The sequence below is a fragment of the Streptomyces sp. Q2 genome (assembly GCF_056820935.1).
The window spans coordinates 1-57284 of record NZ_JBXEJE010000047.1 but is presented as its reverse complement, the minus strand read 5'-3'; the positions used below and the strand labels follow the sequence as shown (position 1 = coordinate 57284).

Sequence of the window (57284 nt, the reverse complement as noted above, 5' to 3'; positions counted from 1 at the left end):
GGCCAGCGGTTGGCGGTGTAACGCCAGTCCTCCACCGTCCGGCGTTCGACGCCGATGTCGTCCGCGAACATCTGCAACGACTCCGTGACGGTGAACAGGTCGTCCGTGCCGTTCGGCATCGACCCGCCCACCGCCCTCATCGGCTCGATCTCCAACACCGTGTCACCCAGGGCAAATTGCGAGCGGGCGATCTGCGCGATCAGTTCCTTGGCCTGGTTGACGAGCTGTTCGTAACGCTGCCGGGTGACGTTCCCGTCCGGTCGCTCACGTCGGTCATGATGACCACCGCCCTCGCCCGGGACCGGCCCGGCCACCATGACGTGACCGGTCAAAGGGGCGCCGGCCCCGGTCACCGTCCACCGTGACGCGCGCGCGACACGCCGGGGCAGGGCGCGAACCAGGGGCGTTCGAAGCGCACGACCCGCGGCGGCGGAGATGCGGCGAACGGTCACAGTGGAAGGCATGAGATCCCCTGGTGTACGGGCACCTGCCCATCCCCGAGACTCCAGCAGCGTGCCGGGCAGGGGCGGGCGGGTGGTGTGCGGGTTGCGGCCGGTCGGCCGCGCATCGACACCATGGCCATGCGGTGCAGGTTGTGAACGCGGCATGCGCGCTCCGTTACAGTTCATCCGCTTTGGCGTGACTGTCGCCTGTAACGCCCATCTATGCGGCGTACGCGCGCGGTTGACGCCCCGTCACGCAGGCACCCTGCACGGGACTTGGCCCTCACCCGCGAACGGCAGGATGTCAATCCCCTGGTTCCGTAGAGACTTTGGTTATGCGGTCTGATCTTTCTGGCCGTGTCGCTCGCGCGCTTCGGCGACGATTCTTTCGAACTCCTCGGGCGGTAGGCCGCAGGCCGCGCTGTGCCTTCGTCGCGGGTTGTACAACCCAGTGATCCATGTGGCGATCTTCAGGCGGGCCTCGGTCCGGGTCGCGAATTGTCGGCGGTGGATGTACTCGACCTTGATCAGCGAGTTGAAACTCTCCGCGGCGGCATTGTCCAGCGCGGACTCCACCCGTCCCATGGACTGCACACGCCCAGGCGGTCACAGAGCTTGTTGTACGCCTCGGACGTGTACTCCGCGCCGCGGTCGCTGTGGAAGATCGTCGCGGCCAAGCTCCACCTCTCGGAGTCCACGGTCCGCAACTACCTCTCCTCCGCGATCGGCAAGACAGGCACCCGCAACCGGATGGAGGCGATGCGGAGGCGCGGCAGCAGGGGTGGTTGTGACCCTGCTGCCGCGGCGGGGGTTGTGACCCCTGCCGCCGCCCTGCCCGCATCGCTCACCTCACCCCGTGACCTCCGCCTTCTTGTAGTTCACTCCGTCCGGTCCCAGGCACACGAACCAGTCCTTCGGGGAGCCGTCCACCTCGCGGATCAGGTTCTTGAAGTCGCCGGCCCCCGCAGCGGCCCGTTCCACCCGGGTCTTCGTGCCGTCGTCCCAGGTGCAGGTGACCTCCTGGACGGTCCGGGCGACCTGGCCGATCACCAGGCGCTGCGGGGCGCCGACCCGGTCGGTGTCCAACGGCCTCGGGTACACCTCGAGATCCTTGCCCGAGACCAGGCCGTCCTTGCTGAATGCTCTCAGGATCACCGTCGACGGCTTGCCCCCCACGGTCAGGTGCACGAAGTGCCAGCTCTCGCCCACCAGGTCCGAGGCCTTCTCCACCTTGACCGGCTCCTCCCCGTACAGGGCCATCTCGGCTAGCTGGGCGCGTGCCTTCGCCGTGGTCTTCGGCGCGGTCCAGACGGCGGCGTCGACCTTCCACTTCCTGCCGTGGTCCGTGCCCCTGGCCAGAGTCGTCACCCGCCGTTCGGTCGCCGTCCCCGCCGAGGGCCGCGCGGCCACCTGCCCCGCCCCGTGCCCGCCGCCCGTGCCTCCCACCAGCGCCAGCGTCGTCCCCGTGGACCCCGCGATCACCGCCGCGGCCGCCGCGGCCACCGCCCAGCGGCGCGTCTTGCGGCGCCTCCCTCCCCGTACCACCGCCTGATAGGGGGCCGCGCCGACCTCCACCTCGTCCACCGCGTCCGCCAGCAGGAGGGCGATGTCCGTGTGCGCCTCGTCGTACGTCATGTCGTGGTTCGTCTCCCTGTCCCCGCTCATCACTTCCGCCCTCCGTTCGTGAGTGCCTCGGCCAGTCCCGGCAGAGCGCGGAGCTTCGCGATTCCCCTCGCCGTGTTGCTTTTCACCGTGCCGACGCTGCATCCCATGGCCTCCGCCGCCTGCGCCTCGCTCAGGTCCTCCCAGTACCGCAGGACCACCGCCTCCCGCTGTCGCGCGGGCAGTGCGGCGAGCACCGTCAGCAGCGCGCCGCGGTCGTCCGCCCGCGCGATGCGGTCGTCGGCGTCGGGCAGCTCGTGGGTGAGGCCCGAGTAGTCCTTCGGCGCCAGGAACTCCTTGAGGCGTCTGCGGTGCCTGCGGGCGTGCGCGTTGATCATCACGCGCCGTACGTACGCGTCGGGGTCGTCGGCCGCGCCGACCCTGCGCCAGGCCGTATAGGCCCGTTCGAGCGTCGACTGGACCAGGTCCTCCGCGGCATGCTGCTCCCCCGTGAGCAGGAAAGCCGTGCGCAGCAACCGTGGCCAGCGGCCGACGACGAAGCTCTGGAACTCCGCGTCCCGAGCCTCTTTCCGATCCAACATGGGCACCTCCTAGATGGTTGAAGGAGTCCATGAGGATCGGATTTCGTTGCACCGCCGCGCGGAGGATTTTTTTCGAGCCTGGGGCGCTGAGATTGTGCGGCAGGCCCGCGCGGCCGTGGCCTCACGCCTGCCGCACCGGCACCTTCCGCGGCAGCCACAGCAGCAAAGGTGTACTTCGGTGAAGTCGAAGTCGTGGCCCTGCCATGAGTGGCGACGCTCCGGGGGCAGGCGGAGGTGGTCGCGGATGAGCCGGATGATGGTGTGCCGGACTTCCCGCAGGGACAGGTAGGTGTGCCGGGCGCCGGCGTCGTCCGCTGGGAGGTCGGCTTCGGCGGTGTAGGGCAGGCGGAGATAGGCGCACAGCACGTCGATGCTTGTCTGGCGCAGTTCGCGGGTGGGGGCATCGTCGGCGAGGCCGGCCAAAGCGTGTACGCCGCCGAGACAGACCGCGGCGGATTCGTCACCGAGCTGGGTGACGGCAGTGGTGAAGCGTTCGGTGTGTAGACGGGTGGCGGCGCGCAGGGCGCCATCCTCGTCGACGCGCTGGCGGCGGTAGGCCACGACCAGGGCAACCAGGGCGCCCGCGCCAGCCACCACCCCGAAGGCGAGTTTCACCAGGTCGAACAGCGTTTTGGAGTCGATGCGTCGCTCAGGTTTCAGCTCTCGTGCGCCGAGCAGGTCCCATCCGGCGTAAAACACGGCAGCGCCAACCAGTACCGCAGTGGTGAAGGCAAGGACCAAGACGATACCGACGGGCCACAGCCGCAGGCCGCGCCGTTCAGCCTGGCGCCGGGGCAGACGTGGGCTCATGACCGACAAGACTGGCCAAGGTGCACGGCTGGTTGCAGCAGGCCTCGGTGCTCTGGTCAGGTCTCGATGTCGGCCGAGGCGCTGCCGTAGCCGGACAGCATCCAGTAGCCGTGCAGCAGTCCGCGTTCGGCGCGGGTTGTGCCAGCGCGGTCGTGGCGGCGCATCTCCATCTCGCCGTAGTAGAAATCCGCGGCGCCTGGTTCGCCTTTGCCGTCCTCGAACGCCTTGCGCAATGCCCGGTACACCGTCGCCAGCTGCGCCGACCCGACGTGCCCGGCGCCGAACACCGCCACGTTCCAGCCCCGGACTGCGGTCGGCCGGCTCGCGCGCCAGTGGTGTTCTTCGGCGAGAGTGCGGCGCTTGAGGGAAGTGCTGGCGGGCGGGAGGCAACGTCGACGGCCGTCTGCTCCGGGCGCTTCCGGCAGCGACACAGGTCGGCGAGCGCGGCGGCCCGTTCGGCCTCCCCGTGGCACCGGGCGAGGCCCGGGACGTCCGCCGGGGACGGGATCGGCACGTGGCCTTCTTCGGCATGTCGTGTACGTCGGCGTCCTCGCCGCGGGAGGCCTTGGCCTTGGAGACGGACTCGGTGAGGGCGGCCATCAGGTCGAGTACCTGGCCTGGCTGCTCGGCCGGCTCCGGCATCTCCGGCAGAGCGCGGTCTTCCCGCTTGGCTTCGATGACCTTGGCCAGGGCGTCGGTGTAGGCGTCCTGAAACTCGGGCCCGTCGAGGTTGTCGCGGGTAAGGCGGTCGATGAGGGCGAGCGCACCGTCGATCTCCTCGTCGGACACCTGCGCTGTCGGCGGGTCCACGGCGGCCGGGTCGCGGACTTCGTCAGGCCTGCGCATCGCGTGCAGGACGATGACGTCTTCGCGGACTCGGAGCAGGCCAAGGCGCTCCCTACCGCTCCATGCGTATTTGGCGATGGCGACCTTCGACGACCGGCCGAGCGCCTGGCGCAGCAGCTTGTACGGTTTCGCGGCGACCTGCCCGTCGAGGACGAGGTAGTAGCCCTCGCCGATACGGATCGGGTCGATGGCGTCGAGCGGCACGAACGCCTGGATCTCGATGGCCTTCGCCGTCGGCAGCGGCAGGTCGCGCAGCTCGGCATCCGAGATCGGGATGACGTTGTCCTTCGACACCTCGTAGCCCTTGCCGATCTCCGACTGGGTGACCTCCCGGTCCTCCAGGTCGCACACCTTCCGCACCCGCACCCGGCCCATGTCCTCCAGGTGGTACTGGTGGAACTGGATGCTGCGGTTCTCGGTCGCGCTCGCTACGTGGATCGGCACGGTGACCAAAACCGAAGCTGATCGCGCCGCTCCAGATGGTTCGGGGCATGGCAGACCTCCGCGATAGCCCCGAGCAGGATCATGCTACGCGACAACCATTTTCGTCACATATCCACGCGAAAGCGTCGAATAGGTGATGGCTGTGCGAGGAACACGGACACGGAACCCCCCGCACGAACGGAGCACACCGTGATCATCAAGAAGATGCACGACATGGGCATCCGCAGCGAACACGCCTACATGGCCGCTCTCGGCAGCATCGGCCTCTCCATCGCCAGCTGGGCCGGCAGCCTCAACATGGAACCCGGCGCAGGCGTCGCCCGCGCCGACAGGTGGGGAATCTTCGTCGGCCAATGGGCGCCCACCTTCTTCGGCCTCGGCGTCGCCCTCTCCCACTACGAACAGCAAGACGGCACCCTCACCGCCACCGTCCACGAACTGCGGGAACAGAAGCAGGCCAGCTGAGCCAGAACTGCCCGCCCCCTTCGCATCAGGGGGCGGGCAGTCGCGTATTGGGCAGCCGTCGATCCTCCCGCGGGGAGGTCGGGAGGAGCGGCGGGCCCTACCGCTCACAGGGAACGGCAGGGCCCAGCAGGGGCATCCACCTGGGGGAAGGCGAAGCGCCTGGACGGACAGCATGCGCCACAAACAAGCCACCGGGGAAGATCCCGGCCGGAAGTAGTTCTCGCGGCGATGTCAGTGCCACCAGCGAGAATTCCCGCATGACGATCACCATGCAGAACTACGGGCTCACCTGGACCGACGCCGACGGGATGCCGCAGGCCTGCGCCGTCGCGTACGACCAGGCGAGCGCCAACAGGCAGAACGAGAAGCTGAAGGCTAGCGGGTGCAGCGGCATAGAGATCGTGCCTGTCTCGCCCGGCCAGCCGCCTGAGATCCGGCGCCGGGTGATCTGGCCCGAACCCGTTCCTCGGGAGGTGGGGCCCGGAGGTCCCGGAAAAGATCCGCGACCTGTTCGACGAGGCAGCCCGGACCGAGAGTGCCGGAGCCATGCGTCTGGCTGGCGCCGGCTACCGAGCCGTGGTCGAGGAAATCTGCAAGGACAGGGGCGCCTCCGGCCACACCCTCTACGACAAGATCAAGGACATGGAGTCCCGCGGTCTGCCTTCCGACGTCATCGACGCGCTACACGAAGCCCGGATGGTGGTCAACGAGCGGGATCCGAAGGATCCCTGGCCGTCGCAGTGGCTGGCGGGAGGGCCCCACACGGCTGTGTCACTTGTCAATGGGCCCAAGCCCGGCCACGTGCACGTTGCCGAGTGCTCAAGAGAAGAGTCCGATGATCGCGATGCCGAGTGCAGCGATGGCGATGAAGGCACCGCCTCCGGCGGAGACGCTGAGCAGCGTCGAGGCTCCGAGGAATTTCAGTGCGAAGCCGGACAAGAGGCCGACGCCGACGGACAGGAGCAGGCAGATCAGCACTGCCGCAAGCTTCTTGGTGTCAGTAATCACCAGATTTCCTTCCATGGGGAAGGGGCCGGTGAGTAATCGACTGACAGACTCGACCGGCCACCCAATTGGAGTGGTGAGTGGCTCCTCATGAGGAGCCACAGGTCGAGGTCTGTCGCCGCAGCCTGCGGTGATGCAACAGCTCTCGCGTGCGGGCAGGGTGACGCGCTGCATCACATCCTGGATGCGCAAGGGGATGATTCTGGGTTCGACAAGCCTGGCAGTCGTACACGTTGTGTACGAGAGGCGAGTTCAGGGGCAGGCTGCAACGTGGCGGTGGCACACGCTCGGCCACCTGGCACCCGGATCGCTTACCGCAGTGCCTAAGTAAAAAGCCCTCAACTCGTCGGTGGCACACGCTCGGCCACCTGGCACCCGGATCGCTTACCGCAGTGCGTAATCAGACGATAGCAGAACGTGAGTTGACTCGGAATAGCCTGCTTTAAAGACGCCTGCCACCCGCCAGACGGTCGGCAGCACACTCGCAGCCCTCAGCAACGATGAGCGACGGTGTCGGAGATCAAGTCTCGCCCGCCAGCAGGGCGGCGCCCCCGGGTGGCCTTCAGCACTCATGTGCCCGAACCAGCACGCGTCCTATCACCCGGACGCCGTGGCCACGGGTGCTGTCGTGTGCTCGGAAGGAACGTGCGCCTGCTGTGGTCAAGCTGTTTCTGATCCCTTGATCATTTACCTTCGCCGTTTCAGTGCGTGTGCCATGCGTGGAAGTTCCTCGTACAGCAGTCGGCCGACCATCGCACCGCCGAAGACAACGACACCCACACCGACCAACCAGGACTGGATGACCAGGACGGTTCCAACGGGGCCGTAGCTGACGGTGTTGGATGCGATCAGCGGCGAGAAGACGAGCCTGGAGAAGACCCTCAGGCCGAGCAGCCCGATTACGGTGGCGACCGCGCCGGGAAACAGGGCGCGCCAGCGGATCCGCCCACCGAGCAGCAGGTGCTGGGACCACCAGAGGAACAGGAGGGCGCTCAGCGAGGCCACGGCCCCGCCTGCCAGGGGTTCGCGGCGCAGCGTGGTGGTGGCGGAGACGAAGAGGTATCCGGTGAGGACGCTGAGCCACACCACATGCCGCCACCTGGCCCACCAGCGGGCCGGAGGCAGCTCCCAGACCTTCTCGTAGCCGGTCTGCACCGCCGCCCCGAAGGTTAGGCCGAACACGGCAAGGGCTGCGATACCGAACGCGGTCGTGGTCCGCAGGGCCTGTTCGGGCCGTGTGAACAACTGCTCGACCTGCTGCATGGAGGCCGCCGATACGCCGAGCCCTTCCCCCAGCCACTGAGCGAATCCCCGCCCGTGCTCGGGATCGGCGGAGGAGACGATGATCAGCAGCGGCACCAGCGTGAGGAGCCCCAGCGCCGCGAAGCCCAGGGCACGCGACCACAGCTCAAGATCGCTGCTCCGCCGCCATCCGCGCCCGACTGGCGAACGGCTGATCACGCAGTGCATCCGTCCGAACCAGGATGAACGGTCCGCGGCACCAGAAGGCTTCATCGACATCCCTGTCGACTACCACGACCGGAACCCTTGCCGCGCGAGGGCGCGACGCAGGCCTGCGGTGAGCGTGTCCGCCTTCACGGTCAGTCACTCGAAGATCGCCCCGGTGCTGAGGTGGCATCCTCAGGGCCCGATGCTGACCAGCAGAGGCGGCTCAAGCGGCCGGAGCGGGCTTCCGTGTCCAGCTGCGGACGGCACTTTTGCGGGCCAGACGCCTGGTCATAAGGGTGATGGCGGCCCAGGTGATCAGGGTCTCGGAGTGCTGGACGAGCCGCTCGTAGTCGCGGGCATACCGTCGGGCGTGCATGATCCAGGCCAGCGAGCGTTCGACGACCCAGCGGCGGGGAAGGACGAACCCGGTGGTGTCCTTGGGGCGGCTGACGGTCTTGATCGTGAGGTTGAGGTGCTGTTTGGCCGGGCCCGCCACCACGGGGGTCTGCAGCGGAGCTCGCGGCTGTTCGGATCTACAGGTCGAACTCGAGGTGCTCGATGTCCGTGAACCGGACTTCCTCCAGGCTTCCGGCGCGGCGGCCGCCGTCCTGGAAGTACACCTCCTTGAGTGCCTCAGCGGCGAGCTCCTGGAGGCGGTGCTCGGTGGCGCCCTGTTCCTGGGCGTCGAAGAGGCGGGCGGCGTGCTGCGGGGGCAGGGCGACGGTCAGGTGTCGGATGCGGTCCTGGTCCGTCGACCCGATCGGCGCGGTGTAGCCGAGGCGGGCACGGGTGTCGATGACGATGCCGCCGGTCGTCGCCGCCTTCTCGCGGGCTTCGCCCGGATCTGCGGCTGCCAGCGGGCCTTCACCTCACGCTCCAGGCGCGCGGCGAAGTCCGGACGTGGTCTCTTGATCTGGCCCTTCACGTACCGCTCGACGGTGCGCTGGGAGATCCGCAGCATCTGGGCGACCGAGGAGCGTCGACGGGGGCAGGACTCCGGGGGTTATCGGTTGCAGTCACGGCGGACAGTGCCTGCGCTTCCGCCGGGGGCGGCGAGGCGGTGAACGTGGCCGGCGCCGCCGGGGCGTCCGGCTCCTCCGGCGCCGAGGGCGCCGGGTAAAGCACCGCGAGCTGGTCCAGCAGCCGGGCGTAGGCGTCGCGCTCCGGCGGACGGGGCTCCGTCTTACCGGCCTCCCAGCCGGACACCGTGGCCCGCCGCACCTTCAGCGCGCCTGCCACCTCCTCAATCGTCAGGCCGTGCGCGGCACGCAGCCGCTTGCGCTCCACTGGGGGCGGCAGCGGAGCGCGGGACGCCACCAGCGCATCGACAGCATCGAACAACTCGGACATGGAACACCTCCTGACCAAGCACCCTACCCAGCGAAACGTACGGAACGCGTACGTTTGGCGTATGAACCGCGTACGGAATGCGTTCTGGTAGGCGTCAATGCTGGAGTCCTGCCTGTGTCCCGTCCTAGTGGCAGCCGCGTTGTCCTGTCCGGGCAGTCTCGGAGATCTCCGGGCATCTGAGCTGGCGTCTCAGTCATCTCCGGGAACAAGCAAGCAGAGGCAAGTACGCCTTGACAATTCCAAACTGTCAAGGCGTACTTGCCTAATGACTCTTCCGGACCTGGACGATCTCATCGCGGAAGTTGACCGCAGGTGCGACACCGCACACCGCTCCGGCAGCCAAGAACAGCCCGACTGGCTCGCCCTCCTCACGGTCGCCGCCCAACTCTCAGGCCAGATGCAGGCGCTGGCAGACGACCTGGTCGAGGGCTACGTCGAGCACTGCCGGATGCACGGCTCCTCGTGGACCGACATCGGCGCCGCCCTGGGCGTGACCCGACAGGCCGTCCAGCAACGCTTCCACGCACCGCACAAGCGCTACAGCCCCGAGACGATGACCCACGACCTCCGCCAGGCGATGACCCACGTCAAGCAGGCGGCAGTCCATCACCGCAACAACTACATCGGCACCGAGCACCTGCTCTGGGGACTGACCGCACAGGACAACAGCGCCACCCGGCTCCTACAGGCTGGCGGTGTCTCACCGGAGACAGTCCACCAGTCCGTCGGCACCCGACTGAGCATGGGCGCCTCCCAGGCAGCCGAGCGCATCGCCTGGACGCCCTACTCCCGCAAAGCCATCGCCATCGCCGAAGCACGATCCGAGCAGAACGGCTCCGACCGCATCGATTGCGACGACCTGCTGATCGGACTCGCCCAGGTCGGCCGCGGAGTCGCCGCCGACGTCCTGGCCGAGGCCGACTTCGATCCAGCCACCCTCGACGCCACAACTGCGGACGCCTGAGCCCATCGCGGCCCGACGACCCGGACTGTGAGAGAACGGCGCCTTGCCCGGACTTGAGTGAGAACATCGACGAATCCCGTCTCACTCAAGTCCGGGCACCGCAGGCCAGCGGGGCATGATGCCCGGACTTATCCGAGACAGGACACGCGTCCGCGCGCCGCCCCCGGCCGCCGTTGGGGGGGGCAGGAAAGACAGCTCCGTGCGTTGGAACAGCCGCGGTCAGTCGCCGACGAACCACAGATACAGGTGCGTCCCGCGCTCGACGACCTGGCACAACTCGCGGGCCTGCCCGACCCATTCGCCACCGCAGGCAGCGGGAATCCGGTCGAGCTCAGCCAGCAGCAGCGGTAGCTGCCGCTGGTTGAAGACCGCGTCCCCATACGGAGTCAGGGCCCAGAGCATCGGGAACTCCGCTGGGTCCAGATCCGGGAAGCCAACGGTCCACTCCACGCCGGCCTCGGCGCGAGCCACGGCATTTCCGCTGTCTCCACGCACCACCAAATTGATCACCGGTCGAGCCTATCGGCGCCCTCCATGACCCACGAAGGAATTTTCGACCATGACGTTTCCCCAGGCTCCGGCACTGCCCGAGGAGCTCGACAGGCTGATGCGCCGCACGCGCCTGGACTACATTCGCAAAGCCGCCCCCGACGTGCTGGCCACCGCCTCCTCAAACTGTTCCTGCCGGCGGCGCCGGACGCGGAGGTGATGCGGGGAGATCGGTGAGACCGCGCACGCGCTGGCGTACATCGTCATCGCGAACCGGTCCTTCACCGACGTGTACCAGTGGGGACGCCGGACCAAGCCGCTGAGTCTGGCCGCGGAGATCCAGCACCGACTGCTCCCGGCGTCGCTGGCGTGCGAGGCGGCGCAGTTGGCGGTGGCTGGGGCGCTGGAGCCGGCCGACCACGTCGGGCGTGACACTTTCGACTACGCGATCGGCAGGGACACGGTCCAGCTCTCCGTCACCGATGCCATGGGTCACGATGTCGACGCCGCGCTGCTGGCCACCCTTGCGGTGGGCGCCCTGCGCCGGGCCCGGCGGGCCGGTGCCGATCTCGCCGAGCAGGCCGGCCAGGCGGACCAGGCGATGCGCGAGCACGGCCACAAGGGCTACATTCGGCCCAACAGGGTGTCACGCTGATCCTGATCCTCACCGCCGGGGTCTTTGATCCCGCACCGGCAATCCGCACGCTGGCCCGCCCGGCGAGGCGCACGCAGAGCCCGTCCCGAGAGGCCGCAGAGGTAGGCCGGATCGTCAGCCTTCGGTCGCCTCCGGCCGGGGCAGGATCCCGGAACAGGTGGCGCGGCCGAACACGCCCGTAGCGGTGGCGCTTTGGACGTGTTGTCCGCGGATGGCCAGGGAACAGCGGACCTGGCCGCCCTTCTCGCTGAGGACGATGCTGACGATCGGGTCCTGGCCGAGCGGTACGTCCACGGTCTTGCGCCACGGCAGTGCGGCCCCTTTGACGACGGTGGCCCTTCCGGACTCGTCGCGGGCCTGGTAGCTGATGTCGGCGGTGCCGTCGCCGGTCACCTCGTAGCTCACCGAGGCGATCGGGGTGCGGTGTTCCGGCGTGCCGTCGCTCGGGGCGCTGTCGAGGAACCCGTAGAGGACGAGCCCGGCGCAGGCGGCCAGCACCGCGACCCCCGCGATCAGGCCGGCGCGGTCGGCGCGACGAGACCGCGCGGGCTTTTCCATTTCGGGCTCGGCATCCGGCTGCGTCTCGGCTGCCCCGGCGTTTCGCGTGGCCCGGGATGTCGCGGATTCCTGGCTTGTGTCGCCCATGTCGCCCATTGATTCTCCCCCTCTGAAAGTTTTCGTACTCGGGCCCAGATGCGCTCGGCTCGCATTTGTTCGGCTGGGAACGCGGCGGTTATACACGATGCCGCGGTGGGATGGCCAGCGAGCGGAGATAACGGACATCCAGGCGCCGAATAAGGGCCTGTTTGGCAGCTAAGTCACCCAATTTTCCTGTCAGTTGACTTTGCATCTCCTGTGTGGCTAGAAACCCGTCGCCGCCTTGTGTGATTTCCCTTCCCGGCAGGTGGGGCGGGTTTTCGGCGGCACGTTTCGACCGCAATGTTCGAGGAAGGGTTTGGTGTGAGACCCAGATGGGGCAGGCTCGTGGCGTGCCTGATGGTATCCGCGGTGACGAGTACCGCGCTGCCACAGGCCGCTTATGCCGCGTCCGCTTCCGACGGTGACGACAAGGGAATTGTCGATGCCGTCAGGGGCTGGTTCGCGGATGACAGCAAGGGAAACGACAAGCCGCCGTCGCATGACGAATTGGGAATTGCCGACCGGCAAAAGCTACCTCGGGGCAAGAACGACCCGAAGGCGAAGCGGGTCAGGGAGCTGACAGGACGCCGTACGGCGAACGCCCGCTTCTGGCAGTTGTCCGACGGCCGCGTCCAGGCGGAGCTGTCGGCAGTGCCGACGTCCTACCGGTCGGGCAAGGAAGCCGCCTGGAAGCCGATCGACACGACGGTCCGCGAGAGCGCGGCCAAGGGCTTCGAGTTCGCCAACGCCACCAACAACGGGCGCAGCTGGTTCGGTGGGGACGCCGACCGTCTGGTGCGCTTCGCGGCGCCCGACGGCCGCTCGGTCACCCTCGGCCTTAAGGGCACGGGCGGCTCGCTGAAGCCGGAGGCCAAGGGCTCCACGGTCACGTACAAGGACGCGGTGGGCGGCGCGGACCTCGAGTACGCCGTGGGGCCTGGCCGGGTGAAGGAGAACATCACCCTCTCCGAACGGCCCGACGGCCCGCTGAAGTTCACCTTCACGCTGGACACCGACGGGCTGGTCCCCAAGGCCCGTAAGGACGGCTCGATCGCGCTGTACGGCGAGCTGCCGCACACGCCGGAGCTGGTGATCCCGGCGCCGTACATGACGGACGCGAAGAAGGCCGACCGGTCCGTCTTCGGGAAGACCTACAGCACCAAGGTCACCCAGAAGCTCAGCAAGGACGGCGACTCCTGGAAGCTCACCGTCACGCCGGACACCAAGTGGCTGGCCGCGAAGGAGCGGCAGTACCCGGTCGTCATCGACCCGACGATCACCATTGCGCCGTCCCCGTCCGACTCCCAGGACACGATGGTCCTCTCCGACCAGGCGTCGACGAACTTCAACACCAGCTGGAAACTCGCGGCGGGCAAGACCGACACCGGCACCGCCCGTTCGCTGATCAAGTTCCCGCTGAGCGAGATTCCCTCAGGCACGACGATCGACTCCGCGCGCCTGGAGATGTACTTCGACCAGGCGCACACCACCAATGCCAACGATGTCACCATCGGCGCCTACCGGGCCACCGGTGCGTGGACCGAGTCGGCGGCGACCTGGTCCAACACCAGCTCCCTGGTGGGCGAGCTGTCCGGCACCAGCGTCCAGGTGGACGACGGCGACGCGGGCACCACGGCGGCCGTCGGCTCCTGGCCGGCTTCCACGTCGTCGCTGGCCCAGTACGGCATCGGCGCCGACTATCGCGCCAACAAGGACGCCGTCGCCGGGGACACCTACACCTGGCAGCCGAACATCAAGGAAGCGGCCAGCTACAAGGTCGAAGCGCACTACGTGGCCGCGACCGACCGGGCCACCAACGCCCCGTACACGGTGACGTCCCAGGACGGCACCGCCACCTACCCCGTCAACCAGCAGACCGGCACCAACGGCGTGTGGTCCGCGCTCAACGGCGGCTCGCAGATCAACTTCGCCAAGGGCACCGCGGGCAAGGTCGTCCTCGGCGACGGCCCGGCCTCCACCTCGACGGCGGTGATCGCGGACGCGGTGCGGTTCACCAACCCGGCGTCGATCGTGAAGAACGCCGGCGAGTACAACCAGTGGCACAAGTTCCCCGTCACCGACACCGTGCAGCAGTGGCTGAACGGCACGGCCAACAACGGATTCGTGCTGAAGGCCACCGACGAGACCTCGACCGCCCCGACCGGTGGCCCGCGCTACGAGTCCGGTGACGGCGACTACGGCGGCGAGACGGCGACCATCCCGCGTCTGACGGTCACCTACGGCAAGGTCGGCACGACGCTGAACTCGCCGACCGTGGTGCACGGCACGGGTCCGGAGCTGTCGTGGAAGGCGTACTCCAACACCACCGGTGACAGCGGTCTGGACCTCGCCGAGTACCAGCTGCACCGCTCCACGCAGCAGGTGTTCACGCCGTCCGCGGCGACCCTGGTCGCCCCGGTAGACAAGGCGGTCACGGCGTACACGGACACCACCGCGACGCCGACCCCGGACTCCTCCTCGGCGGAGATCGGCCGGTCGTACTACTACCAGCTCGCGGTGAAGACGAAGGACGGCCAACTCCTCGGCTCGCCCACCCGAATCGTCGGCGTGCCGAAGGCGGGCCGCACCATGCGGCTGATCCAGGGCACCTCAGGCGTCACGGACACCACCCTGTCGTCCGCGCAGCCGACCACCAACGAGGACACCATCGCCTCCTTCGGCGTCGGCCAGAAGTGGCTGAGCGTCGGCAACAACTCCTCGACGTACGGCAAGACCCGCGCGGCCATGAAGTTCACCACCTCGAGCATCCCGACCACGGCCACCGTTCTGGAGTCGCGCCTTTTCATGTGGGGCGCGGAGACCACCACCGGCACCGACGGCGCGATCTACGAACTCCACGGCCTGACCAAGGACTTCGCCGAGACGACGGCGACCTGGAACAACGCCACGTCGACCACGCCGTGGACGGCGGCGGGCGGCGACTACTCCGCCACCGTCTCGGACACGGTCGGCACGGTCTCGGAGGTCGGCCGCCACTGGTGGGACGCCACCAGCCTCACCCAGGGCTGGACCAGGACCCCGTCCAGCAACAAGGGCGCCCTGGTCAAGCTGAAGGACGAGACCACCACCGGCCCGCAGGAACGCACCCTGTTCCTGTCGTCGGAGGCGCCCGACCCGCAGCTCGGCCCACTGCTGCGCGTGATCTACGTGGACTCGACGACCGAGGACACGTACTACGCGCCGCAGACCCCGGCACGAATGACCCCCAACTCCACCTACACGGTGGACATGACGGTCACCAACACCACGAGCTCGGCCTGGGCGAGCGGTGAGCGGCAGCTGTCGTACACCTGGAAGCTCCCCGACGGCACGGACGTGACGACCGGCGGCAACCAGCTCTCCACCGCCATCCCGGCCCTGTCACCGGGCCAGTCGGCGACGATCCAGACACAGGTCAAGACGCCGATCAACTCCGACTCCGGCAACAAGCGCACGGACTACGTCCTCGGCTGGGACATCAGGAAGGTCTCCGACGGCAGCTGGCTGTCCGCCGGAACCGGCGGCATCCCGTCCCTGAAGCAGAATGTGGCGGTGGAGGACCCGACCTCCAACGCGCTGGGTCTGGAGAAGTTCTACTCGTACACCGGCAAGAACACCGGCGCCGGCTCCACGGTGATGAACAACGTCGCCTCGGGCAACAGCGTCTGGTCGTACAACGCGTTCAGCAACCCCGGCCGCGGTCTGACGACCTTCGCGAGATTCTCGTACAACTCGCTGGACACGAGCGACACCGTCTCGGGCGCGGGCTGGTCGGCGCAGCTGGCGGGCCCCATCCGCCTGGGCGCCCCGCTGGACTTCCACCCCAACCCGAACGCCAACGCCACGGAGATCCGCCTGCCCGACGGCGACGGCACCACGCACGTCTTCACCAAGCAGGCCGACGGCAGCTGGAAGGCCCCGGCCGGCATCCACTACAAGATCACCATGAAGCCGGGCCTGGACTGTACCCCGGACAAGGACCCGGTCCAGGACGCCTGGACACTCCTGCGCCCGGACGGCACGCGCTTCTTCTTCGGCTGCGACGGCTACCTGACGTCGATCGTCGACAAGAACGGCAACACGCAGACGTACACGTACGAGGAGCGCAGGTCCAACAACAAGCCGACCAAGTTCCTGACGTACATCACCGACCCGGCGGGCCGTAAGTCGCTCACGATCGACTACTACAAGAAGGGCGACGCGTCGTACGACTACATCGACGACACGGGCGCCAAGGTCACGGGTTCGAACCTGACGAACTCGAAGATCTACGACCACGTGAAGTCGGTCAGCGACATCTCGGGCCGCAAGGTCTCCTTCTTCTACACGGACAAGGGCCTGCTCGGTCAGTTCACCGACGGTGACGGCTCCAGCCAGCCGAAGGTCTTCAAGTTCACCTACGACGCCACCCAGGGCAACAAGAACGTCAAGCTGGTCAAGGCCACGGACCCACGCGGCCACGACACACAGCTGGCGTACTACGCGCCGCAGACGGGTGACGACCCGAAGTACCACTGGTGGACCAAGACCATCACGGACCGTCTGAACGGTGATACGGGTTTCGCGTATGCGGCGGACACCACGAACACGAAGTTCACCGACACCACGGTCACCGACCCCGAGACGCACGCGACGCAGTACGTCACGGACGACTTCGGCCGCCCGGTGCAGAACACGAACGCCAAGTCCGAGACGACGAAGATGTCGTGGGACGCGGACAACAACGTCACGTACCTGGAGGAGACCAACGGGGCCAAGACCGCGTTCTGCTACGACCAGAAGACGGGCTACCCGCTCTGGCAGCGGGACGCGGAGAACAACAAGTCCGGAGTCCCGGACCAGACGACCACCTGCGTGGCGGACACCACCAAGTGGCCGGCGAACGCGTCGAAGTACGAGTACCAGACGCGCGCGGACGGCTACTCGGCCGACCTGTTCCGCAAGACCTCCCCGGAGGGCCGCGCCTGGCAGTTCGGCTACGACAGCTTCGGCAACCTGAAGACGGTCACCGACCCCAAGGGCGTCGCGACCACCACGGTCGCCGGCGACTACACCACGTCGTACACCTACGACGCCTACGGTGAGCTGACCAAGGCCACGGACGCGAACACCAACGCGACCAACTACAGCGGCTTCGGCCCGACCGGCTATCCGGCCACGATCACCGACGCGCTGAGCAAGTCCACGTCGTTCGTGTACGACGAGCGCGGCCAGGTCAAGCAGGTCACCGACGCCAATCAGAAGGTGACCACGCAGACGTACGACACGTTCGGGCGTCCGCTGGTCAAGTCCGTGCCCAAGGACCAGGCGGCGGGCGTGCTGATCACGACCCCGGCGCAGGAGTACGACGCGAACGACAACGTCACGAAGTCAACGGCGCCGAACGGTGCGGTGTCAACGGCGGTGTACGACGCGGCAGACCAGGTCACCTCGGCCACGGCGCCCAAGGACACCTCCACGTCGGACGACCGGGTGACGACCTACACGTACGACAAGGCCGGCAACCTCAAGACGACGACGGAGCCCAAGGGCACGCTGACGACGTCGGATGCGACGGACTACGTCACGACGAACACCTACAACCCGATCTACCAGCTAACGTCGGTGGTGAACGCCATCGGCGACAAGATCAGCTACGAGTACGACAACGTCGGCAACGTCGTCACGGTCATCGACCCCAAGAAGAACGCGACGACGGACACCACCGACTACACCGCCAAGACGGCCTACGACCTGGACCACCGGGTCACGTCAGTCACGGACGCGGCCGGCAAGACGACGAAGAAGGCCTACGACAAGGACGGCCTGGTCGTCTCCGCAACGGATCCCGAGAACAACACCACGCTCATCACGTACGACGAGCGCGGCAAGGCCACTCAGGTGCAGGTCCCGCACTCGGGCACCGCGCCGATCACCTACAACACGACGAAGTACGAGTACGACCAGGTCGGCAACACCACCAAGGTGATCACGCCGCGTGGCACGGCGACGGCCACGGCTGACGACTTCACCGGGCGCACCGAATACGACGCGCTGAACCGGCCGGTCAAGCAGTACCAGCCGTACGACCCGAGCTCGAGCGACGCCCGCTACAACAACCCGAACGTCTACACCCAGACGTTCTACGACGCAGTGGGCAGGGTCTCCAAGACCTCGCTGCCGCCGTCGGAGGGCCAGACGGTCCGCAACGACACCACCTACGGCTACTTCGACAACGGCTGGGTGAAGTCCGCGACGGATCCGTGGGACATCACCACCACCTACGACTACACCGAGCTGGGCGAGCAGACGGCCCGGACGCTGACGTCGGCGGGCGGTTCCTCGAACCGCACCATGTCGTGGTCGTACTACCCGGACGGCAAACTCAAGTCACGTTCGGACGACGGTGTGCCGGTCGGTAGCGCGGTGGTGCTGGTCGACAACTCCGACACCCAGAACACCTCCTCCACCGGCACCTGGACCAAGGCAGACATCACCGGGCAGCAGGGCTACAACCACGCCACGCACGCGGCGGGCACGGGCACGGATGCCTTCACCTGGACGCTGAACATTCCCAAGGACGGCACCTACGCCGCGTATGTGAAGTTCCCGAAGGTGACCGGCGCCGCCACCGCGGCGAAGTACACCGTCACGCACAAGGACGCGCAAGGTCAGAACACCACGACCGACAAGACCCTCGACCAGAACGCGGGCACCGGCACCTGGGTCTCGCTCGGCTCGTACAGCTTCAAGCAGGGCAACGACGCCAGGCTCCAGCTGTTCCAGAACAGCGCCGGCACGGTCGTCGCCGACGCGGTGAAGCTGGTGCGTGACACCACCACCGAGGTCGACAACGAGAAGAAGACCTTCGCCTACACCTACGACGCCAACGCCAACCTCACCAAGATTGATGACACGTCGTCCGGCGCGAAGATCGACGCCTACACGGTCGCCTACACGGGCCTGAACCAGGTCCAGAAGGTCACCGAGTCGCTGCTCGGCCAGCAGAAGAAGGCGACGTCGTACACCTACGACGCCAACGGCCAGCCGGACACGATCACTCACCCCGAACAGTTCTCCAAGTACACCTACGACCTGCGTGAAATGGTCAAGACTGTCTCGGTCGGCAAGTCCGCGACGGACGCGAGCCCGAAGGTGACGTCGTACACGTACACCGACCGCAGCCAGAAGCTGAAGGAGACCAAGGCCAACGGCAACACCGTCGACTACACCTACTACCTGGACGCGGCCCTCAAGTCCACGACGGAGAAGAAGGCGGGCGGCACCCTCGTCGCCTCGCACACCTACGCCTACGATCCCAACGGGAACAAGGCGCAGGACGTGGCGCAGAAGATGAACGCCGACAACCACGCGGCGTACCTGTCGTCCACCACGGACTACACCTACGACCCGGCCAGCCGCCTGACGAAGGCGGTGAAGACGGGCAACGGTGCGGGCACCGAGACGTACGTCCACGACAACAACGCCAACGTCATCAGCCAGACCGTGGGCGGCACCACAACCAACTACGCCTACGACCGCAACCGCCTGCTGAGCGCCGCCATCGTCGGCGGTTTGACGGCGAACCACAACTACGACCCGTTCGGCCGCCAGGAATCGGTCACCTCCGGCGGAAAGATCATCTCGCGGAGCGTGTACGACGGCTTCGACCACGTCATCGAGTCCCAGCAGGCGGACTCCACGGGCGCGCTGAAGTCGACCACGTACACCTACGACCCGCTCGACCGCACCGCCTCCAAAACGGCGGACGGCAAGACGACGGACTTCGAGTACCTGGGCCTCTCCAGTGAGGTCCTGGACGAGAAGGTCGCCGGCACCCTGACCAAGTCCTACCAGTACAGCCCGTGGGGTCAGCGCCTGTCGCAGACCAAGTACAACAGCGACGGCACGACCGAGGACGGCTACTACGGCTACAACGGCCATACCGACGTCGAGACCCTCACGGACAACAACGGCGACGCCAAGGCGACGTACGGTTACACCGCCTACGGCAAGGACGACACCTCCGAGTTCACCGGCATCGACAAGCCGAGCACAACGGACCCGACCAAGGAGGCCTACAACCCCTACCGGTTCAACGCCAAGCGGTGGGACGCCCAGTCCGGTACCTACGACATGGGCTTCCGGAACTACGACCCGGGGCTCAACCGGTTCACCACCCGGGACATGTACAGCGGCGCCCTCGCCGACATGAACCTCGGCGCAGACCCCTTCACCGGGAACCGCTACGCCTTCACGGGCGGAAATCCGATATCGGGCATTGAACTCGACGGTCACACGTCGGTTGACGCCCTGTGTGCGGGCGTCGAGGGCTGCAACGCCACCACGGTCGGCCGGAACCAAGAAGCCGGAGCCGAAGAGCCGTGGTACAAGGACCTCAGCGGGAACCACGACACGGCAGTCGCGATGGCGACCACCTACCTCAAGTCCCACTACCCGGGCGACGACTTCGACAACGAAGTGCGGATCGATGGAGGATCGGCCAAGGGGAACGGCGAGTACGGCTGGGCCGACATCGTCCGCTGGGGCAAGGACCGGGTCGAGGTCTGGGAAGTGAAGCAGGCCGGCGGCCCGGCTGAGGCAGCAGGTCCCGCTCAGCTGGCGAGGTACATCGAGCAGCTTCAGGAGATGCTGGCGGCTTCCGGGGACAACCGAATCGTTGTGGCGGGCGCTGACATCGTTCCCGAACTCGGTCCCACACCGAGCCTCAGCAATCCCAACAAGATGATCACAGCCAGATCCGCGACGGGAGGCATCATCACCTACACCGTGAGCGAGGACGACGATGATCCGGTACCCACGCCACGTGTGACCGCGACTCCCTCGCCGTCGGCCATGCCCTCGCCGGTCCCGATCAGCGGCAAACGTCCGGAGTGGGTCAAGACTCGTCCGCTGTACCAGCCGAAGCCGGACCTTGTTCCGGCAGCCACCGTGGCCGGCGGCGGATCGTCCCTGGGGTTGCTGAATTCCTTTGCCGATTGGTGGCATAGGAACGTCGAACTCCATGACTGGTCAAACAGTCCATTCACTCCGACCAGTCCCGTGGGCCCCGTCCCGATGCCGATTCCGATAGTGCCGTAGGTTATTCCTGGATTTGCCCTTTCGTCGTCAAGTTGTACCGACGGCGAGGGGGCAAATCTGTCGGATGATTTTATGCTCTGCTACACTCTCGTCCGCTGACTCACAGGCTGAAAACTTGTAACCCATAGTGAGGTGTCGCGTGGCCGAGGGTGGATTCGTGGTACGAGGCGAGATCGATGTCGAGTTTCGTTCTGAGGCCGAGTACTCGGGCAGCATGAGGGAGTGGTTCGAGGGTGCGCTGCGTGACCTCTTCCCTGATGAGCTGGGGGCCATTCTCGGCGGGCCTCCGCTCGACCCGAAGGGGATGCGTGGAGGCCCGCTCGGCCCTCCGGATTCATGGTGGGGCTTCTGCAAGGTGACCGAGCGGGTCGGGCGCAATCTTCGCGATTCGGCCAGAGTTATTTCCGAGAAGAACCTCGACTGGTTCTACCGTAAGGTCTCCACTGGCCCCTTCTCCGCTGAAGTCGGTATCTCCAAGCTGGGGGCCGACTGCCAGCCTCGCCTCCGGCTGGCCCGACTCACGGTCGAGCGCCTGGAAAAGGCGGAATCGTGGGTGCGTCTCGGCTGTAACATTCCCGAGGATTCCCTGCGTGACCCCGGCTTCCAGAGAGCCTTTCTGCGCTTCATGAAGACCCAGGCGAACACGCTGGACCCGTCATTCGGTCACATCACTCACCTTTACACTCTGGGAAAGACGCCACTGGAGACAGTGCTGGGTCCGCCCTGGCTTCTTCCGAAGCAGACGGTATCCGAGAGCCGACAGTACCTTCGCGGCTACAGTTGGGTAACGGTATGCCCGAAAGAGCTTTCCGCCGCTGTGGGCGGGAAACAGGCTTTGCTTGATTCCGGAGCTTTCCACGAAGTTGAAGAACTGGCCGGCGGAGCGATCTGGCTGCAGGCCGGCCCGGACTTCGCGGCATACGACGACGACCAGGCCCGAGCGGTCTGGGCGGCGGTATCGCCGGCGCTCCGCCCCGGCACGCCCCAGCGCCTCGAACCCCTCCCGACCGATCCACCCCTCCATGTGGTGTACGAAGACGCGCGCAACGCGAATTCATGACCAAATTGGTGGCAGTGAGTGTCTGATACATCGAGCCGGTGAGCAGACAATTTGAGAGGTCGACGTCGGCAAGGACCAGGTGGGCCGCGTCCACCCGCGCAGCGACATTATCCGCACGGCAGCGTCGGGCAGGAATGCGAGTTGCGCCTCTGCCACTACTCGGCCGTCTGCGCGCACGAAGGGTTCCTGCTCCGCGGCGCGGCAGGCTCCCGAAGCCGGCGCCGGCCAAGTGGGCTGGTGCCGTCGGCCGCGTACACGACGCAGTCGGTCAGGACCGCGACCGGGTTCTGGCCGGTGAACGCCGCGTGCTTGACGATCTTCCTGTGGAGGTTGATCCGGGTGCGGGAGATGACGGCCGCTCGGATGTCCGGCCGCCATGTCGGACGGGCAAGGGCCCGCCAGGGCTGGCCGGGCTTCCAGCCCTCCCCCCGGGGGCGCTCGCGCAGCTTGCCCAGGCCGCCCTTGACGGTCGCCTTGACCGCGGAGACGACGATCGCGAGTTCCGGGTCACGCTCCCTGTAGCCGTCCATCGCGGCGAGGAAGTCGGCCGGCGCCGAATCCGCGTCCACGCCGAGGTCGGCCATCGTCGCGAGGAGGCCCTGTTCTCGTATAGCTACGGCGAACGGACATGTAGCGCTGTGTGCCTGCTGTGGTCGTCGTTTCCCCTCGCCTGGCGCCTCGTTGGGCTGAACGAGTGATCTCGGGCGTGGGGCGAGGAGTACGGGTGCGGCAGGACTGGGAGCCGGAGGACCTGATCGAGGTCTGGACGCTGCTGGAAGACGACATGAAGCGGGTGCGGAACAAGTCCGGGGCGACTCGGCTCGGGTTCGCGCTGCTGCTCAAGTTTTTCGAGGTGGAGGCCCGGTTCCCCGAGTCGGCCCAGGAAGTGCCGACCGCCGCGGTGGAGTACGTGGCCCAGCAGGTCAAGGTGCCTGCGGAGGCGTGGGCGGACTACGACTGGCAGAGCAAGGCGATCCAGAGGCACCGGGGCGAGATCCGGGCGGCGTACGGGTTCCGGGCGAACACCGAGGAGGACCAGGACCGGCTGGCCGCGTGGCTGGCCACCGAGCTGTGCCCGGTGGAGCTGTCCCGTGACCGGCTCGCGGCGGCCGTGGTGGCCCGGTGCCGCAACGACCACATCGAGCCGCCGGCGCCCGGGCAGGTGCGGCGGCTGGTGGGCCGGGCGGTCACGGACTTCGAGGCCCAGTTCTGCCGCAGCAGGTTGGAGCGGATCTCGCATGCGACGCGCTCCCGGCTGGAGGACCTGGTTGTCGGGAGCGGGAGCGGGAGCGGGAGCGAGACGGGCGAGGGCGCGGCCGGTGCGGGCTCGGTGGCGGGCGGCGGACGGTCGCACTTCGCCGAGTTGAAGACCGATCCGGGGGCGCCGGGGCTGGAGAGCCTGCTGGCGGAGGTGAACAAGCTCCAGCGGGTGCGGTGGCTGGAGCTGCCCGCGGACCTGTTCGCGGACGTGTCGGAGAAGCTGGTGGACGCGTGGCGGGCGCGGGCGTCGAAGGAGTACCCGGCGAACCTGGAGCGGATGACACCCGCCCGGCGCCTGACGCTGCTGGCGACGCTGTGCCATGTGCGGCAGACGGAGATCACCGACTCACTGGTGGACCTGTTCATCCAGCTCGTACTGAAGATCAACACGAGGGCGGAGCGGAAGGTCGACAAGGAGCTGAATGCCGAGCTGAAGAAGATCCGGGGCAAGGAGGGCATGCTGCTGCGGGTCGCCAAGGCGGCGCTGTCCGAGCCGTCCGGCACGGTGCGGCGGGTTATCTACCCGGCGGTCGGCGGGGAGAAGACGTTGAAGGCGCTGGCGGCGGAGGCCGCGGCGAACGAGGCGCGCTACAAGGCGCGGGTCCGTACGGTGCTGCGGTCGTCGTACTCGGCGCACTGGCGGCGGATGCTCTCGCCGCTGCTGGGCTCGCTGGAATGGAAGTGCAACAACACCGCTTACCGGCCGGTGATGGACGCGATCGACCTGCTCAAGCGGTATCTGGAGCAGCCGTTGAAGGAGGGGGCGTTCTTCGATCCGGCGGAGAGTGTGCCGCTGACGGGGGTGGTGCCCGAGCAGTGGCGGGCGGCGGTGGTGGACGAGAAGGGCCGTGTCGAGCGCATCACGAACTGTGCGCGCTGGTCGCACTCCGGGACGCGGTGCGCCGGCGGGAGATCTGGGTGGTGGGGGCGAACCGGTGGCGCAACCCGGAGGACGGCCTGACGGGTCAGGCTCTCCATGATCTGCCGCAGCCGCTGGTCCTTGGTCTCCAGGAAGCTCTCCACCACCGCGTCGGTGGCGGTCTCGACGGTGAAGTCCACTGGTGTTCCTAACTGTTCGGGGTGTTCTGACCTGCGAGGTGGTCGGTGAACCAGTCGCCGGTGAGCGCGTCGCGTTCGGCGGCGTGGTTGTAGAGGGTGTGCTCGCCGTCGGGCCAGATCCGCAGCGTGGAGGTGGCGGGGTCGGCGGCGCGGAGGAACGGCTCCTGGTCCTCGTAGCGGGCGAGGGGGTCGAGGCCGCCGTGCAGGAGCAGCAGGGGGCAGCTGATGCGGTGCTTGTCCGGGTCGAAGCGCAGGGCGTCCATGACCTCGGTCACGCGGGCCGGGTCGTCGGTGCCGACCACGGCGGCCATCTGCTCGCGGGCGGTGCGGAATTCGGGGACCGTCGGTGTCGCCGGGGCTCCGTTGACGACCACGGCGCCGACGCGGGGATCGGCGGCGGCCAGGTGGGCGGCGAACAGCCCGCCGAAGCTGATGCCCTGGACGCCGATGTCGCCTGGGACTGCGAGCACCGTAACCCGCTGCGCGACCCTGCGATCGTCAGCAGCACGTGCGACACGGGACTGCCGCGTGCGGAGGTGACGCCGCCCATAGCTTGTACAGCCTGGTCGGCGGTGTGCACCGCGGCGTCTACGTCACGAAGTGAGAGGTGGGCGTCGGCTTCGCGGCTCAGGCGCAGCGCACGTGAGCGGGGGTAGGCATCGTCGTCGTGCGTCTCGGCGTGGTGGGGTGTGGCGCTGGCGGCGTAGTGGGTCAGCGCGCGGCGGGGGTCGTTTAGAACGACGCACTGGGGTCTTCGAAGTTAAGCGGTGCGGAGGTGTCCGCGGGCTCGTCGTGTCGTGACACAGCGTGTCCGTAGACGCTGACTGTCAGCGTTGCGGAACCCGAACGCGTTGCGGGCGACGAGCTTGATCACGCGGTTGAAGCCCTCGCTCTTGGCGTTGCTGCGACCTGTGTCGATGAACGCGGCGGTCTCGGTCCCACCAGCGGTCAACGGGGGCAGTGGGCGTGGCTACCTCAGGGATGCCGGAATCATGGTTTAGGACGATCGTCTCGATTGATCCGGACGCCCGGCCTCGGTGGCGTGTCGCTGACGCTGTCCTTGCGGTGGGACCGGCCAACCGCCGCCAGGACGAAGGTGATGCTGATCAGCAAGGCCCAGGCCCCGAACTTGTCCACTGCGACCGGCTGCCAGCCATCAAGCTGATACGGGTAGCGCCAGGCGCCCACATAGGTGGCCAGGTTCTCCGCCACCCACAGGAAGAAACCGATCAGCACGAACGACAACGCCAGCGGCATCCGTCGGCGTACACGGCGCACCGTGTAACGCACCGAGGTGCCCGCCGTGACCGCCAGGAGCAGTCCGGCCAGCAGCCAGCGCACATCGGGCAGCCAGTGGTGGCTGAAGAAGTTGACATAAATCGCCGCGGCCACGACTGCTGTCGCCCGCGGGCGATAGCGGACCAGCGCCAGGTCGAACAGGTGCCAGGCCCGGCACACGTAGCTGCCAACAGCCGCGTAGAGGAAACCTCCATACAGCGGGACGCCCGCGAACTTCAGCACGGCAGGCTCCGGATAGCTCCAGGAACCGAGGGACACCTTCACCAGCTCGAAAGCTAGGCCGATGACGTGGCAGACGGCGACGACAGCGATATCCCGGCCGTTTTCCCAGCCACGCAGCCAAAAAAGCAGGGTGAGCAGGGCGCCGTAGGCAACGAGCAGGTCATAACGCGCCACAGGCAGATGGGGCAGCACGGTGGACGCCGCGAGCCCGGACAGTAGCGCGATGGCGAAAGAACAGGCCCGGATGTGTATCCAGGCGAAATCACGCAGCTGACGAACCGATACAGTCAGGGGGCCGTTGATGCTATTGGTGAACATGGTGCCCTGTAGGACGAACTCTCGCCCGTTCAGGTTGCTGCATCGGACCGGACCGGCGGGGCGGGCTTCCTCCAGGGCGCTGAGGATCGCTTCAGCATGGACGGTGAGCGGGGAGGCCCCGCCCCATCACCTGCTTACCCGAGCCCTTCAGTAGCCTCATCAACTGTTCGTCCAGGTCGACCTCGCCCACGCATGGCGGGTCTTCGGACATGAACAGTGCAGCGTCGTTGCGCGCTGACTGTCTGTCACGTTCTGTGATGGCCGGGGTAGGTGTCAGCCCTGGATGCAGGACGCCCGTGGTCCTGGTTGATTATTTCCGTTCTCTACGCAGAAGGATCACCGGGGAGCCACGGGCTTGGTCAACGATACGACGTTGCTGCTCGACCTGGACGGCGTGTCCGTCATCCGGGTCGAGCGGCTTGAGGACGGTACACGCCGGGTCCATCTGGCCACGGCGGAGGCCTCGGCCAGGGCTTGCCCGGATTGCGGGGTGGTCGCGGCCCGGGTGAAGGGGGCGGCGACCACCCGGCCGCGTGATCTCCCGTACGGAGAGCGCCGACTGGAGTTCGTGTGGCACAAGCGACGCTGGTGGTGCCGCGAGGTGTCCTGTCCTCGGAAGTCGTTCACCGAGCAGATCCCGCAGATACCAGCCGGGGCCCGGTTGACCGAGCGGTTGCGGTGTGCGGCCGGACACCGGGTCCGCGATGCCGGCTCCACCGTCGTGCAGGCCGCCCGCGACCTCGCTCTGTCCTGGCCGGTGGTGATGGATGCCTTCCGCACCGCCGGTGCGAGGGTGGTCGAGGCGGCGCTGCCTGAGGTTCAGGTGTTGGGCATCGACGAGACCCGGCGCGGCAGCACCTGCTGGGAGCAGGATCCCGACACCGGGAAGTGGCAGCTGACAAGAGACCGCTGGCACACCGGGTTCGTCGACGCGCTCGGCACCGGCGGGCTGCTCGGCCAGGTCGAGGGCCGCGCCGTCGCTGACGTCCTGGCCTGGCTGTCCACCACGCCCCTCGCCTGGCGCAACACCATCCGCCATGTCGCCATCGACATGTCGGCCACCTACCGGGCCGCGATCCGCACCGGTCTGCCCGACGCCGTCGTGGTCGTCGATCACTTTCACGTCGTCCAGCTCGCCAACAAGATGCTCTCCATGGTGCGGCGCCGCACCACCGCCGAGATCCGGGGGCGGCGCGGACGGGCCGCGGACCCAGAGTGGAAAGCCAGGCGCCGACTCCTGCGCAATCGGGAAGACCTCACCGACGAGCAGTTCGCGAAGATGTGGAACCCCTTGCTCAACGCAGGGAAGATCGGACAGATCATGCTGGCGGCGTGGATCGCCAAGGAGGACCTGCGCACCCTCCTTGCCCTGGCCCGCACCCGAGCCGACCGCGAGCAAGTAGGCCATACCCGATGGAAGTTCCTGACCTGGTGCGCGGACTCAGACATCCCCGAAGTCCGCACCCTCGCCGCCACCATCGACCGCTGGTGGCCCGAGATCGCCGCGTTCATCGACACCGGTCACAGCAACGCCAAGAGCGAGGGCATCAACCGCGTGATCAAGCTCGTCGGCCGCAACGCGTTCTGGTTCCGCAACGCTGACAGTCAGCGTCTACGGACACGCTGTGTCACGACACGACGAGCCCGCGGACACCTCCGCACCGCTTAACTTCGAAAACCCGGAAATACGCCCCACCAGCGAACTCCCCAGCGATCACCTCCATCGGCGCACCCGAGGCAAGCCTCAAGCCATCGCCATTGTGCTTCCGGTGGATGTCAAAGCCGAACGATGACCGCAGCAGCAGATCAATCTCCGGGGTGGTCTGGATCAGGTCAAGCAGATGATCATTTGATGTCATGGCACGGACGATAGCGAGTGCCACCGACGTGGCAGCGCCGGAGCGAACAGCGCGCGCGTGTCAGACGGTGCACGACCCGTGGATGGCGCACTCCAGTCCGCGCCTGCACTCAAGCCATAACTCATTCTGAACCACCAGTCAGGGGGGGCGACTGCGGTTGGAGGTCTTGCGCAGACGGCGGCTGGGACGGGGGTACGAGTTCCTGTTGCGCCCACGTGCCGGCGACTACGGTGGCGAACGCGGTCGCGGCCGCGACGAGCACGGTACCGGCAGGGACGGTGATCGACGACAGCCGGCGGAAGTTGCGCACCTGGGACCACTTCATCGCGGCGATCCGGGCCAGCCACCACTCCCAGCACAGCCCGAGGCCCATGCAGACGACGAAGGTCTGTCCAGCCAGGACCCCACACGCCACCGCCGTGTCGATCCAGGAGGGGTTTCGGGTGTACTGCGGGTCCACGGTGAGCGTCACCATGGGCAGGATTTCCGCGGGCAGCACCACCAGCGCGAAGACGCCTGCCTTGGCGATCGGTGTAAGGCCGCGCAGCAGTGTGTAGAAGTAGCCGAAGATGAAGCCGTAAACCGCCCAGTGACCAAACCTGATTGCCTGGGAGGCCTCACCGAGCCAGAATGGCATCGAGCTGTCGGCTCCCACCGCGCTGCCGGTCACCAGCTTGTACGTCGCCCACGGCAGCGCCAGCAGCTGGGCGAGGGCCGCACCCGCCAACCCGGCGACACGGGGCGCGGCACCAGCACTCGAGCCCAGAGCGAACCGTTTCGTCCGGGCCAGGCGGGTGGCGGGGTCACCGCAGCGTCCGGGAACATCCAATTCGCGCCAGCGGTCGGTGAAGTTTGACATCTCCATGTCGCCCGCGAGGGACGACCGGGCGGTCCGCTGGAAGTCGGCCCGAGTGTCCCAGAGCAATTGTGTGCGGACCCACCTGTCCATGAAGCTGGCGTGCGCCTTCCTTGTCACCCGCCGGAATTTGGCCGCCGTACGGGCCGAGCCGGGCGGTATGAGCACCATCGTGCCGAGCGCCGTCCAGAGGACGCCGAGCGATTCCCCCCACATGGTCAAGGTGCGCAGGCTGGGACTGCCCAGGGCCAGGCTCGCCCCACAGACCAGCAGCACCCTGCCGACAGGCTCCAGCGCGCGGGCTCGGCCACCGGCGGCACCGCGCCTGAGCAGGTACACGATCTGAAGGATCACCCCGCAGACCGTGATGACGCAGATAGGGAATCCCGTGTATCCAGTGAAGAACGCCGTCCGGTAGGCGCTGGGCCCGCCTACCTCCGTCTGGGGGCCCATCGCCCAGGCAATCAGGAACGGCGCGGTCAAGGCGCCCCACAGAAGCGTGAAGCAGATCAGCTGGGTTGTCGGCTTCGGGCTGCACCGTGATACCGGCCCCACAAGCGATGTGAGCCACGCCGCGGCCGGCCAGGAGAGGACCAGGACGGCAGCCACGTCGAGCCAGTGCGTCGGCAGAATCACCTCGTCGGCACCTGCCATCATCGGCGAGCGGCTGAGCAGCAGCACTAGCCCGAAGATCCACACCAGTGTTCCCGCCGTGGCCGCCCACCGGCGTGCAGCACTGCCCTTGCGGGCCTGCAGCAGCAGCCCGGCCGCCGCTGAACCGCAGGCCGCCGATAGCGCCATCAATGCACATTCGTGAACTGTTGGCCTCCATCCGCCTGCCGCCACGAGCACGAAGGGGAGCACCGCGGACCCACCGCACAGCAACAGTGCGCGCGAGGATGGCGGTCGGTGCGTGGCCAGCCTGAGGCTGAACCACCAGCCGGCCATGGGCAAGACGTACCAGAGCCAGAGTCCGAGTGCGGGGCCCGGTTCCCACACGGTGTCAGGCGGGTTGTAGCCGGGGATGACGTTGGGTGAGTAGAAGAGGCCATCACCGCGGCCCTCTGGTTTTCCGAGTACGGCGAGAGGGCATGCAGCCACCGCGAGCACCAGCGTCGCGGTACCCCACCTGCGCGATGCTGCGGCACCGGCGAGCGACGCCACCAGGAAGGCGGCGACGACACCGATGCCGCAGACGGCAAGGGCCAGGGCGGTGATCATTTCGCCTCGTGTCTGGTCCCGTCGCAACGGTGGCTTAGTGGTTTTCACCTCCCGCTGCAGGCGTACCGATGGACTGCCCGCGGGGCCTGCCTTCGAAGACGCCGAGCCGGTGGGGACCCGCCAAACGAGCGTGCTCGGCGTCTGCGACTCCAAGGGTCCGCGGATGTCGAGGAGGGACCACTCGGGAGCGCTCACCGTCACGGTCCAGGCGGCGGGATAGCCCGCTCCTTTGTCGTACCGCAGAGATCCCGTGTCGAACGTCAGCGTCAGTTCCTGCCGGCCGGACCGGCGCGCCAGATGGGTCGCCGAGTACGTCACCACTCGCGCCGGTTCGCCGGGCGAGGTCTGGGTCACCTTGGGCGGGCGACTCTTCACGCTGTCGTACGCCAGCGGGCGGAGCCAGGGTCCGCCCGCTGCGAAGCCGTCCGCGCGCAATCGGGCCAGGGCCTTGCTGTGAGGGGGCAACGTGAATCTTCGAGTCTCGGCGATCACTACCTCCTGCCGTGACCTGTCCCACCCGATGGCGACGGTGATCGATCCCGTCGGCGATATGCCGGCCGACCGCTCGGCGGCCCGAGCCGGGCCGGCGGCGAGCACCCCCAGGCAGAACAGCGCCAGCAGAAGGCCCGTACCGGCCTTGAGACGTCGCGTTCCCTGCATCCGTCCAGCCGCTGAAGACTCCATCGCCCCCCCATGTCCGACCCGCTCATGATGGCCCTATTCGGGGTCCTCCGTGAGTGTCTTCGCCGGGAGCCCGTTGGTCGCGCACAGACCTGCTCGGACAGGGCCAGCATGAGCCGGCTGCCGTTGGAAAGAGACGCCCTCATCGCAAGTTGTGCTTACCGCCTCGCGCAAGGCTTGCAGCGTCAGGGTGCCGTCCGGGTCCAGGCCGTACGGCCGGCTGGCCACATCAACGAGACAGACCAGGCGAGTTCGCCAGGAGTTTCGACTGTTTAGACCAGGTCTAGGCCTGAAGCCCCAGGATGCGGCGTCGGCCCCGGCCGGGCAGGCCGGCGAGGAAGGCGCGGCATTCGGCGATGCCCCGCTCGCTGCCGATACGGTCGAAGTAGGTCTCGGCCTCGGCGGCCAGGCTCCGTGCCCCGGAGTGGTTCCCGGCGGCCGCTTCCGTCCGGGCGAGGGCTTGGAACGCCTTGCCTGCGTCCTCCCACCATCCGCACTCCAGGGCCTGGTCCCGACTCTCGGTCGCGTAGGCGCGGGCCAGAGCGAGGTCGTCGGAGGCGAGGGCGATGTTGGCGAGAACGCCCATGGAGCGGACCTTCTCGATCACTTCGCCGGCGGCGTCGGCGCGTGACAGGGCTTCCTGCGCGAGGGTCTCCGCCTCCTGGGTCTGGCTCGACAGGGCTTGGGTCTCTGCGAGGTCGTTCAGCAGCCGGCAGATGCCGTGGACGTTCTCGCAGGTCCTCATGACCTCCAGGCCGCGGCGGAAGCGTCGCAACGCTTGGTCGGTGTCGCCCGATTCGCGGGCCAGATACCCAGACAGCCTTAAGAGGCTGGCCAGTTGGTACGAAGGCCGGTCCGCCGCGACAAGGCGTTCCGCCTGGCGCCGGTAGTAGGTGGCCCGGGTCGGCCGTCCCATGAAGAAGGCCATGTAGCCGAGGTAGGTGAGGAACCGGGCCTGGGCCACCACGTCGCCGCATTCCTCTGCGGACGTGGTGCCCGTCTCCCAGGCCCACACCGCGTCGGTCCACAGGCCGCGCGCGTGGAGGTAGTAGCCGAGGCCGCCCACCAGGCTTCGTACGTCCTCGTGGGCGCCCTGCTGGCTGCCCCGTGCGATCAGGTAACGGATGTTGGGCCACTCCAGGTCGATGGAGGCATACTGCGTGGCCCGCACGTGCTGGGTCCGCTCGTCACCGATAAGCCGGCTCAGGTACTGCACCTGGTACCGTGTCGCGCGCCCGAGTATGGCGTCGTGATCACCCGCGTCGGACGGCCTCAGATGCCGGCGCACCAGCGGGTGCATGTCCCAGGTCCCGTCCTGACGTTGCAGCAGCGACAGACGCACGAGGTCGTGGAGTGCCGCACGGACGGATTCCTGGTCGGCGATGCCCGCCGTTCCGGCGGCCAGTCCGAGGGTGACCGGGGCGGGCAGGGCGGCGATGGCGTGCATCACCTCCACCCAGCCCGGCTGGACCGCCACGCGTTCCAGGATGCCGCTGAAGGAGTAGCGGGTCAGGTCGTCGTGGCCGGACGACAGGTCCGCGACGACCTCGTCGAAGGTCATGCCGAGCCGGATGCGCGCCGCGGACCAGACGATGGCGAGCGGGAGACCGCCCGTCAGGCCGATCAGGCTGTCGACGGCGGTGCCCGTGTCGACGGCCGCGTCGTCGGTCTGGGACACGAGTTGCCGCAGCAGGCTCCGGGACTCTCCCGCTGCAAGATTGCCCAGGCTCACGGAGACGGCCACGTCGAGGCGGTAGCGCGTGGTGACGATCGCCTTGGTCGGGGCGGGTAACTCCCTCAAGAAGGACTCCACGCTCACGTCGTTGATCGTCTCCATGTTGTCCACGATCAGCAGCGTCCGCTGGCGCTTGAGCGCGTTACGGACGATTTCCACACGATGGTCCGCGGGAGCGCGCGTGATGTCCTCCCGGCCCAGGCAGATGGCGATCGTCTCGAAGATGTCGTCCAGTGTCCGGTGTCGCCAGGGGCGGGCCTGGGTTCCTCGCGCGGTGAGCAGGTTCTCCTTCGCGGAGACCCAGATGACCGCGTCGAACCTCTCGCTGCGGTCGAGCTTGAGATGGTTCACTACGAAATATCTCGCAGCTTCCAGGGCGAGGGCGGATTTCCCGCTTCCGCCGATCCCGTCCAGGGCCACCACAGCGTGCTGAGAATGGGGGTAGGGGCGGAGGACGGAGATGATCCGGTCCATTTCCCTGTGGCGTCCGAGGAGTTCCGCGTAGTCGGGTGAGGGAAGATTCTCTATCTGCCGCTCGGACGCTTCCTCTCGTTCCGAACGGTCGTCGCGACGGCGACGCCGGTCCACGTACCATTCCACGACCGATCGTTGTCCGAAGAAGACCAGATAGAGGAAGCCGAGAATACCCACAATCACCGGCACGGCGACTTCTAACGACATACGTCCCCCTGTTGTGGTCACTCGCAGACGGCGGGAGCGTTTCTTCTGGCGATCAGGAATATTCCTATTCCGCGGCGACTGCGGGGCCCCAGCACCCGTGTCTCCAGAAGCGTCAGCTCTTCCACGATCCGGCCGGTCGGCCGGGAGATCCAGCGCAGGCGCAGCAACGCCCGGGCGGCCGGGGCGGCGAAACGGCTGCGCTCGACGCCAAAGGCCAGCCAGTAGAACAGAAACCACCGGCTGCCGACGCAGACCCGGTGGAAGCCGGCCCGCTCGGCTGCCTCGGCCAGGGCCTCAACCGTGTACTCGCGGATGTGCCCGGCCGAGAAACTCTTGCGCTGGATGCCGCGGAACAGCGGCCAGGTGACCTCCACGCTGTTGGGGACCGCCAGCACCAGCAGGCCGCCGGGGCGGGTCACCCGGGACAGTTCGGCGAGCACGGCGTCGGGATCGGGTACGTGCTCCAGGAGTTCCGCGCAGAGGGTGAGGTCGCTCGTGGCGTCCCGCAGAGGCAGCCGAGCGGCGTCCGCCTGGACCGAGGCCGGCCCGGGACGTCCGCCGGACAGCCCGGGCCCCCGTCTCAACGCCGCCTGGGTCAGGTCGATGCGCAGCACCAGGCAGCGGAACAGCCGTGTCATGGCCGTCGCGTGGAAGGAGCTCCCACAGCCGACGTCGAGGGCAAGCGCCGGCGCGGGGCCGGGGACGACGCCGCGCAGAAACCGGACGAAGGCGAGGTTCTCCGAGTGGTACCAGTCCGGAAGCCTCGCTATCCGGCCCGCCGACTTCTCGCGCTCCCTGCGCTCGTAGACGTCCCGGTACTCACGACTGGCGCCGCTGCCCCCGACACGGCCCACCGCGGCGCCTTCGGCGACCCTGAGCACGTCCCTCAGGTCGTCGACCAGGTAATCCGCAGCCGAGAGGTCCTGACGCAGGACGGACGGTTTACCCACCGTCACCAGCCCGGCCGCCTTGCCCAGGTTGATGCCCTGCGTCATGTCCTCCACCAGCATCGTGCGCGTCGGCTTCAGATGTAGGTCGCGCAGGATCCCCCACAGAGCCTCCGGATCTGACTTGGGGACCTTGGCGCCCTGGGCGGCCACGACGACGTCGAAGTACTGCTCCCATCCGAAATGGCGGATACAGGAACGGAGGCAGGGCTCGAGCTGATTGCTGAGAATGGCGATTTTCAGACCGGCCTTCCTCGCGTCCCGCAAGACCTCGGCGGCTCCTTCGACGGGGCGGACGCTGAGGAGATTCTTCGCGAAGTGGGCGGCGAAGACGTCCGGAGCCTGTCGCATGGAACGCGCCGGAACTCCCTGGTCCAGATACAACTGCCGCCAGTCGTCGAGGATTCCGGACTTCCATTGTTCGGCAGTGAGCGGACGTCCTCCCAAAGCGGCGATCGCTTTCGCGTGGGCTTGGGCGACCGCTTCGATCTCATCGGCCAACACACCGGACCAGTCGAAGACGATACCGTCGATCGCGTGATCGTCCACAGTTGACGTCATGTCAGGCATGTTAGGACACCGGTCCCGGCCGCAACAGCAGGCGCGTGCCTGGCGGGTCCCGAGATATCAGTGAGGACCAAGTGATTTCCGGGAATTCCGCGGACGGCCGAGAGGAAACTCCTCTGCCTGGCGGACCGCGCCCCAGCGAGGCGGGACCCCGGACGTCCCGCGGGGGTAGTCCGGCCACCCACGGCGGCGCCGAGAAGACGTTGCTGTCGTCCCCGCGCCCGCGGGGGTAGTCCCCACGACAACCGACGGAAGCACCACTGCCACACCGGTTGTCGGGAGATGACCGACGTTCAGCGCGCCGTGTGGCGGCCGAGCGGCAGCTGCACGAGACCGTAACCGCCCAGGCGTGGGCCGACCCCGGTCTTGCTGCCCGCCCCGCGTCCGGTACCCACGCGCCCGCCCTGAAGTCCGAGGGTGAGGACGTCGTCCAGGAGCTGGTCCTCGAGGACTTGACTCGCGAGCAGGTCCTGGACTGGCGCAACCGCGCCGCCAAAGACCAGCAGGTCGCGTTCGACCACATCGAGAAGTACGGCGAGCACTCGACACAGAGGCTGTTCACCAGGGCTTTCGGTGCGGGGCCAACGCCTATCCGGCCTCGGGCACTTGATGCCCGGCTACACCACGTGGGTGCGGTCGGGCGCCCCGGAAGCAAGCCTCGGTTCGGACCGCTCCAGACCAGTCCGCGGGCTTCGCCCTGGTGGACTGGGACGACGACCCGGAGGACGAGCCCGGTCTGCTCGATGCCCTCGCCGAACGATTTCCCACTCCTGCCGACGGGGTAAGGGCCGTGCAGGCCAGCGAGCCCGTGGAGGCGACAGGCAACATCGACTGATCGCCGATGCGCCACCGTGTCCTCCTGGCCGACGACGGCACCGCAGCCGTCGAACAGGCCGTCTTCGTCGGCGGCCCTCTTGAGGAGATCCTGCTGTGCGCCTGGCACCAGGCCGGGGAGCAGGGGCGGGAGGCGCTGGAGGCCGGAGTGCTCGCCGCCCTGGATGACCTTCACGCGGCGGTCCGGCCGGTCCTGGAGGCTGAGATCCGCGAGGCTCGTCCCGACTACACCGCCGCAGTTCCGCAGTCCTTCCGTGAGGAGCCGGAACCGCACGGGCCGGGCATGCCGGTGTTCGGGTGGCGTCTCCTCCACCCGGTCGGCCCGGACACCACCTGGGAAGACACCCGCGATACCGCAACGTGGAACACCTGCCAGACCAGTGAGCACGGCCCCGTGTGCGGAGAACCCCACACTGGTCCTGTCGCTGCGAAGCCTCTGCTCGGGACGTTCACCGACCAGGACTTCGGCGGCCCGCACCGTCCCGCTGAGAACACGTGACGGTGGCCTTCCAGTTTGACCGGGCGCCATCTGCACTGCTGGCATGGCGCCCCACACCACCGCTTTCGCCGGAGTCCGGTCTGTCGCCGACTGGGCGAAGCGGCTGAAGCCGTCCGTCCTTGCCGAGGCCCGCTACGCCTTCGATGCGTACATGAAGGGCGACAAGGAGCCGATGAAGGAGTTCCTGCGCCACTGCCTGCGCCTGTGGCCGGTGCTGGAGGACCACTGTCAGGCCCTGGCTGTGGCGATGGTCGAGCGTGCATGGGAGCAGGAGGCCGACCTCACCGACGACCAGTCGGTGCGCAGGGTCCTGGTCCGGTACGCCCGCCAGGGCTGCGACTCCGAGCGCGACCACCAGATCCGTGGTGCCTCGATCGGTTACATCCCGGAGGGTTGGGAGCAGCGGGACGCCGTGCCCGGGCCGGAGGATCTGGTGATCCCCCGTATCGTTCCCTGGGCCCAGCAGTTCGAGACCGCTCCGGTCCGCTACGTGGCAGGACAGCTCAACGAGCAGGAACAGGCCCTGGTCCGTGCCTGGTCGGAAAACCACCCCATGACGTGGCCCAAAGCGTCGGACCTGGTGCAGCAGGATGAGGCGCAAGGAGAGCGGGCCCGACGCAAGCTGAACCGCCTCGGCAAGGAGTGGCGCAGGCGCGAGAACAACCGCCAGGAGCTTCCGTGAGTGCGCCGTCCGACCGGTCGCAGGAGCCGCTGATGACGGTGCGTGCCGCGGTCATCTTGATGCTGGGCACGCAGATCGCCGTGGCCGCCGGCGTGCTGACCGTGCTGGCAGGGAACGCATGGGCTGTCGCGCTACTGGCTGCCGGGGGCGCCTTCGCCGGCACTGTCGCCTTCGCCCGGTCCGTGATCGGCTGAACCGGCCCGGGCGAACAGGACGCCCGGGCCAATGCCGTGGTCACAGCGACATACGCAGGTCGTCGCGGCGGACGGTGACCAAGCTCCGGAATCGCCGCCGCGTGTGCTGTGCGCCGTCGATCCAGCGTGTCGGTGAGGCTTCCTCGAGGAGTACGTCGGCCATGAAGGCGACGATGTCGCTGTAGTCGGCGAAGTCGCCGCCGCGGGTGTTCTCGCGCAGCCGGGCGATCGTCGCGGCCACCTGATCCTGGTCGTTGCGGACGGCGTGGTGGAAGGCGAGGGCGAGGTCCAGGGCAAGCTCGGCGTACGTCACGCCCCCTGTAAGGATCTCGGCGCGCAGTACTTGGGCGCGGTCGTCGATGTCGGCGTCGGTGCGGCCGGCGCCGCGGGCGAGCGCCGCGATATGGGTGATCAGGGTGGTGACTCGTAGATCCACACCGGCCAGAAGTTGCTCAGCGAGGGCGAGCGCTACGGGGTTCGGGGAGGCGCCCTGCCGCCGTGGTGCGGGTGGCCAGCGGTTCCAGGCCTGCCCGCGCCGATCTCATCCGCCGGGGTTGTCAGGCTGTTTCTCATCATTCCGGCCTCAACTGTCAGTGAGGTCAGATAATTTGTCCGTGATCGCGCCCCGTACAGGTCGCGGCGGAGGACCGCCAGGTCCGGTCACGGCCGGAATCGCCCCCTCGCCCCCGTACGCGGCCGGTTCATGGCGCAGGTCCGATCACGGTCGGGATTCGCCTGTTCCGGGAGCGCAGGGGCTTCCTGCGTGCCCTCCTACCTGCACGCAGAAAGCGAGTTCTGATCACATGATCATGCCAGAAACGGCCACTCTTCCCGAGATCCTCGGTCGCGCCCCCGCGGACGCAGCGCGAAGTCTGGCTCAGGCCATCCGACGGTGCCCGGCAATCGCCCAAGCCGACTGCCGACCCGATGAGCAGATGCTGGAGGTGATTTCCCGCAGTGTGGCCGAACCACGTCCGGTGAAAAGCCTCTTCTCTCCGGACTTGGGGTCCGACGGTCGGCTGCATTTCCTCGACGGTGGCGTGCTCGGAGGCTGCCACCAGATCATCACCCCGCCGATCCAGATCCTCACCCTTTTCCTCCTCCTGGTGAGCAACGTCCGGGACGAAGAGAGCAGCGACTACAGCGGTACGGGAGGTGACATCGGGGCCCTGCCGTTCCCGCCAGCGGCCCAGCCTTCTTCGGAGTCTTCCGTGCTGGAACTGCGATCAGAGGGCCCACACGCCCTGGAAAGGCCTGAGATGCGGCAGAAGTGGACGGTGCATCAGGTCACCAGCTCGGCCTCGAACCGTACGATCGCCACGGTCACCACGCAGGGCCAGCGTCGCCCTATCGACACCGCGCTCATGCGCATCGTGGACAACCATGGCAAGCCTCTCGCCCGTGGCATCACGCCGATTGACGGTCACGGGCGTGCAGGGATGAAATTCCATGCGCTCGTACAGTTCTGCATCGCCCTCAAGCTGCCCTTCAAGCTGTACGACTTCACGCTGCTCGGTAAGGAGGAACAGGAACGCATCATCGACACGCTCGTCCCCTGCCTTCAGCAAGCCCGCGATCAGCTTCTCGTGGCGAAGGACGTCAGGGGCAATGTGGACATCCAGGTGTCCTACCGTGGTGCGCGGACAGTGTCGGTCCCAGCGGACAAGGCGCTGGCCGCAGTATACGCCTGGACGACGACCGCTCAGGTAGTCCTCGGTGCCCGGTACGTGGGCAGCGGCGTACGCGACTATGCCGCCTCATTGACGCGGCGTTACGAGACCGTGCACAACGACCCGGAGGCGCTGCCACAGGGAGCTGCTGTCGCTCGACTGGCTCAGCATGCTCTGGACCGGCTCGCCGATGCCGGGGTCTTCGACCGGGTACCGGTCCACGGGCGGACGATCGTGGACTACATGAAGATGCCGTCCACCCGGCCGGACGGCATGGAACTGGAGTACCTGGCGCTCCTGGCGGTGTGGGCCTTCAACCGCAGCACCGCCGCCGCGAAGGACGTCTACGCCGAGCTCGGAATGTACAGCACCGACTCCAGCACCCGCGCCGGGAAGCTGCGGGGCCGGGTGGTCGCCCACTTGGTCCACCGGTCCCTGCCACGGGCGGAGGACAGTTACCACAGCGCCGCCGCCCAGTCTCTGCTGGTGAGGAGTTCGGGACTGCCTCCGGAGCCGACCTGGCGGCCCATCTCCACGGTGATGGACACGGTGACCGCGAACGCGGACACCACCATCGGCAAGCAAGCGCTGGCCGAGGCCCGGGTCCGAACTGTGATCGCCGCGACGGCCGCCGGTGTTCTGCAGGCCGCATACGGGTCCCAGGAGGTGACCCGTGCCCGCGGACAGGCGAATGCCTTCGTCACCCGCATGGTTTCGAACAAGCCGGGCGCGCGCGGCGCCTGGGGGCGCCGACAGGCGGAGGCCATCGTTGAGGTGTACTGGGCGCACGGCGGCACGCAGGACCTTCCGCAGGTCAGCCAGGATGCCCCTGCGCCCGGCACCCGGTACGAGCCAGTCCGCTCTGGTGGCGAGATCGTGCCCGTGACCGACGAGTCGATCCGCAACGCCTGGAAGGCTGGTAAGGCCGAGGGCCCCCCGGACAACAGCGATCTCGAGCTGCAGATCTCCGAGAACGTGGCTGCGACACAGGACGCCATCGACACCTATCACCGGCACCTCGGAGCCTCGGGCGCCTGCAGCCAGAGCTGGAAGGCCGTCGTGAGCACCCAGGTCTTCAACGTCGTCACCTCCATCGGAAACCTGAAGGACGTTTGATGCTGCGCTGGAACTCTGCCGTGTCCAGAGCAGTCGTCGACCTTCTGGGCGACGACCTCACCATCACCGATCCGCAAGTGCGCCCTCTACAGCCTCGCATCCCGGAACTCCTGCACCACGTCGGGCTGTACATCGCGCTGGGAGTGACGCACACGATCCTGTATGTCGGGATGGTAGAGCGGATGCACACTGCTTCCGCCACCAGCGATCGCCTTCGCGAACACCTCACGGAACAGGACAAGCGCGACAGGTGGGAATCCGTCGTGGAACTGCCTCTTCGTGAGGACCTTGAGCGCCCCCAGGTCGCCCGCCTCGAAGCTCGCGTCGGAGTCCTCCTCGGTCGCCCCGGTGGCCACCGTCCGCGGAAGAGCCACGTGTGACACGGGGCCCGGACCTCCAGTTCGGGCCCCACGCAGCGCAGGTCACCGCCAGGCGAGCTCCCTCGACAGGCCAAAGACGGGTTCCGCGACGGCGCAGGCAGAGGCTGTGACGGTACCGTGCCGGGCAGGCAGGCTCGGAGGACAATTCGGGCACAACGCGGGTGACGCGGTGCTCATCGAGGTCGCCCGGCGGCTGTCCCAGTGCGTGCGCGACGGCGACACCGTGGCGCGGCTTGCCGACGACGAGTTCGTGATCCTGGCCGACGGGCTCGGCCGGGCCGACGCCCAGGACCTCGCTGTACGACTGCGCAACGAGATCATCCAGCCGATCGGCGCCGAGGGGAAGACCGTGCGCGTCGGGGCCAAAATCGGTATCAGCTGGGCCCACTGCGGCACGGCTGCAGACGAAGTACTCAACAGCGCGACCGACCGCGGGTACCTGGAAAAGCGATCTCGCTCTCATCACCACCGGCAGGTGAGTTAGCGAGCTGCTTAAAGAAGCGCTGGTCTTCAGCGTCGGCGTCAACGGCGAACGGGACGCGGTCGACGCAGCGGCGGCGAACTCCAGTACGTCCGGAGGGAGTGAGCGTCGGGCCGGCGTTCACTCCCTCCTTCGGCACCCTGGTGAGAGATCTCCGCGCTGCCCTCGCACAAGGCCTTCCGGCTGCGCTGCGACTGGGCCAGGCGCGAGGGGCACAGACGCTGAGTACGAAGCGGAGCCGGACGACGACTACACCCCAGAAGACCGGGTCATCAAGCTCCGGGGGCCTGTCGCTGGGGTGTCACAGAAGCACCCTGCCTCCAGTGTTGCGTTTGACGCATTTTTTTGCGATTGTCGTAAACATGAATCTGATCGGTGACCTCACAGCCATCCGTATCCCTCTGCCGCAGCCCGGAGACGTCACACCGGAGGATCTCTACCCGGACGCCCTCGAAGAGGCCGAACAGGCCCGCGAAAACTACGCGTTCGCCCTGGAAGCCCAGTGCGACGACCTTCAGGAAGACCCCCTTCTGATCGCCCTCGGCAACGCCCGCGCCGCCCGCGAAGCCGCCGACCGCGAGATCCGCCAGCTCCTCGCGTACGGCCGCGAGTTCCACGGAGACCGCCCCTACAAGCTCGAACCTCTCGCCCAAGCCAGCGGACTGACCCCCTCCGGCATCCGCACCGCCTACGGCAGCAGTGAAATCGACACCGTCGCCAACTGCATCGGCCGTACGCCCGACAGCCGCCGAACGCGCCCGCCAGCTACACCGGAGGCGTCATGACCAATGAAGCTGCGCCATCTTGAAGTAGCTGGTAAGGGAGGTGGCGCGTCTTCGTTTCGGGGTGCTCGTGCTGGTCGTGGGCGACAGTCTGCGTTGTAGATCGTCTGGCGGGGCGGTTTTGCCGATGAGTCCACCGTCCTCGAACGGTCTATCCAGCGACACGACCGTTCTCGACAGGAGTGCCATGTCCACCATCCAGCCAGTGATCCTGACTGCCGACCAGGACATTTTGCTCGGCTTCTATACGAAATTGTTCGGCGCTGAGGAGATCTTCCGGGTGCCGGCGGAAGGCCCTGCCTTCTACCTCGGCTTACGCCTCGGCGACACCGACCTCAGGCTGGTGGCCAACGCGAACCCGGGGAACGGGGCAGCGCCGCGGATCCTGCTCAGCATCGGTGTCGACGACGTCGACGAGACGCTCGGCCGGGTGGAGGCGCTGGGCGGCTCGGTCCGCAGCGGCCCCAACGACATGCCGTGGGGACAGCGCGTCGCCCACATCCAGGACCCCGACGGCAACGCGGTGAACCTCACTCAGCCGATCCCGGCCCAGTGACGCTGTTCCGCGGTGCTTGTGCTGATAGCGGGCTACCTGCGGTAGAGATCAATTGTCGGTGGTGGCCTCGATGTTCGTCAGCACGAGCAGCGCGCGAAGCAGGTGGGTGGCGCGAGTGGGGTCAGTAGGGAGTCTGGTGAGGATCCGTCAGTTCTTCAGGTGGGCGAAGCCGCGTTCGACGGGGGCGCGTCCGGCGGCCAGGACCCGGTTGGCCTCCCTTTCGGCGGGTGTGAGCTTGCGGGCGCGGGTGGCCTTGAAGCCGGTGACGACCACGGGATCGTCCCCGTCGTCGTCCAGGCCGAGGAAGCCCAGGTCGGCCAAGCCGCCGAGACCAGCAGCGCGCAGGTGGGCCAGGATGTGGTCGCGGCGGGCGGCGGTGATGTCGTGAGTGCGGCCGGGCCGGGCGGCCGATATCCACACCAGACAGCCCTGCTCGTCGGTCAGGGGCAAGCACGTGCAGGCCGTGGCGGCGATACTTGCCGGAGTAGTTCGGGCGGTTCGCCTTGCCGGTGCGGCGCTGGGTGGAGATGAGAGTGCCGTCGATCAGGACGACCTCCCCGCCCCGCTTGGCGATCTTCTTCAAGGCGCGGTCCAGACGCGGGGCCTTGGCGGCCAGCAGGTGGATCAGCTCGTCCCGCCAGCGGCGCACGGTAGTGGCGGAGACGTCGTTGCCGCCGGCCATGTCGGCCAAGCGCTGGTCGTGCCGCAGCACGGCCAGGACGATCACCGCGATCTTCCCCAGTGGCAGCACCCGCCACCGGGACCGTATCGCCTTCAGATGCCGTCGCAGCAGGTCGGCGAGGTGGTTGACGGTGTGCGTGGACAGCGGCAGTCGGCACTGGTAGACCAGGGATACCGTGCCTCCGGCATGGTCGTTGGTCTTCGTCACACAAACCCAACAGCCGCCGGCACCGCAGTTACGCTCCCAGCCGCTGTGCGGTCCCGGTCACGGGCGGGCGGTGAACTTCCCGTCGGGCCGTTTGTGCAGCCAGCCGCGCTCGGCCAGCTTCGTCAGCTTCCCGCGCAGCGGTTCCAGCTTGCCCCGCACCCCGGCGTCCAAGCCCAGCACCTCGCCGATCTGCCGGGTTGCGACCGGACCGGCCGCCTGCCGCACCGCGGTCAGGATGCGCTGGTACTCCGCCGGTAACGCGGACTCGGCCACCCCGGCGCGCGGTCCGGGACCAGCCGCACCGCCCGACCCGCCACTTGAACGACCGGCGACCCTGCCTCCGCCCGCTCATCGGCGATCTGCTCGCTCATCCGCTGCAGTACCCGCTCGGCCACGGCGGGCTCGTCCCGCTCGGCTCGCACCTCCGCCAACTGCTTGGTCAGCTGTTCTTCGAGCCCGTCCAGCTCCGCACTGCGGCTGCCGGGCTGGCGCACTGAGCCGTGGGCAGTGGCCTGAGTTCCTGGTCGGCGCGGTCGGTTACGCGACGTCGGTGGGGTCAGGCCCTGGTGCCTTCGGGCTTGCGCTTTCCGTTGCGGCAACTTCTACGGTCATGCGTGTGGCCGGAGAGACCGGCCCGGCGAGGAAGGCACCGGCAATGGCCTGGTCGATCGCGGAGGTAGCGCGGATGTCCAAGGTGACATCGCGGACGCTGCGGCACTACGACGAAATCGGCCTGCTGCCGCCCGCATGGATCGGGAGCAACGGGCACCGCTACTACGAGGAGGCCGATCTGCTGCGGTTGCAGCAGATCCTGCTGATGCGGGAGCTGGGCCTGGGGCTGCGCGAGATCCAGGCGGTCCTGGACAGCCGGCTCGACCAGGTGGCCGTGCTCCGTGAGCACCACCAACGGCTGCTCGCGGAACGGGACCGGCTGGAGACGCTGGCCCGTACGGTCGGCCGCACCATCGCCGAACTGGAGGAAGGTGAGGGCAAGGGCCATATGACGAAGATCAACAAGCCGGAGAACCTGTTCGAGGGGTTCCAGGCCCCCTCCGCCGCTGAGGCCGAGGTACGGGAGCGGTGGCCACAGGCGTGGGAGCAGTCCCGGCAGGCCGTCGAGGCGATGACCTCCGAGGACACGGAGCGCTGGCAGCGGGAAGTGACGGTGCAGATGATCCGAATGGCGGAGTTCATGGTGGCCGGCACGCCGGTGTCCGACCCTGCGGTACAGGCCGAGGTGGACGCCAACTACCAGAACATCTGCCGGTTCTGGACCCCGACCGCGGCCGCGTACAAGGGAGTGGGCCAGACCTATGTCGACGACCCGCAGATGCGGGCCAACTTCGACATGATCGCCGACGGTCTCGCCGTCTACCAGCGCGATGCGATGACCGTGTACGCCGATGCCCGGCTGAGCTGACCGCACGCGCCTGAGGGCTGTTCGGCGGTCGTGAGGGCGGCCGGAGGCGAATGGTGGATTCGAGCGACGCCGACGCCACACGGCCTATGGCCTGTTGTGCACTCGGCAGGTTTCTCGGCTGACGCCGTGGCGTCGCTGTCGCCGAGCGCACCGAGGGCTCTGTCATCCTCACCGCACGTGCGAGGAACTGCCAGGGCCACTCCCGGATCGCTTACGGTGCGACAGTGGTGGCTGTCGCCGGGTCCGTGGGGCGTTCCCGTGTACCCGGCGCCGTCTTCGGGGCGGGGGTCAGATCTCCAGGCCGAACTCGCGCCGCCGGTCCGAGATGGTGGTGAGGAAGCTTTGTGACGCGTAGAAGGGCCTCCGCGTGACCGCGTCGCCGACACCGAGCAGGCCGTCAACCGCCTGGTGCAGCATGTGCGGCTCCTGGAAGGCCAGCTCCTGGCATCCGGCGGTGCACAGCAAGCGGATCTGGACACCTTCCCCAAGGACCAGCACGACCTTGCTCGCACCATGGAACGCGGCCGGCAGGCCCGCGGCCAGCTGCTCAGCGACCACGAGCGCTCCACTTTCCAGCACCGGTTGCGGTATCATCGCGAGAGCGCCGAAAAACTCCGTGCACACCGAGTAACGGTCACCGATGCGGTTGGCGCACTGCTCTCGACCAGGTTCGGCTCCCGCGCCCGCCTCGAGGCCGCCGACAAGCTCCGTGAAGCCGTCATAGTGGAGCGGCGCCTGCGCCAGGATCTCGACCGGCAGGCAGCCCTCGCTGCGGAAGCCGAAGACGCCCTGGCCACCGACGCCAAAGCCCGCGCCGAGAAGCAGTCGGTGATGGCCGCGGGGGCCAGAGCCGAGAAGCGCCTCACCCCGGCACTGCGCAGCCGTCTTGCCGATGCGGTCCACGAACGGGCACTCCTGCCCACCTGGTTCGTCACCGTTTTCGGTTCAGCGCCGCCAGCCAGGTCCACCCAAAAGTGGCTGGAGACCGCCACTGAAGTATTGCTGTATCGCCTCACTTACAGCGTCACCGACCAGGTGGTCGCGCTTGGCGAGAAGCCGCCAGACACCGCTCAGCGCCGACGGGCCTGGTACGACCGGCTGCGCAAGGATCTGCAGCGCTGGTAGTGGTCACCTGGCAGCGTAGAAAGATCGGACCGTTTCCGGGGCTTGGTCGCTGGACATGGGCAGCACACCGTCCGCGAGGCCGACGAAGGAGACCGCCGCCACGCTCGGCTCGTGCCCGTGGGTGCAGGGCGGACTGCGCGTCCTGCCCGCTCAGCCGCTGGCTGGTTGGCTGGGAGCCGGTGCGGACGGGGCCCCTCAAGCCCACCGACCCGAGGGACCGCATGCCCGTTTCACTACTCCTTGACCGGGGTCGATTTCAGGAGGGGCAGCCACTGGGATGGCAGCGCTTGCTCGGCCCGGAAGATGTCGGCGAGTTCGGCGGTGCTCAGCACTGTGATCGTGCGTGCTCGGGCGGTGCGCCACGAACGGATGAGGCGGTCGAAGACTTCCAGGACCGTCGGCGGGCGTACGAGGTAGGTCTCGTCGCTGGCGAGCATGCGCGCGGCGGCCATGATCTTTGGCTTGGGGGACATGAGGAGCGCGATGGAGCCGCTTGGGGCAGAGGCCTTTCGCTCGGCCTCCGTGTACCTGAGGTGTCCTTGGGCCTGGCGGACATTCTCGGGGCCGATCTCGCCGGTGGCAGTGGCTTCGCTCTTCGCCTCCCACGTAATCCAACGGGCGTCATCGAAGATCCAGACGGCATCAGGGGCCGCAGGGTTGGCGTCGTCGTCGTTGCCGTAGCTTTCCGAGGCGCCGGCGAAGGTGCCGAGGTGGACGAGCCCGGCTTCGTAGGCGCGGTACTCGGTGCCTGCGAGGCCGGCCCGTGCCTCGGCGAGGGCCTGCTCGAAGCGTTCGGAGTCGTGCAGTTCGGTACGGGCGATGACAGCGAGCATCGCAGCTTCATTAAGGGGGTCGAGGTCGCCGAGGACGGGCGCGTGGGCCCGGTCGCTCGGCGAAGCGATGTGGGCGAGGAAACTGCTGGTCTGCGCCTTCCGCTGGAGTTCGCGGTAGTAGCGCGCCCCAGTGTCGCGGTGAGATGAGTCTCCGCTCTGCTGCGCGAGCCGCTCGGCGATGCTGTATCCGAGATAGTTCCACAGCGCGGCATAACGCTGGGGTGTCCGCTCGCCCTTGAGCTGGTCCAGGACACGCTGTACGGCGGTGAGGGCCCAGTTCCATTGGTTGTTCCAGATCGCTTCCCAGACCGCGACCTCGTGCCGGGCCGCGTTGTGCAGCTCACGGGCGCTGGGCGCGACGGTACGGGTGTACTGCTCACGCTGGGAGGAGATATGGGTGTCGACCGCAGCCCAGTCCTGCTCATGCCTGCGAAAGACGGCGAGGTTGTCGAGCATCTCGCTGGAGGTGGTGCCCAAGCTGTTCGTGCGTCCGAACTCGACCTCGGCGTGGACCTCCGGATGCAGCGCCGCCTGGACGTCCGGACCGGACAGGTACGACGTCAGGGACCGGCCGAGCACCATGACGGCCGCCCAGTCCTTGTTGCTGCGGGTGGCCCGACCCGAGCCCTGCACGATGCGCGCGCGGATGCGCTCCTGAAGCACTCCCAGGGCGCCGAGTGATTCGTGCAGGAAGCGTTCCTGCAGGTCTCCCCGGGCGGGCAGTCCCGCGAGCACGACGAGCCGGCAGTCGTCGCGGGGGAGGTCTATGCCGTCGTAGCGGTTGGTGAGCAGCAGGGCCGCGTTGTCCATCGCGGTGAAGGTGGCGAGTTCGTCTTCGACAGGGAATGCCGTACTCGTCAAACTTTGCCGCCGTCTGCCTCGCCAATTGCCGAGTCGGACAGAGATAGGCGACACGTTCACCATATTTGCGTCGCCGGTACTCGCTGATCAGGCCTCCGACAAGAGTTTTGCCCGCCCCGGTCGGCAGCTCAATCGCTACGTCTGATGCGTCGGACTTCTTCACATGCCAGTCTCGAAGGACATCCTGTTGGTGTCCCCACACGAAGTCTGGCCCACGGTTCGTCAGGGCAAGAATCCGGTACAGGTCAACCGGGTCCTCCGGCATGGCCGCATCGGCAGATTTCAGCTTGAAGGCCACTTCACTCCGTTCCCCCGCTGAGCTGACTAGAGCTCAGCATTTGTCCTTGTTCCTCGGCTTCTCCAAGTACTGCAGCATGTCAGGCCGATGACGTGGCAGCCTCGCATCTCGGCCGCGGATTGCTGGCCGTCTGGCTCCTCAGCGACCCCGCCGCTCGCACCGCCGCCCCCAAGGGCGAGAGCGCTACTGTGGCGCGGCATGCGCTGGTCGGTCAGAACGGCGCTGTTGCCGCGTCCGGCGTGCTCATTTCAGATCGGCGGAGCGCCCCGATCGGCTGGTGGGGACACGGCGGTCGTATCAGCTCGGGTCGTTGTAGCCGGGAAGGCCCAGTGGGCTGGGGATGAGGGGGAGGTTGTCGTCGGGGGCGTCGGCGAGATAGATGCGGTAGTGCTCGCCGTCTTGGGGGCGCAGGACGACTCTCATGCCGGCGGCCTGCCCGGCGCGAAGGGCTTCGATGGCTTGGAGACTGTTGTCGGCGACGACGCGCGCGTGGAAGAGATGGACGGGGCCGATGTCCATGCTGTGGCGGGCCGAGGGTGATCTCGAATCCCGGGGGACTGATGCGCAGGCACTGGGGCTGTTGGCCCAAGACGGCTCGCAGGGCGGGGTCGTCTTGGCCGTTGAGGGTGACGGTGATCGTACGGGCGGGGCGATAGGCAACGCAGCGGCCTTCGATGAGGAGGCGGGCGATCCGCAGGTCGATGCGCTCGAGGCCGGTGCAGTCCAGGGGAGCGGGGAAGAAGGTCTCGCAGTGGCGCTGCACGACGTCCAGGTCGGAGAGGTAGAGAAGGAGGCTGTCGACCTCGGCGACGTCGTTGGCGCTGCCGGTTCCAGCCATGGTTCCGGAGCCGGCGGCTAGGCCGTTGATGTTGACCTGGAACGAGCCGCCGCGCAGGAGCCCGGCGGTACAGGCGTAGGACGTTCATGGCCTCGGCGGGCGTCCGACCCTCCAGGTCGAAGGAGTACCTCAAGGTTCCCGCCGCCTGGTGGTCGAAGGGGACGAGCATCTGCAGGCGAGCGCCGTGAACGTCGGCGTCCACCGATCGGCCCACTCCTCCCGATCCCATCGCGATCAGGCACCCGGCGTACCGTCCGGCCCGACCTCCATCGGTGTCGAAGAACTGGATCTCGGCTGCGGCATCGGCCTCGACGACGAGTGGCACGGGTTTCCAGATCACGCCGACGTCGGTGACGGTCTCCGTCAGCCACTCCGGGCCCTCGACGGTCACACTCTCCACCGCCTCGGGTTCGAGGCGCACCTCCTCAGCGATTCCGTAGCCCAGCGCCCGGTTCAGAGCCGCACGCACGTCCGCGTTGATTGCCTCCGCGCGGGGCGTCAGGAGCAGCCGGACCGGGCTGACTTCCTGCGCGAGTGCGTGCTTGCCGCGCAAGGTCTGGATCACCATGTCGCCCTGGCGCGCGAAGTCCCATGTCCAGTGGGGGTCGATACCGTCCGCCCGACTGCCCAGAGCACGCACCCGTTCGACCAGATCGCCCCGTTCGGCCAGGAGCGCCTTCTCCCGGCCGTAGTCCCGGGCCGCTTCCCGGGCCTGGTCTCGCGTGAACGTGGCTTCCAAGTCCGCGTGAACGGCGAAGCCGTTGTCGAGGGCCGCCCGGTCCATGACAGACACCTTCACCACCCGGCCCTCAGCGAGCTTGTCGACGAAGGAACGCTCCGAGGCCGTGAGCACGCAGGGGACCACGAGCGTCCACTCCACGGGGTCATGCTGCATCGCCCGGCGAAACGACTGCTGAATCGCCCGACGGCGGCCTCGGTGAGAGCCGGGGAAGCCGTCGGGGTGGTACTTGAGCTGAAAGATGTGCAGGCCCGCATCCCTACGGACTTTCACGTCGATGCCGCCGTCGCCCCCGCGCCCGTTGACCGCGATCGCCTGGCCGTCGAACATCTTGAACAGCAGTGCCTCGACATGCCGGTCGAAGGCTGACTGCCCGATACGATCCCAGTCGATCGCCATTCCACGCCCCTCCCGTTCGTAGCTCGCATCCTCACACAGAGGTCCGACACTGGTACCGCAGACGGAATTCGGCGGCGCGGAGGACGGGCGGGCACCCGCATGGACGAGCAAAGCCTGTCAGGGGATGTACGCCATACTCGAGCCGTCTGGCGCTCGCAGGATCGAGTCCGTGCGGTTCGGCGCTTAATGGCCGCGAACGCCGAGCAGTGTGTGACTGAGCGTCTCGACGCTGCGGGCGCGAGCCCGGCTGAGGTACACACCCTCATAGCGGCCATCCAGGCCGGCGCCGTGGAAGGCGCTCATGGCGAAGTCATCGAGCTGGACACGCAGGCCTCCTCCGCCAGCAGCGACCAGGTCCACGAGGGCTGGCTTCGCGCGGTCGAGGCGATCGCCGGCAGGCTCGCCCACATCGCCGACCGCACCCTCCGCCAGGCCCAAGCGGTGGCTGCTGCCCCGGAGACACCGTCGGCTGAGCCGAGTTGGAGGCCGCATCCCTTGCCTACGCCCGTCGACAGCGTGGGGGAGGAGCAGGTGCACCGGGTGATGGAGGCGGCGGAGAGGATCTTCGTTTCCCTGACCGGTTACACCGGCTTCGACGGCGACATGTCGGAAGAGATCCTCACGGTCGTTCTGAAGGCGATCAGCGCCGAGCAGCAGGAGGACTACGTATGGCAGTTGGAGGCCTTCGCCGAGGCCAGCCGTGACCGCCTCGGGCAGCTGTACGGGAAGTACGGGCCGGGCGGGAAGTTCGAGGATGAGGGCCGCTGCTATCTCACCCATCAGCCCGAGAGCGTCGTGGCCTGCGAGCGCCTGGACACCGTCCCCTATGTGGATCGAAGCGGTGTGGAACAACGAGCTTGACGCCGAGCTGACGCTGGACCGCTTCACCGGCCATCGATGTACTGGCCTCCGCCAGCTCGGCGGCGCCTTCCGTAAATCGACGGCTGTCTTGCCGGCACCGGACTCAGCCTCACACGCGACACGACAGACAACCCGAGAAAGTCAGTAACCCGTCCTCGGTTGGCAGATACGCAGCCTGGTGGATGCGGACGGTAGGTAGGCCGCCTTCTCTGCTTGCGTGAGGTCACGAGCAACGGCCTCGCAGAGGGCGCGTATCGCGGCATCAGGAGCGGTATAGGTCCAAAGTCGAGCGGTAAAGTCTCTGCCGCCGGTGGCGAGGGTCTTTCCGTCGGGACTGAAGGCCACCGAGCGCACACCCTTGGTGTGCCCGGTCAGGACGGCCGTGATTTTGCCGGCGCTCACGTCCCACAACTGCGCGTTCGCACTCAGGTCGGCAGTGGCGAGGGTTTTCCCGTCGGGACTGAACGCCACCGAGGTCACAGCCTGGGTGTGGCCGGTGAGTGTGACGGTGGTCCGGCCGGTGGTCACATCCCACAGGCGCACGCTCGCGCCCACGCCGGCGGTGGCGAGGGTTTTCCCGTCGGGGCTGAAAGCCACTGACGCCACCGCGGGAGTGTGGCTGTTCAGGATCGTGGTGGTCTTGCGGGTGGTGACATCCCACAGGCGCACATTCGCGTCCTCGCTCTCGCCCTCGGCCTCGCCGGCGGTGGCGAGGGTCTTCCCGTCGGGACTGAACGCCACCGAGTACACGTAATCGTTGTAATCGCTGCGGCTGTCCAGGGTGGCGGTCCACTTGCGGCTGGTGACGTCCCACAAGTCCACATCGTTGCCACTGGTGACGGCGAGGGTCTTTCCGTCCGGGCTGAACGCCACCGAGTACACGGAAGCGTTGTCCACTACTACGGCGGTGGTCTTGCCGGTGGTCACATCCCACAAGCGCAGGCCGTCGCCGCCAGTGGCGAGGGTCCTCCCGTCGGGGCTGAACGCGACCGTGATCAGGGATCCGGTGTGGCTGGTGATGGTGGCAATAGTTCGGCCGGTGACTACGTTCCAGAGGCGCGCATCCTGATCCTCACTGCCGGTGGCGAGGGTATGTCCGTCGGGGCTGAAGGCCACCGTGTTCACGGGTCCGGTGTGGCCAGTCAGGACGGTCCTGGTTTCACTGCGGGTCACGTCCCACAAGCGCAGGCCGCGGTCGAAGCTGGCGGTGGCGAGGGTCTTTCCGTCGGGGCTGAACGCCACCGACCGCAGTCCGTCGGTGAGCCCGGTCAGGACCGCAGTGGTCTTGCGGGTAGCCAAGTCCCACAAGCGCACGCTTCGGTCGTAGCTGCCGGTGGCGAGGAGTTTCCCGTCGGGGCTGAACGCTACCGACCACACCTCGTCACTGTGGCCTTTCAGGACGGCGGTGGTCTTGCGGGTGGCGACGTCCCACAAGCGCACACTGTCGCCCTCGCCGGAGGTGGCCAGGGTTTTCCCATCGTGGCTGAACGCCAGTGAGTCCAAGCGGTCCGGCAATACACTGTAACTGGTTGTCAGGACGGCGGTGGTCTTGCGGGTGGCGACGTCCCACAAGCGCACATTGCCACCCTGACCGGCGGCTGCGAGGGTCGTCCCGTCGGGGCTGAACGCCACCGGAAACACGTCTCCGTCGTGGGTGTCCAGGACACTGGTCGTCTTGCGGGTGGCGAGGTCCCACAAGCGCACCGCGGAGCCAGCGGCGGCGGCGAGGGTCTTCCCGTCCGGGCTGAACGCCACGGTCCCCACCGCGGTGTCGTGACTGTCCAGGATGGCGGTGGTCTTGCGGCTGGCGACGTCCCACAAGCGCACATTGTCACCCTCACCGGCGGTGGCCAGGGTCTTCCCGTCCGGGCTGAACGCCAAGAAAAGATCGTGGCCGTTCAGCTTGGCAATGGTCTTGCCGGTGGGTACGTCCCACAGTTGCACCTTCCCGTCGTAAGCGGCGGTGGCGAGGGTTTTCCCGTCGGGGCTGAACGCCATCGAGTTCACAGCCATGGTCAGTCCAGTGAGGCGGCGGCGCAGGGGAAGGCTCGCCGCGGTACTCAAGGCGCTGGCGGCCTCCGGAGTTGGGCTGGTGCGGTAGGCGGCGATCGCGAGGAGGGAGGCCAGGTCGGGGTCGGTGGTGAGGAGGGCGCTCGACTGGGTGGCGAGCTGCCGGGACTGGGCGGCGTGCTGGGCCGCCAGCGCTATCTGGCGCTGCCACCAGGCCGTCCCTGAGGCAGCCAGGGAAAGGACTAGGAAGGTCGCGAGGACGGCGTTGAGGAGTCTGCTGCGCCGGACTGCGGCCTGCTGGCGTCGGCGGCCTGCATTCAAGAAGGCCACGAGGTCGGCCGGCAGCCGACGACGATTCGACCAGTCCATGCCCTCGGCGAGGAGGGTACCGGCAGGCAGGTCCCGCGGCTCGCGGTGTTCCTGCCAGCGGGCTTGCTGAGCGCGGGCGCGTTGCAGCCAGCCTAGAAAGAGGGTGTCCTGCTCGACCCAGCGGCGCAGGGCGCCCCAGTCGCGGATCAGCGTGTCGTGGATCAGCTCAACCGTCGACGTCCCGTCGGCGTCGTCTGACCCTGGCCCGACTGCCCGATCGCCCGTGATGATGCGATGCTGGAAGAGCACGGTCAGCACCTCGTCGACGGCATGGAGTGCCTCGGGGGTGCTGTCGTCGGCGGCCAGGTCGCGTAGTTCGTCCAGTGGGAGTTGCTGGCGTGCTGCCGGGATGTTCAGGGCCTGGTCGGCGGGGCGAACCAGCGCTGTCAGGGCCCGCTGGGCGATGCGCAGCTGCGGCTCATCGAGGGCGTCCAGGGCGGCGCCGTACCAGTCAGCCAGGGCTCCGGTTACGGCGCCGATGCGGCGGTAGGCATCGTGGGTGAGGCGACCGTCGTGGTCCAGGCGGCGTTCCCACAGTCGGCTGAGGGCGACTTCGAGGAGAGGCAGCACGGTAACTGGTGCTTCGATGTCCGCACTTGTTCGGGGGCCCAGGGACAGTACGTCGGAGACGATCCGCTCTGCCAGCCCAGGTTCGAAGCCCACCTGCAGGTCTTTGGCGGGCCCGGTGACGATCGCATCCAGGTCCTCGCTGGTCAGTGTGGCGGGCACGTTGAGCACGCCCCGTGCCTCCAGCGCGGCCTGCAGCAGTCCGGGGGCCAGCGCGGACAGTCGAGGGTAGAAGTCATCGCGCATGACGAGGAGCACGCTGAGCGCTGCCTCGGACCGGATCGCCTCGGTGATCCATGTGAGCGTCGCCAGGTCCCGCGACTGTGGTTCGGTGGTGGGTGCGAGGAGTTCCTCGAACTGGTCGACGACAAGCACTACGCGGTCATGAGCCGAATCGGCGGCAAGCAGGTTGGTCACGGCTGACCCGATCCCCGCCGTGGCGGCTCCAGGCAGGCCAGCCTGTTCGAGTGAAGTCGGCAGGTCGGTGCCCGGCCGCACGACTATGGGGCGCCAGCGGTCACTGCCCGGCAGCCGCCCGGCCGCCAGTGCGGGCAGCACGCCTGCTTGGACCAGCGAGGACTTGCCCGCCCCCGAAGGCCCCAGAAGCAGCATCACTCGTTGTCGACCTGCCAGAGCCGCCACGACCTGGCCCACCGCCGCCTCCCGGCCGCGGAACCAGCGTGCATGCTCGGTGGTGAACGGCTCCAGTCCCCGATACGGCGTCACATCGAGCACGTCGAGGGCGGGCCAGGCTTCCCGCAACACTGCGGTGGGCGTGGCGTAGGCAATGCCCTGTCCCCGATCGTGACCGTCGGGGGCCGTGATCGCAGTGATCATGCCGACCACCAGACCAGTCGTCTCGTCCAGGACAGGCCCGCCGCTGAACCCGGTGGTCAGATCGTTGGCACCAGTCAGCTGTAGCAGCTCGCCAGCGCCATCCGTGCCCGGAAGTAGCCCGACCGCCGTAGCCGAGCCGAAGTGGCCGGCTGGCGGCGCCTGCCGAGGGAAGCCGAGCGAGCGAACCCGGTGACCGCTGCAGCCTGCCGCCGATCCCAGAGGCAGTGGGGCCACGCCCGCGAGCGCCTGGTCCAGCCGTACGAGGGCGACATCCTGGTTCTGCGGGTCGCGCCACCCGTCATGGAGTACCCGGCCCTGAACCGCTGGGGCGCCGAACACGCGCGGGAAGGCCAGCGGCACCAGGTCACCAGGTCCGTAGCCGCCGTCGAGCAGGACGTGTGCGCAGCTGATCAGCAGGTCTGCGGCGATCAGGAATCCCGTACCCACCACCGCCGCGTTCTCGTCGCGCACCTGGGCGACAGCGGCAGTCAGAGCATCGGTGTGCTCGGTGTGCATACGGGTCAGGCCGGCCCTTCGGGGCCCCTCGAGGGGGCAGGTTCAGCATCGGGGTCGTCCTTGCGCCACAGCATCTTCACCGTCAGATGGCAGGTGGCAGACGTCTTGGTGATCACCACCCCGGCCTCCGTGGCGAGATCGACTCCGAACTCGACCTCCAACTCTGTCGGCCCCGCGTCACGCAACCGGCTCAGCACCGTACGGGCCAGTTCAGTCACCGGCTCGAGTGCGTCGCTAAGCCCTACCGGCAGACCGCGGATCGCCTCGCCGACGCGGCCAGCCTTCACCGGGCCAGCCGCATCCTCAGCAGCCTCGACCAGGATCGAGCCCCCGCCCTCCAGTGGCACCCGCGCCAACTGCTGTCCCATGGCATCTTCCCCCAACCGCCCTACGGTGCCCGCGCCGACAACGTACTCGCGTGAGGGTGGCAGACGCAGAGGAACGTTGAGAAACATCCGCGCCGAATCGTGCGCTTGTACGCTCCGTGATTTCCTTCTGCACATCTCGTCGGGTCTAGAGGGTGCCGCCAGGTGCTCGGAATACGCTGACGTGATGACTTCCGTCGCTTTCGTACCCTTCGAGAATCTTTATCCTGATGGCGCGTTCAGAGCTGGCGTGCAGTGGCTCGGAGACCAGGAGGGCAGTCCGCTGCTCCTTCTGGACGAACTGAGTGCGTACAAGCAGAACAGGGAGTGGCAGGAACTGGCGCGCGATATCACCGTGGCGTCGCTTCGGACCCTGAACCAGTCCGAATGGCAGGGAGGTTCAGTGGTCGCCGCGTGGCCGTCAGAGGACCTACTCCAGCGCGTCTCCCGCGAGCTGTCCTCCAAATGCGCCACGGCGGTGTGCGTGCTGATCTACGGCGATGCCGCGTATCAGGACGCCTGGCTGCAGGCGAACAAAGCCCGGCATGCGGAGACAGGTGCACCGTACGAGGGCACGGCATGGATGCTGCCACCGGTGGTAGAGCGAGCAGTGGGGTGGATCGCTGACACGGTGAACAAGTCGACCGGGTTCTCGCACCCGTCTGATCACGACAAGGCTGTCCTGGTTCTGGAGCAGCTGCGTCAGCGGGGTCACACCTTCGATGTGCAGGCTCTGTATGCGCGGGCCTTGGTTCACGGTTTGCAGCCCAAGTCGGCTCGGGAACTGTCCGATCTCGCCGATCGGCTAGCAAAGGGCAGCCAATCGCGGGTGTCGAACCGAGGATTGCTGCGGTCGGACCTCGTGCAGATGTGGGAGGCCGAGATCAACGGCGGGTCTTGGCCTGGCGGAGACTAGCGGGGCGTCGGCCGCAGGCGTGTGAAGAGTCCGCCGGTAATGCGCCGATATCTGCGGCAGTGCGGGGCACCAGTGTCCAGACGCGCCGCAGGCATCGCGTGAACAGGGCCCTGTCTCGGCTTCGGTGCCGACGGGAAGGTCATGGGGCGCGCGCCGCCACATCACACCTACGTTGCTGAATTCCTGGGAAATCCTAGAGTGCAGCGGCTGGTGCCCAGTCAACTCTCCTGGTTTCCGATGCGGGTGACGCGATCGGGTCCGGGGTGGTCGACGCCGGGGACCATGGGGTTCTCGTAGTCGAACTCGACCTTGCCGAAGGAGTCCCCGGTAATGGGCGGCGGGTCGTTGTCTGCGATGATCAGTTGCAGGCGCTCGCCGTATGCGTCGGCCAGGGTCCTGAACCGGCTGTAGATCTCGGCAGCGCGTTGGCGGTCGGAGGTGTTGTTGCCGAAGGCCTTTCGCGGTGAGTCGATCACGAGGAGGGACGGGACCAGGACGTCGGCGTGGTCGAGACCGGAGGCGAGGAGGGTGAGGCTGTAGGCGAGGTTGACGGAGGTGGCGAGGCCGCCGCCGGAGGCTTGCAGGCTCTCGAAGGGCTGTCCGTTGACGACGGGCAGGTAGCTGTCGCGGTCGATGACGGCCGTCTCGACCCAGGGCAGGTTCCATCCGGTGAGCAGCCGGCCGAACTCGGTGCTGAGGTCGCCCAGCAGTGACTGGCTGGCCTTGAGTTGCTCAGACTTCTCCTTGATCTCTTTGTTGACCTGCCGGCGCTCGGCCTTGATCGAGCGGATGTCCGCGTCGATGGCGCGCACCCGGGCCCACGATTCCCGCAGTTGGGTGATGGCATCGATGCTGGCTTTGAGCGCGGCGACGCGGGAGCTGGCCTCGGCGATGGCGTCGAAGCGTGGGGCGACCGCATCGCGGGTCTGCGCGTCGAGCTCCCGGCGCAGGCTACTGATGGCGAAGCTGAGCTGCTGCGACCGATCCTGGGCCGTCTGCAGGTGCGCCTCGTCTGCCTGCTGGATGCGCTGTGCGTCCTCCAGCTGTTGCTCTAGGGCTGTGCGTGTCTCCTCGATGGCAGCCGGGTCGATGTCGGCGTCGACGGGGTCGGGCTGGAGGCAGACGAGGCAGTGGCCGCCCTCGACGGGACGGGCGGCCAGGGACTGCATGCACCGCGGGCAGACGACGAACTCGAAGGGGGAGAGCTGGTCGATGGCCGTGGCCGACCGAGCGAGCCGGGAGAGGTCAAGTTCTACCTGGGCGACGACGGCCCGCCGCGCGTCGACGAGGTCGGCGGCAGCCGATACTTCTTCCTCGGCCTGCCGCGCGGCGCGGATGGCGTTCTGGAGTTCGTCGCGCAGCGCGGTGTCGGCGGCGGTCTGTTCCTCGAGTTCGGTGCGAAGACTGGCCAGGGCGGAGTCGGCCCGGCCCAGAGTGTCGCGCAGCTGCGTGAGCTCGGCCCGCAGTTCGTCGTCGCTGCGGGGGTCGGAGGCCGCCAGGAAGGCACTGACGTTCTTGTGCTCGGCGGTTCTGGCAGTCAGCCTTTCCAAGAGCTGGTTCCTAGTAGTGCTTCGTCAGGTCTATTCGTTGATGCTGATCAAGAGCATGTTGGTTGTGTGGATGCGCATGAAGTGAACC

The 57284-nt window shown here is 67.6% G+C and carries 48 protein-coding genes and 9 pseudogenes (1 of these 57 running past the window's edge); 26 read left to right on the top strand and 31 right to left on the bottom strand.

Features of this window, described 5'->3' with window-relative positions; all coding sequences use genetic code 11:
- Positions 1–317, bottom strand: partial view of a DUF6192 family protein gene (locus ACWBNA_RS39085; RefSeq protein ID WP_482709307.1) — the 5' portion only. It extends 733 nt beyond the left edge of the window; 317 of the gene's 1050 nt are visible here — the first part of the coding sequence; it begins with the start codon at positions 315–317; its stop codon lies beyond the left edge, outside the window.
- 459 nt (positions 318–776) lie between these two features.
- A complete protein-coding gene (locus tag ACWBNA_RS39080; RefSeq protein WP_482709306.1) occupies positions 777–1028 on the bottom strand; it encodes an integrase core domain-containing protein in 252 nt (83 codons plus the stop codon).
- Between the two features lie 81 nt (positions 1029–1109).
- Here ACWBNA_RS39080 and ACWBNA_RS39075 point away from each other — a divergent pair.
- Positions 1110–1234, top strand: a pseudogene (locus tag ACWBNA_RS39075) (response regulator transcription factor); the annotation flags it as partial.
- 58 nt (positions 1235–1292) lie between these two features.
- On the opposite strand, the gene ACWBNA_RS39070 reads toward ACWBNA_RS39075, so the two are convergent.
- Genes ACWBNA_RS39070 through ku form a run of 3 tightly spaced genes read right to left on the bottom strand, consistent with a single transcriptional unit; the run spans position 1293 to position 4747 of the window.
- Positions 1293–2108: a hypothetical protein gene (locus ACWBNA_RS39070; RefSeq protein WP_482709305.1), complete on the bottom strand. Its 816-nt coding sequence runs from the start codon at positions 2106–2108 to the stop codon at positions 1293–1295.
- Positions 2108–2647, bottom strand: coding sequence for a SigE family RNA polymerase sigma factor (locus tag ACWBNA_RS39065; protein ID WP_482709304.1), 540 nt, complete (start codon positions 2645–2647; stop codon positions 2108–2110). The genes ACWBNA_RS39070 and ACWBNA_RS39065 overlap by 1 nt, the downstream gene beginning before the upstream one ends.
- 9 nt (positions 2648–2656) lie before the next feature.
- Positions 2657–4747: a non-homologous end joining protein Ku gene (ku, locus tag ACWBNA_RS39060; RefSeq protein ID WP_482709328.1), complete on the bottom strand. Its 2091-nt coding sequence runs from the start codon at positions 4745–4747 to the stop codon at positions 2657–2659.
- Positions 4748–4936: 189 nt separating this feature from the next.
- Between ku and ACWBNA_RS39055 the strand changes: the two genes are divergently transcribed.
- Both ACWBNA_RS39055 and ACWBNA_RS39050 read left to right on the top strand, forming a co-directional pair.
- Positions 4937–5212 carry a hypothetical protein gene (locus ACWBNA_RS39055; RefSeq protein WP_482709303.1) on the top strand — a complete coding sequence of 92 codons (276 nt, stop codon included), beginning with the start codon at positions 4937–4939 and terminating at the stop codon, positions 5210–5212.
- Positions 5213–5758: 546 nt separating this feature from the next.
- Positions 5759–5902 (top strand): annotated as a pseudogene (locus ACWBNA_RS39050) (DUF4145 domain-containing protein); the annotation flags it as partial.
- A 129-nt stretch (positions 5903–6031) separates the two neighbouring features.
- On the opposite strand, the gene ACWBNA_RS39045 reads toward ACWBNA_RS39050, so the two are convergent.
- The 5 genes and pseudogenes from ACWBNA_RS39045 to ACWBNA_RS39025 all read right to left on the bottom strand — a co-directional run.
- On the bottom strand, positions 6032–6220 hold the full coding sequence (locus ACWBNA_RS39045; protein ID WP_482709331.1) for a hypothetical protein: 189 nt from the start codon (positions 6218–6220) through the stop codon (positions 6032–6034).
- A gap of 684 nt (positions 6221–6904) precedes the next feature.
- Entirely contained in the window at positions 6905–7687 is a 783-nt protein-coding gene (locus ACWBNA_RS39040; protein ID WP_482709327.1) for a YhjD/YihY/BrkB family envelope integrity protein, read from the bottom strand.
- A gap of 205 nt (positions 7688–7892) precedes the next feature.
- Positions 7893–8150, bottom strand: a pseudogene (locus ACWBNA_RS39035) (IS5-like element IS4811 family transposase); the annotation flags it as partial.
- A 49-nt stretch (positions 8151–8199) separates the two neighbouring features.
- Positions 8200–8639, bottom strand: a pseudogene (tpg, locus tag ACWBNA_RS39030) (telomere-protecting terminal protein Tpg); the annotation flags it as partial.
- Positions 8627–9016, bottom strand: a pseudogene (locus ACWBNA_RS39025) (helix-turn-helix transcriptional regulator); the annotation flags it as partial. The pseudogenes ACWBNA_RS39025 and tpg, both read right to left, overlap by 13 nt.
- A 265-nt stretch (positions 9017–9281) precedes the next feature.
- On the opposite strand from ACWBNA_RS39025, the gene ACWBNA_RS39020 reads away from it, so the two are divergent.
- Positions 9282–9980, top strand: a complete 699-nt coding sequence (locus ACWBNA_RS39020) for a Clp protease N-terminal domain-containing protein (RefSeq protein ID WP_482709302.1) — start codon at positions 9282–9284, stop codon at positions 9978–9980.
- Positions 9981–10199: 219 nt separating this feature from the next.
- Here ACWBNA_RS39020 and ACWBNA_RS39015 read toward each other — a convergent pair whose 3' ends face one another.
- Positions 10200–10490, bottom strand: a complete 291-nt coding sequence (locus tag ACWBNA_RS39015; protein ID WP_482709301.1) for a hypothetical protein — start codon at positions 10488–10490, stop codon at positions 10200–10202.
- A 49-nt stretch (positions 10491–10539) separates the two neighbouring features.
- Between ACWBNA_RS39015 and ACWBNA_RS39010 the strand changes: the two genes are divergently transcribed.
- Both ACWBNA_RS39010 and ACWBNA_RS39005 read left to right on the top strand, forming a co-directional pair.
- Positions 10540–10689 (top strand): hypothetical protein, encoded by a 150-nt coding sequence (locus tag ACWBNA_RS39010; RefSeq protein ID WP_482709330.1) that lies wholly within the window; start codon positions 10540–10542, stop codon positions 10687–10689.
- A pseudogene (locus tag ACWBNA_RS39005) lies at positions 10656–11100 on the top strand (SpoIIE family protein phosphatase); the annotation flags it as partial. The gene ACWBNA_RS39010 and the pseudogene ACWBNA_RS39005, both read left to right, overlap by 34 nt.
- A 138-nt stretch (positions 11101–11238) precedes the next feature.
- Here ACWBNA_RS39005 and ACWBNA_RS39000 read toward each other — a convergent pair.
- Entirely contained in the window at positions 11239–11682 is a 444-nt protein-coding gene (locus ACWBNA_RS39000) for an MmpS family transport accessory protein (protein WP_482709299.1), read from the bottom strand.
- 438 nt (positions 11683–12120) lie between these two features.
- Here ACWBNA_RS39000 and ACWBNA_RS38995 point away from each other — a divergent pair, with 438 nt between their 5' ends.
- On the top strand, positions 12121–20844 hold the full coding sequence (locus ACWBNA_RS38995) for a golvesin C-terminal-like domain-containing protein (RefSeq protein WP_482709298.1): 8724 nt from the start codon (positions 12121–12123) through the stop codon (positions 20842–20844).
- Between the two features lie 139 nt (positions 20845–20983).
- The gene (locus ACWBNA_RS38990; RefSeq protein WP_482709297.1) at positions 20984–21904 is read left to right on the top strand and encodes a hypothetical protein; all 921 of its coding nucleotides are present in this window, start codon (positions 20984–20986) and stop codon (positions 21902–21904) included.
- A gap of 227 nt (positions 21905–22131) precedes the next feature.
- Here ACWBNA_RS38990 and ACWBNA_RS38985 read toward each other — a convergent pair.
- Positions 22132–22497: pseudogene (locus ACWBNA_RS38985) on the bottom strand (telomere-associated protein Tap); the annotation flags it as partial.
- A gap of 131 nt (positions 22498–22628) precedes the next feature.
- On the opposite strand from ACWBNA_RS38985, the gene ACWBNA_RS38980 reads away from it, so the two are divergent.
- Positions 22629–24125 (top strand): DUF4158 domain-containing protein, encoded by a 1497-nt coding sequence (locus tag ACWBNA_RS38980; protein ID WP_482709295.1) that lies wholly within the window; start codon positions 22629–22631, stop codon positions 24123–24125.
- A gap of 106 nt (positions 24126–24231) precedes the next feature.
- Here ACWBNA_RS38980 and ACWBNA_RS38975 read toward each other — a convergent pair whose 3' ends face one another.
- The 3 genes from ACWBNA_RS38975 to ACWBNA_RS38965 form a co-directional block, all read right to left on the bottom strand.
- A complete protein-coding gene (locus ACWBNA_RS38975; protein WP_482709294.1) occupies positions 24232–24693 on the bottom strand; it encodes an alpha/beta hydrolase family protein in 462 nt (153 codons plus the stop codon).
- A 290-nt stretch (positions 24694–24983) separates the two neighbouring features.
- Positions 24984–25175 (bottom strand): transposase, encoded by a 192-nt coding sequence (locus ACWBNA_RS38970; RefSeq protein ID WP_482709293.1) that lies wholly within the window; start codon positions 25173–25175, stop codon positions 24984–24986.
- A gap of 38 nt (positions 25176–25213) precedes the next feature.
- On the bottom strand, positions 25214–26062 hold the full coding sequence (locus ACWBNA_RS38965) for a DUF817 domain-containing protein (protein ID WP_482709292.1): 849 nt from the start codon (positions 26060–26062) through the stop codon (positions 25214–25216).
- 355 nt (positions 26063–26417) lie between these two features.
- On the opposite strand from ACWBNA_RS38965, the gene ACWBNA_RS38960 reads away from it, so the two are divergent.
- A complete protein-coding gene (locus ACWBNA_RS38960) occupies positions 26418–27731 on the top strand; it encodes an ISL3 family transposase (protein ID WP_482709290.1) in 1314 nt (437 codons plus the stop codon).
- On the opposite strand, the gene ACWBNA_RS38955 is transcribed toward ACWBNA_RS38960, so the two are convergent.
- The 5 genes from ACWBNA_RS38955 to ACWBNA_RS38935 all read right to left on the bottom strand — a co-directional run bounded on the left by ACWBNA_RS38955 (position 27691) and on the right by ACWBNA_RS38935 (position 35151).
- Entirely contained in the window at positions 27691–27921 is a 231-nt protein-coding gene (locus ACWBNA_RS38955; RefSeq protein WP_482709289.1) for a hypothetical protein, read from the bottom strand. The two genes, ACWBNA_RS38960 and ACWBNA_RS38955, sit on opposite strands and share 41 nt — an antisense overlap.
- 121 nt (positions 27922–28042) lie before the next feature.
- Complete coding sequence (locus ACWBNA_RS38950) at positions 28043–30682, bottom strand: hypothetical protein (protein WP_482709288.1); 2640 nt, start codon at positions 30680–30682, stop codon at positions 28043–28045.
- Between the two features lie 280 nt (positions 30683–30962).
- Positions 30963–33071: an NB-ARC domain-containing protein gene (locus tag ACWBNA_RS38945; RefSeq protein WP_482709287.1), complete on the bottom strand. Its 2109-nt coding sequence runs from the start codon at positions 33069–33071 to the stop codon at positions 30963–30965.
- Positions 33072–33112: 41 nt separating this feature from the next.
- Positions 33113–34603, bottom strand: coding sequence for an HAD-IA family hydrolase (locus ACWBNA_RS38940; protein WP_482709286.1), 1491 nt, complete (start codon positions 34601–34603; stop codon positions 33113–33115).
- Positions 34604–34902: 299 nt separating this feature from the next.
- Positions 34903–35151 carry a hypothetical protein gene (locus tag ACWBNA_RS38935; RefSeq protein ID WP_482709285.1) on the bottom strand — a complete coding sequence of 83 codons (249 nt, stop codon included), beginning with the start codon at positions 35149–35151 and terminating at the stop codon, positions 34903–34905.
- A 158-nt stretch (positions 35152–35309) separates the two neighbouring features.
- On the opposite strand from ACWBNA_RS38935, the gene ACWBNA_RS38930 reads away from it, so the two are divergent.
- Genes ACWBNA_RS38930 through ACWBNA_RS38915 form a run of 4 tightly spaced genes read left to right on the top strand, consistent with a single transcriptional unit; the run spans position 35310 to position 36818 of the window.
- Positions 35310–35444 (top strand): hypothetical protein, encoded by a 135-nt coding sequence (locus ACWBNA_RS38930; protein ID WP_482709284.1) that lies wholly within the window; start codon positions 35310–35312, stop codon positions 35442–35444.
- Positions 35445–35450: 6 nt separating this feature from the next.
- Positions 35451–35942 (top strand): hypothetical protein, encoded by a 492-nt coding sequence (locus ACWBNA_RS38925; RefSeq protein WP_482709282.1) that lies wholly within the window; start codon positions 35451–35453, stop codon positions 35940–35942.
- 43 nt (positions 35943–35985) lie between these two features.
- Positions 35986–36624: a hypothetical protein gene (locus ACWBNA_RS38920; protein WP_482709281.1), complete on the top strand. Its 639-nt coding sequence runs from the start codon at positions 35986–35988 to the stop codon at positions 36622–36624.
- Complete coding sequence (locus tag ACWBNA_RS38915; RefSeq protein WP_482709280.1) at positions 36621–36818, top strand: hypothetical protein; 198 nt, start codon at positions 36621–36623, stop codon at positions 36816–36818. Before ACWBNA_RS38920 ends, ACWBNA_RS38915 begins: the two co-directional genes overlap by 4 nt.
- Positions 36819–36858: 40 nt before the next feature.
- On the opposite strand, the gene ACWBNA_RS38910 is transcribed toward ACWBNA_RS38915, so the two are convergent.
- Positions 36859–37254 (bottom strand): hypothetical protein, encoded by a 396-nt coding sequence (locus ACWBNA_RS38910; RefSeq protein WP_482709279.1) that lies wholly within the window; start codon positions 37252–37254, stop codon positions 36859–36861.
- Positions 37255–37621: 367 nt separating this feature from the next.
- Between ACWBNA_RS38910 and ACWBNA_RS38905 the strand changes: the two genes are divergently transcribed.
- From ACWBNA_RS38905 to ACWBNA_RS38885, 5 genes and pseudogenes are all read left to right on the top strand, one after another.
- Positions 37622–39604, top strand: a complete 1983-nt coding sequence (locus ACWBNA_RS38905; RefSeq protein ID WP_482709278.1) for a hypothetical protein — start codon at positions 37622–37624, stop codon at positions 39602–39604.
- Positions 39604–39984 carry a hypothetical protein gene (locus ACWBNA_RS38900; RefSeq protein WP_482709277.1) on the top strand — a complete coding sequence of 127 codons (381 nt, stop codon included), beginning with the start codon at positions 39604–39606 and terminating at the stop codon, positions 39982–39984. Before ACWBNA_RS38905 ends, ACWBNA_RS38900 begins: the two co-directional genes overlap by 1 nt.
- A gap of 133 nt (positions 39985–40117) precedes the next feature.
- Positions 40118–40468 (top strand): annotated as a pseudogene (locus tag ACWBNA_RS38895) (GGDEF domain-containing protein); the annotation flags it as partial.
- A gap of 359 nt (positions 40469–40827) precedes the next feature.
- Positions 40828–41250, top strand: a complete 423-nt coding sequence (locus ACWBNA_RS38890) for a hypothetical protein (RefSeq protein WP_482709276.1) — start codon at positions 40828–40830, stop codon at positions 41248–41250.
- 184 nt (positions 41251–41434) lie between these two features.
- Positions 41435–41803: a VOC family protein gene (locus ACWBNA_RS38885; protein ID WP_482709275.1), complete on the top strand. Its 369-nt coding sequence runs from the start codon at positions 41435–41437 to the stop codon at positions 41801–41803.
- Positions 41804–41950: 147 nt separating this feature from the next.
- Here the strand turns inward: ACWBNA_RS38885 and ACWBNA_RS38880 are convergent, their stop codons facing one another.
- Positions 41951–42253 (bottom strand): transposase family protein, encoded by a 303-nt coding sequence (locus ACWBNA_RS38880; protein WP_482709274.1) that lies wholly within the window; start codon positions 42251–42253, stop codon positions 41951–41953.
- Positions 42254–42749: 496 nt separating this feature from the next.
- Positions 42750–42965: a hypothetical protein gene (locus ACWBNA_RS38875; RefSeq protein ID WP_482709273.1), complete on the bottom strand. Its 216-nt coding sequence runs from the start codon at positions 42963–42965 to the stop codon at positions 42750–42752.
- Positions 42966–43009: 44 nt separating this feature from the next.
- Between ACWBNA_RS38875 and ACWBNA_RS38870 the strand changes: the two genes are divergently transcribed.
- Positions 43010–43189: a hypothetical protein gene (locus ACWBNA_RS38870; protein ID WP_482709272.1), complete on the top strand. Its 180-nt coding sequence runs from the start codon at positions 43010–43012 to the stop codon at positions 43187–43189.
- Positions 43190–43347: 158 nt separating this feature from the next.
- Complete coding sequence (locus tag ACWBNA_RS38865) at positions 43348–44112, top strand: MerR family transcriptional regulator (RefSeq protein WP_482709326.1); 765 nt, start codon at positions 43348–43350, stop codon at positions 44110–44112.
- Positions 44113–44400: 288 nt separating this feature from the next.
- Here ACWBNA_RS38865 and ACWBNA_RS38860 read toward each other — a convergent pair whose 3' ends face one another.
- Positions 44401–44529, bottom strand: coding sequence for a hypothetical protein (locus ACWBNA_RS38860; RefSeq protein ID WP_482709271.1), 129 nt, complete (start codon positions 44527–44529; stop codon positions 44401–44403).
- Here ACWBNA_RS38860 and ACWBNA_RS38855 point away from each other — a divergent pair, their 5' ends adjacent.
- A complete protein-coding gene (locus tag ACWBNA_RS38855) occupies positions 44530–45237 on the top strand; it encodes a hypothetical protein (protein ID WP_482709269.1) in 708 nt (235 codons plus the stop codon).
- A gap of 233 nt (positions 45238–45470) precedes the next feature.
- On the opposite strand, the gene ACWBNA_RS38850 is transcribed toward ACWBNA_RS38855, so the two are convergent.
- From ACWBNA_RS38850 to ACWBNA_RS38840, 3 genes and pseudogenes are all read right to left on the bottom strand, one after another.
- Positions 45471–46931 (bottom strand): helicase C-terminal domain-containing protein, encoded by a 1461-nt coding sequence (locus ACWBNA_RS38850; protein WP_482709267.1) that lies wholly within the window; start codon positions 46929–46931, stop codon positions 45471–45473.
- A gap of 25 nt (positions 46932–46956) precedes the next feature.
- Positions 46957–47196 (bottom strand): annotated as a pseudogene (locus ACWBNA_RS38845) (DEAD/DEAH box helicase family protein); the annotation flags it as partial.
- Between the two features lie 330 nt (positions 47197–47526).
- Positions 47527–47748 carry a hypothetical protein gene (locus ACWBNA_RS38840; RefSeq protein ID WP_482709266.1) on the bottom strand — a complete coding sequence of 74 codons (222 nt, stop codon included), beginning with the start codon at positions 47746–47748 and terminating at the stop codon, positions 47527–47529.
- Here ACWBNA_RS38840 and ACWBNA_RS38835 point away from each other — a divergent pair.
- The 3 genes from ACWBNA_RS38835 (at position 47741) to ACWBNA_RS38825 (ending at position 50066) form a co-directional block, all read left to right on the top strand.
- Positions 47741–48088 (top strand): hypothetical protein, encoded by a 348-nt coding sequence (locus ACWBNA_RS38835; RefSeq protein WP_482709265.1) that lies wholly within the window; start codon positions 47741–47743, stop codon positions 48086–48088. The genes ACWBNA_RS38840 and ACWBNA_RS38835 overlap by 8 nt on opposite strands.
- A gap of 127 nt (positions 48089–48215) precedes the next feature.
- Positions 48216–49175: a hypothetical protein gene (locus tag ACWBNA_RS38830; protein ID WP_482709264.1), complete on the top strand. Its 960-nt coding sequence runs from the start codon at positions 48216–48218 to the stop codon at positions 49173–49175.
- A 216-nt stretch (positions 49176–49391) separates the two neighbouring features.
- On the top strand, positions 49392–50066 hold the full coding sequence (locus ACWBNA_RS38825) for a hypothetical protein (RefSeq protein ID WP_482709263.1): 675 nt from the start codon (positions 49392–49394) through the stop codon (positions 50064–50066).
- Positions 50067–50207: 141 nt separating this feature from the next.
- Here ACWBNA_RS38825 and ACWBNA_RS38820 read toward each other — a convergent pair whose 3' ends face one another.
- On the bottom strand, positions 50208–54365 hold the full coding sequence (locus ACWBNA_RS38820) for an nSTAND1 domain-containing NTPase (protein ID WP_482709261.1): 4158 nt from the start codon (positions 54363–54365) through the stop codon (positions 50208–50210).
- Between the two features lie 5 nt (positions 54366–54370).
- Positions 54371–54733, bottom strand: a complete 363-nt coding sequence (locus ACWBNA_RS38815) for a CU044_2847 family protein (protein ID WP_482709260.1) — start codon at positions 54731–54733, stop codon at positions 54371–54373.
- A 184-nt stretch (positions 54734–54917) separates the two neighbouring features.
- Between ACWBNA_RS38815 and ACWBNA_RS38810 the strand changes: the two genes are divergently transcribed.
- Positions 54918–55646, top strand: coding sequence for a hypothetical protein (locus ACWBNA_RS38810; RefSeq protein WP_482709259.1), 729 nt, complete (start codon positions 54918–54920; stop codon positions 55644–55646).
- A 218-nt stretch (positions 55647–55864) separates the two neighbouring features.
- Here ACWBNA_RS38810 and ACWBNA_RS38805 read toward each other — a convergent pair whose 3' ends face one another.
- On the bottom strand, positions 55865–57196 hold the full coding sequence (locus tag ACWBNA_RS38805; protein WP_482709258.1) for a hypothetical protein: 1332 nt from the start codon (positions 57194–57196) through the stop codon (positions 55865–55867).
- Positions 57197–57284: the final 88 nt, after the last annotated feature.

Coding starts and splice junctions, on each gene's coding strand:
- ACWBNA_RS39080 (WP_482709306.1), bottom strand. CDS start 1,028: ATGGGACGGGTGGAGTCCGCGCTGGACAATGCCGCCGCGGAGAGTTTC.
- ACWBNA_RS39070 (WP_482709305.1), bottom strand. CDS start 2,108: ATGAGCGGGGACAGGGAGACGAACCACGACATGACGTACGACGAGGCG.
- ACWBNA_RS39065 (WP_482709304.1), bottom strand. CDS start 2,647: ATGTTGGATCGGAAAGAGGCTCGGGACGCGGAGTTCCAGAGCTTCGTC.
- ACWBNA_RS39040 (WP_482709327.1), bottom strand. CDS start 7,687: ATGCACTGCGTGATCAGCCGTTCGCCAGTCGGGCGCGGATGGCGGCGG.
- ACWBNA_RS39020 (WP_482709302.1), top strand. CDS start 9,282: ATGACTCTTCCGGACCTGGACGATCTCATCGCGGAAGTTGACCGCAGG.
- ACWBNA_RS39010 (WP_482709330.1), top strand. CDS start 10,540: ATGACGTTTCCCCAGGCTCCGGCACTGCCCGAGGAGCTCGACAGGCTG.
- ACWBNA_RS39000 (WP_482709299.1), bottom strand. CDS start 11,682: ATGGAAAAGCCCGCGCGGTCTCGTCGCGCCGACCGCGCCGGCCTGATC.
- ACWBNA_RS38995 (WP_482709298.1), top strand. CDS start 12,121: ATGGTATCCGCGGTGACGAGTACCGCGCTGCCACAGGCCGCTTATGCC.
- ACWBNA_RS38965 (WP_482709292.1), bottom strand. CDS start 26,062: ATGTTCACCAATAGCATCAACGGCCCCCTGACTGTATCGGTTCGTCAG.
- ACWBNA_RS38955 (WP_482709289.1), bottom strand. CDS start 27,921: ATGACATCAAATGATCATCTGCTTGACCTGATCCAGACCACCCCGGAG.
- ACWBNA_RS38950 (WP_482709288.1), bottom strand. CDS start 30,682: ATGGAGTCTTCAGCGGCTGGACGGATGCAGGGAACGCGACGTCTCAAG.
- ACWBNA_RS38940 (WP_482709286.1), bottom strand. CDS start 34,603: ATGACGTCAACTGTGGACGATCACGCGATCGACGGTATCGTCTTCGAC.
- ACWBNA_RS38925 (WP_482709282.1), top strand. CDS start 35,451: ATGCGCCACCGTGTCCTCCTGGCCGACGACGGCACCGCAGCCGTCGAA.
- ACWBNA_RS38920 (WP_482709281.1), top strand. CDS start 35,986: ATGGCGCCCCACACCACCGCTTTCGCCGGAGTCCGGTCTGTCGCCGAC.
- ACWBNA_RS38905 (WP_482709278.1), top strand. CDS start 37,622: ATGATCATGCCAGAAACGGCCACTCTTCCCGAGATCCTCGGTCGCGCC.
- ACWBNA_RS38900 (WP_482709277.1), top strand. CDS start 39,604: ATGCTGCGCTGGAACTCTGCCGTGTCCAGAGCAGTCGTCGACCTTCTG.
- ACWBNA_RS38890 (WP_482709276.1), top strand. CDS start 40,828: ATGAATCTGATCGGTGACCTCACAGCCATCCGTATCCCTCTGCCGCAG.
- ACWBNA_RS38885 (WP_482709275.1), top strand. CDS start 41,435: ATGTCCACCATCCAGCCAGTGATCCTGACTGCCGACCAGGACATTTTG.
- ACWBNA_RS38865 (WP_482709326.1), top strand. CDS start 43,348: ATGGCCTGGTCGATCGCGGAGGTAGCGCGGATGTCCAAGGTGACATCG.
- ACWBNA_RS38860 (WP_482709271.1), bottom strand. CDS start 44,529: ATGCTGCACCAGGCGGTTGACGGCCTGCTCGGTGTCGGCGACGCGGTC.
- ACWBNA_RS38835 (WP_482709265.1), top strand. CDS start 47,741: ATGTCCATGCTGTGGCGGGCCGAGGGTGATCTCGAATCCCGGGGGACT.
- ACWBNA_RS38840 (WP_482709266.1), bottom strand. CDS start 47,748: ATGGACATCGGCCCCGTCCATCTCTTCCACGCGCGCGTCGTCGCCGAC.
- ACWBNA_RS38825 (WP_482709263.1), top strand. CDS start 49,392: ATGGCCGCGAACGCCGAGCAGTGTGTGACTGAGCGTCTCGACGCTGCG.
- ACWBNA_RS38820 (WP_482709261.1), bottom strand. CDS start 54,365: ATGCACACCGAGCACACCGATGCTCTGACTGCCGCTGTCGCCCAGGTG.
- ACWBNA_RS38815 (WP_482709260.1), bottom strand. CDS start 54,733: ATGGGACAGCAGTTGGCGCGGGTGCCACTGGAGGGCGGGGGCTCGATC.
- ACWBNA_RS38810 (WP_482709259.1), top strand. CDS start 54,918: ATGACTTCCGTCGCTTTCGTACCCTTCGAGAATCTTTATCCTGATGGC.